Origin of the sequence: Glycomyces sp. NPDC049804 (assembly GCF_040674615.1) — a bacterium.
GTDB lineage: Bacteria > Actinomycetota > Actinomycetes > Mycobacteriales > Micromonosporaceae > Glycomyces > Glycomyces niveus.
On record NZ_JBFAMQ010000004.1, the window covers coordinates 1 to 55,348 of the forward strand.

Here is a 55,348-nt window from a genome sequence, read left to right on the forward strand (position 1 = left end):
CCTGGGCCTCATCGGCGAGCTGCACGAGGTGCGCGTCTTCGGCTTCCTCGAGCACGTCGGCCTCATCAGCGGGCACGATCGCGGCGATGCGCCCGGCCGATCGGTGGGCGGTCGGCGTCTCCCACTATGTTGTCCGGGTGATCGCCTTCGAAGGACCCGTGCTCGTCACCGGCACCGACACCGGGGTCGGCAAGACCGTCGCCACTGCCGCGCTGGCGGCGTTCCTCATGCGGCAGGGCCGCAGTGTCGAGGTCGTCAAGATCGCGCAGACCGGCGACGATGACGACGCCGCCGAGGTCACCCGGCTTTCGGGGGCTCCGGCCCGGGCGCTCGCTTCCTACCCGGATCCGTTGGCGCCCTTCGCTGCAGCGCGCCGCAGCGGCCTCCCGCTGCTCGAACTGCACGACGTCGCCGAGACGGTCCTCGAAGCGAAGTCCGAGGTCGTCCTCCTCGAAGGCGCCGGCGGCCTGCTCGTGCAGCTCGGCGCCGGCGGCTGGACCGCCCGTGACCTGGCCGTCGAGCTCGGCTGCCCGGCAGTCGTCGTCGCGCGCGCCGGCCTCGGCACGCTCAACCACACCGCCCTCACCCTCGAGGCGCTGGCGCGGCGGGGCATCGACGCGTCCGTCCTCATCGGATCATGGCCGCTCGAGCCCGGCCTCGCCGAGTACGAGAACCTGAAGGACCTCCCCGGTCGCCGACTCGGCTGGATACCCGCCGGCGCCGCCGGGCTCGACCCCGAGGTCTTCCGCCTCAGCGCCTCCGAATGGTTCGACCTCGAAGGCGACCTCCGCCGCTTCGGCACCGACGCCTGACGCAACCCTCCCGCCCGCGCGGCATCCCGCCCGCGGCGCGGCTCCTCCTGTCCGCGTGTCGGACCGGTCCGTCACAGCCATGGAGCTCGCTCCCACCTGCCTTGACATCGCCCAGTACGTTGGTATCGAACCGGCCCAATAGGTGCTGAATCAGTGCGATGCGGGCGCCTCTACCCCCGGCGCCCGCATCGCATCAAAGCCGCCGGCACAGCCCGGCGGCTCACGCTACGCGGGCACGCCGAGTCCGGCCCCGCGCCGCGCCTCGAACCGCGGAATGGCGAGGCCCAGCAGCAAGTCCAGCCCCCAGTCGATGCCCGACGCCTCGACCGGCCGGAACTCGCACCGCATCCGGATCCCGTCGTCCTCGTCGCCCGTCTCGACCACCGTGTGGTCCCATGCGTCCCGCGGGTCCTCGGTGACCATCCACGAGTACGTGGTCACCTGGTAGTCGTGGTCGCGCCAGTCCGGCACCGCCATCAGTCTGCTGCCCAGCACCTCCCCGAACACCAGGCCGCGCACGCCGGTCTCCTCGACCGCCTCGCGCATCGCCGTCTCGCCCGGCGTCTCTCCGGGCCGCGCCCCGCCTCCGGGGACTTGGACCCCGGCCTCGGGCCGGTCCCGGTGCAGCATCACGAGCACCTCGAGGCCGGGCCGTTCGGGCGAATCGCGGAGGACGTAAGCGGTCCCGCGTTGGCGGAAATCCAGGAATTCAGGCATCCCGACAGCTTGGCAAGCGTATGCGCCGCACCGCAAGGCGTTAAACGGCCAGCCGCACCACGAGCGGGCTCGGCATCCGGAACGACAGGTTCGGGTCGCTCACCGGCGCCGCCACCACCCGGCAGCGGGGGAGCAGCGGCACGAGCTCCGCGACCACCACCTCCGCCTCCATCCGCGACAGCTGGCTCCCCAGGCACCGGTGCGCGCCCGCCCCGAACGCCAAGTGCCGCCGCGAACCCCGCTGCCCCGGAACCATCCTCATCGGACACTCCGCGACGCCCTCGTCCATGCCCGCCGCCCCCAGCCACACCAGGACCGACTCGCCCGCCCGCACCGCGAAACCGCCGATGTCCGTGTCCCGCTTCACCACCCGCCGCCACGACGTGATCGGCGGCAGCAGCCGCAGCCCCTCCTCGACGATCAGCCCCGGTGCAGACGCCAGCAGCGCCGGCTCCTCGATCAGGCGGTGCAGCAGCAGCGTCAGGAACTGCGACGTCGTCTCCTGGCCCGCCACCAGCAGAAAGAACAGCGCCGCGGTCGCCGCGTCCTCCCCGTACTCCTCCAGCAGCTCCCTCGTCGCCCCGGTGGACCCGGCCGTCCAGCCCCGCAGCAGCGCATGGAACGGCCCGACCACCCCGGCCAGCTCGCGCTGGCGCTCCGGCGAAGGATCGCCCCAGAACAGCTCCAGCGCGGCCCGGCTGAACCGCTTGACCTCCAAGGCCGCCTCGACCTCCAGGCCGAGCAGCCGCGCCAGTGCCGCGAGCGGGATCTCCGACGAGACCGCCGCGTCCACGTCCACCGCCTCGCCCGCCCGCAGCCGCCACGCGACCCCGGCCGCGGTCCGCCGCGCCAGGCCTGTCAGCCACGGCCGCAACGCCTCCACGTTCGCGGGGGCGAACACCTCGCCGAACGCCGCGCGGATCCGCTCGTGCGAGTCGCCGTCGTTGTTCGCCAGCGTCGCGGGCAGCCGGAACCGGTGCCGCGTCAGCTCCCGCAGCGCGTCCGTGGGGATCGGGGTGATCGCGTCGAGCGCGTTCGCCGCCGAGAACCGCTCCCGATCGGCCAGCACCTGCTTGGCGAGACGGTGCGAAGACACCACGACCTGCCCGTCGCGCCGCATGACGGGGGCGTCGGGTCGGGGATGTTTCCACAGCTCGAAGAGCACGCGCGCAGCCTACCTCCCCCGAAAGTACGAGTCCCGTTCACGGTAATCTGCTCTCAGTCTTTCGGCGCCCCGCACCGCGACCCGCCCCCGGCGGCCGCCCGCGCGCGGACCGCCGTCCGGCACCTGACTGCATGCCCACCGTAAGGAGCCTTTCCCTTGCAGGAGTACTCCTCCCAGGCCGCCTACGACCGCGGCGAGGCCGTCTGCGTCATCGGCGCCGGAGCGTCCGGCCTCATCGCGGTCAAGAACCTCCGCGAGAACGGCTTCGAAGTCGACTGCTACGAGCGGGACACCGTCCTCGGCGGCCTGTGGAACCCGCAGAACCAGCACAGCCCGCTCTACCCCAACACCCACCTCGTCACCTCCCGGTCCCAGACCGAGATCCCCGACTTCCCGATGCCCGACGACTGGCCCGACTACCCGTCGGCGGCCCAGATGCTCGAGTACCTGACCGCGTACGCCAAGCACTTCGGGCTCTCCGAGCACATCTGGTACGGCTCCGAGATCTCCCACCTCGAACCGGTCGAGGGCTCCCGCTTCGAGGTCGTCGTCAAGCCCGCGGCCGGCGCCGCCGCGCGGCGTCTGCGCTACGGCGCGGTCATCATCGCCACCGGCCACCACTGGTCCCCGAACCTGCCCTCCTACCCGGGCCTGGACGACTTCCGCGGGACCGTGCTGCACTCCTCGCAGCTCAAGGACCCGTCCCGCCTGCGCGGCAAGCACGTCCTGGTCATCGGCGGCGGCAACTCCGGCGTCGACATCGCCTGCGAGGCCGCCGTCAACGCCGCCAGCTGCGTCCACTCCGTGCGCCGCGGCTCCTGGCACCTGCCCAAGTACCTGGGCGGCGAGCCCGCCGACTACGCGCTCGCCCGCCTCGCGTCCCGCCCCAAGTACCTGCGCCGTTTCCTCACCGACCGGACCCTCAAGGGCCCCAAGCGACTCGCGGAGCGCATGGGCATCGAGGCCCCCGGCCCGGGCCCGGCCGGGGAAGAGCCCGTGCGCAACGGCCGCTACCTCGAGCACGTCGGCGACGGCTCCATCAAGCGCCGCGGCGAGGTCGCCCGCTTCGACGGCTACGACGTCGCGTTCGCGGACGGCACCGAGATCCGCCCCGACCTCGTCGTCCTCGCCACCGGCTACCAGCCCAAGATCGCCTGCGTCGCACCGGAACTGCTCGGCGGTACCCGCGACGAACCCGCGCCGCGGCTGTTCGCGCGCATGTTCTCCCCGAAGGCCCAGACCCTCGCCGTGGCCGGACTCGTCGAACCCGGCGTGGGCGTCCTCCCCATCGTCCACTGGCAGACCCACGCGATCTCCCGCTGGCTCCAGGTCCGCAAGAGCGACCCCGAACGCGCCGAGAGCTTCAAACTGCAGGTCAACGCCGAATCGCACCACGACGCGGTGGAGCACGTCGACCCGCGCCGCCGTCTCGTGGTCGACGCCGAGGAGTACCTGGCCAGCCTGGGCCGCATCATCGACACCCTCGAACAGGAGCCCGCCAAATGAGCCTCACCGCCTGGAGCCGGCGAGCCCGCACCCCCGAGCCGGTCCCGGTCCGGCGCGAGATCGCGGTCTTCGAGCCCGCCGACCTCTTCGACATCGAGATCAAGGACAACCCCGAGACGAACCCGGTGCTGTGCTGCACCGGCGACCCGGCCGGCGCGGCCGCCTTCAACGCCTCGTGGCTCAAGCGGATCGCCACCTCGGGGCGGTACGCGGCTGCCGTGAGCGTGCGCGGCCAGGGCGGCACGCCCGCCGCCGCGGGCGGGCCGGAGGCCCGCGCGCACGACGTGGTGCAGGCCGCGGTCACCGTGCCCCGCCAGACGGTCCTCATCGGACACCGCGAGGGCGCGGCCTGGGCCGCACTGGCGGCCGGGCGCTACCCGGCGGCGGGCCTGGTGCTCGTGTCCCCGCTGCGGGTCCCGAAGCAGCTGCCGAAGCCGGTGGGCGAGCCGCCGGTGCTGCTGGTGGTGAGCGAGTCCGAGACGCAGTCGAAGGAGGTGCAGGCGGTATCCGACGAGTACGGCATCACCCCGCTCACCTTCGCGGGCGCCCCCGACGACGTCTTCAAAGGCGCCACCGCCGAAGGCCTCCTCGACACGATCCTCTCCTGGCTCGACGCCCAGAAGCGGTGACAGCGCGGCATTGACACCGCAGCGGTGACGAAGCGGCGGCACTGACCCGGCAGCGGCGTTCTGGGCGCACGCCGAAAGCCTGAACGCGGGCTGGGTTCGGTTCCCCGGTTTTCCACGCTAGCGAGGCGAACCTGAAGCCGAGCTGAAGGCCGAGCCGGGCTGCGCCCGGGCTCGGCCGAAGTTCACCTGTACGGGTGAGTCAGACGACCGCTCCGTCGTCGGTGTCGTCCGGTTCCTTGTCCGGGCGGAGGCGGCTGATGAGCAGCCACACGCCGATGAGGAACCCCACGAACCCGACCAGCCGGCCCGGGTTCGTCCCCAGCGGCGCGATGCCCGGATTCACCAGCAGCGCGAGGCCGCCGATGATGAGCAGCACCCCGCCGATCGCCGGCAGGCTCGGCCACGGCACCGGAGGCGGCTCCGGCGGGTCGTAGTCGTCCTCCTCGTCGTCCGGCAGCTCCGCGTCCCACAGGTCCAGGAGCGTCGGCTCGTCGTCCCGGTTCGACACGACCGGCGGCGTCATCGGCACGACCTCGGTCGGATGCTCCTGCGCGTCGAGCCCCTTCACGAGCCCGGTGTCCGTGTCGCCCAAGCCCTTGATCAGCTCGTTGAACCGGCGGTCGACGTCCTCCGGGCGCAGCTCCTCCGGGCCGCCCTCGCCGTCCTGCTCGCCGCTCTCGGGCTCCCCGTTGCCCTCCTGCTCGCTGCGGTCAGTCATGGACACCCCGAGCCTTGACCAGCTGCCGGTTCATGAACTCGACACTCCCGGAGAAGATCGTCTCAGCGTCGTAGTCGAGCGTCGCCACATGGTAGCTGCGCGGCAGCACCGTCGATTCGACGTCCTTGGAACGCACGCCCGCCCGGATCACCGCACTGTTGCGCGGACTCACCACATGGTCCTCCGCGCTCGTGAAGATCCGCAGCGGCACCGTCACCCGCGCCAGCTCCGGCCGCGTCACCTGCCACAGCCGACGCAGCGACGCGTACGCCGCCACCGGCGTCCGCGACGTCGTCTTCTCCCGCACATCCGGCTTGTTCAGGTCCGACCCGATCGACGCCACGCTCGGCATCACGTACTTCAGCACCGGCGCCAGGAACCCCTGCGGCTTGTCGTCGAAGATCGCCGGATTCACCAGCACCAGCCCCGACAGGTCGCCGCCGCGCTGCTCCGCCAGCCGCAGGCACAGCGAACCGCCCATCGACAGGCCTCCCGCGAACACCGGCCGGCCCAGCGCCAGCGCCTCGTCCACGGCCTCCTCGAGCCGCCGGTACCACTGCTGCCAGGTCGCCTTAGCCAGCACCTGCCATGTGTCCCCGTGGCCCGGCAGCAGCGGCGACACGACGTTGAAGCCCTCGCCGCGCAGGTGCTCGCCCCACGGGCGCATGCTCGCCGGATCGGAGGTGAAGCCGTGGCACAGCACCATCGTGGCCTTGGCGTCGGCACCGAGGTCGAACGTGAACTCCTCGGAATCGCTCGTCACGTCGCCTCCCGGGGTCGCTGAATGACGGGGCGCGGGATCGCGAGGACTCAAGCACGGCCCGCCGGTCGAACCGGCGGCCGGGCGGTCCCGTTTCGCGCCGCTTGCCCATTCTCGCACGCGCCCGCGGGCCGCCGCCACCGCGCGGGAGCGCCCCGCCGCCCCCGCGCGAGCCGCCGTCCGCGTTCGACGTCAGAAGGATTGACCGGTACCGATACGCTTGAGCGCGTGATCTACTGGGTGCTGAAGGCGACGCTGGGCTCGCTGCTGTGGGTCGTGTACCGGCCCCAGGTCGAAGGGCTCGAGCACGTGCCCGAGGACGGCCCGGCGATCCTGGCCTCCAACCACCTCGCCGTCACCGACTCCTTCTTCATGCCCCTGGTGGTCAAACGCCGGGTCACGTTCATCGCGAAAGAGGAGTACTTCACCGGCACCGGCTTCAAAGGCTGGTTCGTGCGCACCTTCATGAACGCCGTCGGCGCCATCCCCGTCGACCGCGCCGGCGGCGACGCCGCCAGCGCCTCCCTCGACACCGGCAAGCGCGTCCTCTCCGAAGGTCGCCTCTTCGGCATCTACCCCGAGGGCACCCGCTCGCCGGACGGCCGCCTCTACCGCGGCAAGACCGGCGTCGCCCGCCTCGCGCTCCAGACCGGCTCCCCGGTCGTCCCCGTCGCCATGCTCAACACGGGGGAGCTCCAGCCCATCGGCAGGCGCATCCCCAAGATCGGCCGCGTCAAGATCAAGTTCGGGCCCTCGCTGGACTTCAACCGCTACCGCGAGCTCGTGGGCGACCGCTTCATCGAGCGCGCCGTTACCGACGAGGTCATGGACGCCCTCAGGGCGCTCTCCGGCCAGGACTACGTCGACGAGTACGCCGCGAAGTTCAAGGACAAGGGCAAGCAGTAAGCGCGGCCCCGCACGGGACCGCACTCCTCTCCTCGACCGCTATTCGGCGCCTCCGAAGCCCGCCCGGCGCCGCAGCGCGGGCAGGTCCACCACGACGATCTTGCGGCCCTCTGTGCGCAGCCAGCCGCGGTTCGCGAAGATCCCGATGGCCTGGTTCACGCTCTGGCGCGAACCGCCGGCCATCTCCGCGAGCTGCGTCTGGTTCAGCTCGATCGTGGTCATCGGCGACGAGTGCTGCTCCGCGAGCCGCACCAGCGTCTTCGCCACCCGCCCCGGCAGGTCCAGGAACACGTGGTCGGAGGACTGCTCGGTCAACCGGCGCACGATCATGCCCATCGACCGCAGGACCGCGTCGAGCATCTTGGGGTTCCCGTGCACGAGCTCCAGGAACGACGAGCGCGCCAGCGCGAGCGCCGACGTGTCCTCGAGCGCCTCCGCGCTGGCCGATCGGGGCGAGCCGTCCAGGAGCGAGACCTCGCCGAGCACTTCGGGTGCGCGGGCGACGTGGAGCATCGCGCGCTCGCCGGTGGCAGCGGTGCGGAAGACGCTCACCGCCCCTGACCGGATCATGATGAGTGACTCGCCCGGCTCGCCTTCGAAGAACAGGAGGTGCCCACGCCGGTAGTGGCGCTGTACCGCCACCCCCGCGATCTGCCGCCGTGCCTGCGGGTCGAGGCCGGCGAACATGGCGACGCCTGCAAGCGGGTCTTCAGATGGGCTGACACCCATAGTTCTCCCCCTTCGGTGGGTCCCGGGTCCGCGGGTTCCCTCCGATGATCGCTGTCTTTTCCGTCGTTGTACAGAGCCCGGTGTCGGAAACTTCACGCTCCGTTGGGCCGTGTGTCCAGACGGCGCACTTGTCGCTCGACCGAGTGTACGATCAAGTCTACGTGCTTTAGCGTCGATTGTCCGGTATCGCGACGCCCGCGTGCGGGACGCGAGGTCAGATTCCGGCTGCCTGATCGTATGGCGTAGCGTCGACTCCAGTCCGGCGACATACGGGTGGGGCCCGAGAACGGCCGAAAAGACCGCTCGTGATCATACGAAAGGCCGATGCGTGGCGTACCGATACTTCTACGACTGCGAGTTCATCGAGGACGGTCGCACGATCGACCTGGTCTCGATCGCCGTCGTCGACGAGCAAGGGCGCGAGTACTACGCCGTTTCGACCGAGTTCGACCCTTCCCGCGCGATCGACTGGGTGCGCCGCAACGTCCTCGACAAGCTGCCGCCGCCGGCGAGTTCCTTGTGGAAGGACCGCGCCACCATCCGCGACGAGCTCTACGACTTCCTGGTGTCGCCCGTGCGCCGCAAGTCCGGCAGCCACCCGGGGGAGCGGGTCGAGCTGTGGGCCTGGATCGGCGCGTACGACCACGTCGTGTTCGCGCAGCTGTGGGGCACGATGCCGGAGCTGCCGCGAGCGCTGCCGCGCATGACCAAGGACCTGCGCCAGCGCTGGGAGGACCTGGGCCGCCCCGAACTGCCGACCACTCCTGACGCGGACATGCACGACGCCCTCACCGACGCGAAGCTCAACCTCGCCCGCTGGAAGGCGCTCGAGGCGCACCGCGCCGAGCGCGGCGCGTACGCACCGGTCGAATCCCACCCGTAGCGCCTCTCGGAACCCCAGGTCGCCGCCCCCTGACCCCGATATAAGGTGGGCAGTGTTTCGGCAATGGGGCCGCCCAGTTAACAGTCCTGACTCCAGGGAGTAAGAACATGCGCATTGGCGTGCTCACCGGCGGCGGTGACTGCCCCGGTCTCAACGCGGTCATCCGTGCCGCGGTCCGCAAGGGCAGCAAGGAATACGGCCACGAGTTCGTGGGCTTCCGCTACGGCTGGCGGGGTCCCATCGAGGGCATCACCCAGGAGCTGAACTGGGACACGGTCGAGAACATCCTCGACCAGGGCGGCACGATCCTCCACTCCTCGCGCACCAACCCCTACAAGATCGAGGGCGGCGTCGAGGCCATCAAGAAGAACATGGCCGACCTGGGCGTTGACGCGCTCATCGCGATCGGCGGCGAGGACACCCTGGGTGTCGCGACGAAGCTGACCGCGGACGGCGTCAACTGCGTCGGCGTGCCGAAGACGATCGACAACGACCTCTCGGGCACCGACTACACCTTCGGCTTCGACACCGCGGTGAACATCGCGACCGAGGCCATCGACCGCCTGTGGACGACCGCGGACTCGCACGACCGCTGCATCGTCGTCGAGATCATGGGCCGCCACGCGGGCTGGATGACGCTGCACGCGGGCATCGCCGGCGGCGCGAACGTCACCCTCATCCCCGAGGTCGCGTTCGACATCGAGAAGGTCGCGAACTTCGTCAAGGAGCGCAAGGAGGCCGGCAAGGCCACCATCGTCGCCGTCTCCGAGGGCGCGCACGCCGAGTCGGGCATGGTCCTCAAGGACGGCGAGGTCGACGCGTTCGGCCACGTCAAGCTCGGCGGCGTCGGCGACTGGGTCGCCAAGGAGATCAAGGAGCGCGCGGACATCGAGACCCGCGCGATCATCCTCGGCCACCTGCAGCGCGGCGGCACCCCGACCGCGTTCGACCGCGTGCTCGCCACCCGCCTCGGCCTCGAGGCCGCCTCGGCCGTGCACGAGGGCGACTTCGGCAAGATGATGGCGCTCCAGGGCACCAACGTCGTGCGCATCCCGATCAACGAAGGCACCGACGTGCTCAAGACCGTCCCGGTCGAGCGTTACGCGGACGCCGAGGTCTTCTTCGGCGTCTAGCCGGAGGGCACTCCAAGAGCGCTACGGTCGGTTGGGTAAGGATCCCCGGTTTTCCAAGCTACTAGGGGAAACCTGAAGGGGAGCTGAAGCCCGACCGGCCATAAAGCACTGTCAGCACGCAACCACGGGCACGCCCGGTCGTTAGACCAGGTGTGCCCGTGGCTTTTCGAGAGACTGATCCCTCTGTGACGCTCGGCGAGATCCCGCATCTCGCCGACTTCACGTTTCACAAGACCCTGCCGGACATCGACTTCGACTCGATCCCGGTGCCGGGCCTCGACGCCGACTTCTACCGGCGCCCCGTGGGCGACCGGATCCTCAGCGTCGGCGTGTACCGCTTCGCCGGGGCCGAGACGCACCGCGCCTGGGGCTGGGTCGGCGAGCCGCACTGCTCCTGGCACGCCTACCGGAACCCCGCCACCGGCGGGTTCGACGGTCCCTTCCAAGGCTGCCCGGTGTTCAGGCTGCTGCGCGAAGGCGGCCGGCTCACCGGGTTCGCGCTCGGCTCAGGCGGTCTCGCCCGACGCTTCCTCGTGGCGGAGCGCCCGCCGCTCCTGGCGGGTCACCCTGCGGGTGTAGACGATCGCGGCGGTCGTGATCGCGAGGCCGAGGAACAGCCCGCTCCCGGCGAACCACGCCGAGGCCTCGGGTGAGAAGCCCAGGACCGCGACGGGCAGCTGCACGAAGGCGATCAGCCCGGCCAGCAGCCACTTGCCGCCACCCTTGCCCCACAGCAGCGCCGTCCAGATCGGAGCCACCACGATGGCGAGGATCGCGATGTCGAGTGCCCAGTGCACCACCGGGTTCTGCACCCTGTCGTGCTGGAACGCCATCGCCGGACTCGAGACCGAGACGATCATGGCGGCAACGGTCGCAACGAATGCGAGACGACGTGTCATACGCAACCTCCTCTGCGTGGGAAGCCTTAACGCTACGTCCAGTAGTCGTGCATGTCTGTCGGGTATCCGCCACTTGGGGTTATTTTCCGAGGCCACGGCACCGGTTTCGGGCCGAGGTGCGGAGGGGGACCGGGAAGGCGCGAGAGCGCGCGCGAAACGGGGGAGGACGGCCTTGCCCCGCCGCCATACAGTGCTCGTGAATCGACAGTTGGAGGAACCTGTGGTGGGTCAGGTCGGCAGGGCGGAAGCCGTGCTCGAGAAGAGGAGCGGGCTCGATCCCGCGGCCGAACGCGAGGCGCGCGCCGCGCTCGCGGGCTGGCAGCAGTTCGCCCGCAAGTACCGGCTCGCGTTCCGCGCCGAACTCCAGCCCGAAGACCTGGGCGGCGAGACCGCCGAGGTCTTGGACTCATTGGGCCGCTTGGGATTCCCGGTCGCACGGGTGCGCGGGTGGACGCGCGGCGTCTGGGGCGGCAGGCCGAGCTTCGGGTTCAGCGCGCTCGACGCGACGGCCGCCGGCTCGATCTACCAGCTGCGCTGCCACGCTGTGCGGCTGCGCGGCACCGTCCCCGACGTGGTCCAGCACCGGCTGCTCGACGGCGACTCCTCGATGGCCGGGAACTGGCACCCGCACCGCGCGCGGTACACCGCCGTGGTGCTGCCCGACCCGCCGCGCCCGCCGACGCGCCAGCGCGGCCGCATCGGGCGGTTCACCGCCGACGCCCTCGACCGCTTCTTCCGGCCCGTGCCCCGGCAGCTCCACACCGACGACCCGGCCTTCGCGACGGCGCTCGCCGCGGCGGCCGAGGCCGAGGGCCTCGACCTGTTCCGATGGTCGTGGGCGGCGAAGGGCGGCTGGCTCGCGGCCTGGAAGAGCGACGGCACCGGCACGGACACGCACCAGCAGCGCGCCCGCTTCATGGACTTCCTCCCCGCGCTGGCCGACTGCGTCGACGCTTAGTCGTTCCGCGCCCAGAGGATCACGGTCAGCTCCGCTTCGGCCGCGCCCGCGACCCATTCGAGGCTGTCGACCGACACGCCCGCGAGCATGCCTTCGGTGGTGAACAGGCATCCGTGTGCGCTCGGCGGCGCGTCGGGGTCGAGGTCCAGCCCGAATCCGGTCTCGCCGCCGGTCGCGGCGTTGCAGTCCGCGGGGTCGAGGCCGGTACCGGCCGGGGTCAGTCCCGTCGTCTCGCCGGGGCTGTACAGGTAGGCGGTCTGCCAGCTGCCGCACGAGTACCAGATGAGGTCGGCCCATGCGGCGGGCTCGCTGTCGCCGTGGAGGTCTTCGCCGGCGCCGCCGTCGTCGAGGTCGACGTGTCGGTCCCAGCATTCGTCACCTTGGAAGGTGGCCGAGAGCCGGACGGTGAACGTGTCGGCCTCCTGCCAAGGGCCGCTTCCGGTCTCGGGCGATGCTTCGCTTTCACTCGAGGCGGCGGGCTGGGCGGGGTCGGGGTCGTTTTCGGCGTTGACGCCGTGCCGCCAGATCAGGACGGTGACGACGACACCTGCCGCAGTGGCCAGGGCGCTGAGGGCGGCCCAGAAGTTCTTGGAGGGGTATGCGCTCATGGCCGGAGCATAGCGATGACCGGGTGTTTTACCAGTTCACCAGCGGTTTCGCGAGTTCCGGCGTTTCCGGGCATTTCCCCGGTAACCGCGACCGTCCAACCGCGTGTTGTCGGGAAACCGACAGTTCACGGGAACGCGGGAGGCCGACCGCCCGCTGCGGGGCGATCGGCCTCGGTGTCGTCGGCGCGCTAGTGGCTCTTCGGCAGTTCCGCCGCGATCACGGTGTGGCGCAGCAGGAGTGCGGTGGTGACCGGTCCGACGCCGCGCGGGACCGGGGTGAGCCGGCCGGCGATCGGGGCGACCGAGGCGTAGTCGACGTCGCCGACCAGGCCGCCGTCGTCGGTCGGGTTGGTGCCCACGTCGATCACGGTCGCGCCGGGCTTCACGAAGTCCGCGGTGATCATGCCCGCGCGGCCCACCGCCGCGACCAGCACGTCCGCCTCGCGGCAGACCGCCGCGAGGTCCTTCGTGCGCGAGTGGCACACCGTCACGGTCGCGGACTCGTTGAGCAGCAGCAGCGCCGCGGGCTTGCCCACCACAGTGGACCGTCCCACGACGACCGCCTTGGCGCCCTCCAGGACCAGGTCCTCGCGCTTGAGCAGCTCCAGCACCGCCGCGGCCGTCGCGGGGGCGAACGTGCGCAGCCCGGCGGCCAAGCGGCCCAGGCTCTCCGAGTTCGCGCCGTCCACGTCCTTGAGCGGGCTGATGTACCCGCCGACCGACGAGAGCGTCACGCCCTCCGGCAGCGGCGTCTGGCAGATGATCCCGTGCACGGCCGGATCCGCCGAAAGCTCCTGCAGCTTCGCGACGATCTCGTCCTTGCCGGGGTCCTTGAGGTGCTCGACCCGGCAGTCGATGCCCTCCTTCTCCGCGGCCTTGCGGATCGAGCGCACGTACCAGGCCGTGCCCTCGTCGTCCGTCGGCACCACGACCGCCAGGGTCGGGACGATGCCCTCTTCGCGCAGCCGCGCCGCGTCCGCGGCGACCTCCGCGCGCAGCGCCGCCGCTACGGCGCGCCCGTCGATGTCACTCATGCCCGAATCCTCTTCGCCACGATCTGCATGATCGCCTCGGCCTGCACCTTCGCCTGCAGCGCTTCGTTGAGCGTGCTCGCCAGCCGCTCCCGCTCGGCGGCGTCCTTGATCGCGACCACGTTGATGTCGACGTTCAGCGCCGCCGACTCCAGCGCCGACTTCGCCGCCGACGCCGCCACGGCCACATCCGAGAGCACGTTCGGGTTCGACCCCTCCAGGATCCGGCCCGACAGCTTGATCACCTCGGCCGACACCCGCGCCACCGCGAGCGGCACCGCCGCGGCCTCGACCAGGCCCGCCTGGATCGCGGCGGTCCGCGCCGCCTTCTCCTCGTCAGAGGACTTCGGCAGCTTGTAGGCGGCCACGACGCCCGAGAACGCCTCCGCGTCGTCCTCCGCGAGCTGCAGTGCCTCCAGCCGCAGCCGCTCGGCCTCGGCCAGCGCCTCCCGCATCACCGCTTCATGCTCGTCGAACCTCGGTTTGCCGATGGTCAGGTTGCACACCATGGACACCAGGGCGGCGGCCATGGCCGCGCTCATCCCCGCCGCCGCGCCGCCGCCGGGCGCCGGGAGCTCAGAGGCGAGGTCGGTCAGCCAGTCTTCAATAGTCGTCTTGCGCACCCGGCCAGCCTAGACGCGTCCCCAAAGGTGGGATGTCTGCGCCGGTCCCGGTGTGTCGCGCCGCCCGTCCGCCTGTGAGGGTTCACCCATTGAGACACGCAAATCATCGTGGTGACCGCGCCCCGCCGCCACGTACCATTAGCGCGTGAACCGCCAATGGCATGACCTGCGAAACCCTGGCCTCGTCCCCGTCGTCGCCGACGCGGAGGAAGCCGAGCGCTATCAGCTCGACGCCTGGCGGAACCTGCCCCGCGAGCAGGTTCCCCCGTGGGAGGACTACGCCGAGGTCGAGGACGTCGCCGGGGTGCTCGCCGGCGTCCCGCCGATCGTCGCCCCCTACGAGGTCGAGCACCTGCGCGAACTCCTCGCCGAGGTGTGCGAGGGCCGCGCCTTCCTCATGCAGGGCGGCGACTGCGCCGAGACGTTCATCGACAACACCGAGCACCACGTGCTCGCGAACATGCGCACCCTCCTGCAGATGGCGGTCGTGCTCACCTACGGCGCCTCGCTCCCAGTCGTCAAGGTCGGCCGCGTCGCCGGCCAGTACTCCAAGCCGCGCTCGGCCGCGACCGACTCGCTCGGCCTGCCCGTCTACCGCGGCGACATGTTCAACTCGCTCGAAGCGACCGAAGAGGCCCGCGTCTGCGACCCGCAGCGCATGATCCGCGCCTACGCGAACTCCGCCGCCACCATGAACATGCTCCGCGCCTACCTGCGCGGCGGCCTCGCCGACCTCATGGCCGTGCACGACTGGAACAAGGACTTCGTCCGCACCTCCCCGGCCGGCGAGCGCTACGAGGCCATCGGCCGCGAGATCGACCGCGCCGTGCGCTTCATGGCCGCCTGCGGCGTCGAGGACGAGAACCTCCACACCGCCGAGGTCTTCGCCTCCCACGAGATGCTCGCCATCGAGTACGACCGGGCGCTCACCCGCATCTTCAACGGCAAGGCCTACGCCCTGTCCGGGCACATGCTGTGGAACGGCGAGCGCACCCGCCAGCTGAACGGCGCCCACATCGACTTCCTCTCCCGCGTCGCGAACCCGGTCGGCTGCAAGATCGGCCCGACCGCCACGCCCGAAGGCGTCGTCGAGATGTGCCAGAAGCTCAACCCGGAGAACGTCCCCGGCAAGCTCGTCATCATCACCCGCATGGGCCACAAGAACGTCCGCACCGTCCTGCCCCCGATCATCGAGAAGGTCCAGGCCGCCGGGTGCAAGGTCGTGTGGCAGTGCGACCCCATGCACGGCAACACCTACGAGGCCGCCTCGGGGTACAAGACCCGCGCGTTCGACCAGGTCGTCGACGAGGTCCTCGGCTTCTTCGAAGTGCACCGCCAGACCGGGACCCACCCGGGCGGCATCCACATCGAACTCACCGGCGAGGACGTCACCGAATGCGTCGGCGGCGCCCAGGAGATCCGCGACGACCAGCTCTCCGACCGCTACGAGACCGCCTGCGACCCGCGCCTGAACACGCAGCAGTCGCTCGAGCTCGCGTTCCTCGTCGCGGAGATGTTGCGTCATTAGGACAAAGCCATAGAGTGAGCGCATGAGCGCTCACGATCTCTTCCTCCTCGGCGGAGTGTTCCCCGGCATCGCGCCGGCGGCGGCACTCCGCCGAGTCGTCTCCTATGCGCGGCAAGCCGAAACGGCCGGCCTCGACGGCGTCTGGACCGCTGAGCACCACTTCATCGAATACGGCGCCAGCCCCTCCGCGACCCTCATGGCCGCCCACCTCCTCGCCGCCACCGAACGCCTCCAGATCGGCACCGCCGTCGCGGTCCTCTCCAACCGCCACCCCGTCGCCCTCGGCGAAGAGGCCGCCACCCTCGACGCCCTCGCCCCCGGCCGCTTCCGCCTCGGCGTCGGCCGCGGCGGCCCCTGGATCGACCTCGACGTCTTCGGCTCCGGCCTCGACCGCTACGAACGCGGCTTCGAAGAGGGCCTCGGCCTCCTGCGGCGCTGGCTCTCCGGCGACGCCGAGGTCACCCACACCGGCGAGTTCTTCGACGTCCTGCCCGTACGCGTCATGCCCCCCGGCACCGGCCGCCCCGTCTGGGTCGCCGCCACCGGCGAAGGCACCGCCCGCCTCGCCGGACGCCTCGGCCTGCCGCTCCTCCTCGGCATGCACGCGCCCGACGCAGACCACATCAAGCTCTTGACCGCCTGGCGGCGCGAAGCCGAAGCCGCCGACTTCGATCCCGATGCGGCCGAACACGTCTCGACCCACCTCGCGCAGATCGCCGACGACCGCGCGACGGTCGACCGGCTCCGGTCGTCCCTCACCGAGCTCCTCACCCGCGGCGTCGGCCAGTACGTGAGCCTCAAACCCGGCCGCAGCGCCCGCGACCACGCCGCCTACGTCGACTGGATGATCGAACGCCACGCCGTCGGCCCCGCTGGCCACGTCGCCGAACGCCTCGCCGCGTCCGCGGAGGCCACGGGCGTCCGCCGCCAGCTCCTCATGGTCGAGGGCATCGGCGACCCGGACGCGGTGGGCGACAACATCGCCGCCCTCGGCGCCGCCCTCAGTAGGGCCGGTACGGCACTCCCGGAGGGCTCTGCAGCGGCAGCCCCTTGAGCGGGTCGCGCCCCTTCTGGCGGAACCACTGGTTCGCCGAGCCGGTGAACAGGCAGAGCAGTGTCACGAGCGGCATGGCGAGGCTCAACAGGGTCCAGATCAACCGCGTCCCGTCGGCGGGTTCGCCCGCCTGACTGCTCGCCTCGAACCCGGTGTAGATCCCGATGAACCCGGACACGAACGCCAGCAGCATGACCACGATCGTCGCCACCTGCGCCCAACGCCGCCCCGCGCCGATCTTGACGGCCAGGATCCCGAACAGGATCACGAGCACGATCGTCGCAGCGATGACGATCGTCACGACCAGCGCCAGGTTCCCGAACCCTTGCGACAGGTCCTGCTCGAACTCGAGGTCGCTGAAGTTCAGCGCATCCGACCAGAACAGGGCGGTGAGCCCGCCGCCCGCCCCGCAGCAGATCAAGAAGGAGAACTGCAGCCAGAGCATCACCTGTGCGGTTGTGACCGTGCCCGGTTTGCGATGCAGCAGATCGGGCGGCAGGGGAGAAGCGGGCGGAGTGGCAGGCGGCGTGTACATGGCGGTCCTTCAACGGGCGGGTCCGCTAAGTCTAAGCAGACCCGTCCATCCGATCGGCCTCACTGCTTGCGAACCAGCGGCGGCCCTCATATCCGAAGACGCACTTCAGGGCGATCGCCTGAAGGATGAGTGGAGGCGCGGCTGCGAGGAGAATGGCCGCAGTGATGTCATCTCCGTTCCACTTCCATATCGCGATCGCTGCGGCGGTGAAGCTGACCAGGACCGCGGTTCCGATGATGATCGTGGTCCGAGCCCGGCGGTCCGCCCGAACCGTCCAGCGGTCGGTGAAGATGGCGTAGGCGACGATCGCGGCGAAGCCGACTGCCCAAGCCGAATAGATTCCGAACCCGAGGGGATCTGCGGCGAGGCCGAAGTGATTTGCAAGCCAGCCGAACCCGGCGACCAGTGTCCAGCCGAACGAGCAGTTTCCGCAGAGCATGACCAGCACGACCTGGAACCCGGTGAGGGCCCGCACGGTGGAGATGGCTTTCGGCACCCTTGGCTTGGGCACAGGCTGAACCAGGATCGGCATTTCTGGATAGGCCGTGCGCCTCTTCGGCCGGCGGCCGGGTGTCGTTGGATCTTGTGAAGGCATCGTCAGTCCTTGTCCTTTGGCCAGGCCACGACGAGAGGGCCGACATTTGGGGGGTTGGTGAACCAGGCTTTCGCCGAGGTCGTGCACAGGCATGCGGCGATTGCGCCTTCGAGGCAGATGAGAAGGGGCGAAGGCGTGAGGAAGATGAAGAGCCCGAGCGCTATCCAGACGCCGTTGAACACGAGAGTCGCGGTCCGAGCCCAACGGCGGCCGCGGCGCAGATTGACGGCGAGGATGCCGACGAAGGTCAGCACCACGGCCGAGATGAGCAGGGTGCCGAGGCTGAATCTCATCATGTCGGCGGCCTCGTCATCCGTGATCGGGCCACTTTCAACGTCGGACATGCGAAGGAGCACGACGACAGCGACCGAACCGAGGACACACGGCAAGGCGGCGAAGTGCAGCCACATGAGCACTTGTGCGGTGATGACGGAGCGCGGTGCGGACTGCATGGCGAGCGCGGAGATCGGGGTTGGGTCTGGGGTTATGGGCGTGGGGGCCATGGGGGTCCGTTCACGAGATTCAATTGAACGTGTTCAAGGTTGAACGTGTTCAATTTAGCTCGGCGCGATCCTCTGCGGGAAGAGCCCGGGGCTGTGAGCTGCGTCCACCTCCTTGGGGACGACGACCACGGCCCCGCGCAAGCGCAGGGCCGTTCGGGTGATGCGGGGGTCAGTTGTGGAGGGCGTACCTCAGAGCCTCGAAGACCGTCTCGTCCTGGTACTCGAAGTTGTTGGCCTGCAACGCTCCCGGCTTGATCTTCGCTCCGCGGAGCATTTCGATGGCGGCTTCGCCGGCGACGATCTTGACGGCCCAGCCGGGGATGATCCAGGGCGTCGGGCGGTGGACGACCGCTCCGAGGGCTTTGGTGAACTCGCGGTTGGTGGCCGGAGTCGGGCCGACCATGTTGACGGGGCCCCGGACCGAGTCGTCCTCGATGGCGGTGACGGCGGCGTTCACCCAGTCGCGCAAGGAGATCCAGGGGAGATACTGCCGTCCGCTGCCGAAGCGGCCGCCCAGGAAGCACTTCCACACTGGGACGAAGCGGTCCAGCAGGACGCTGTCGGGGCCGAGGACGTGGCCGGTGCGCAGCTTCACCACGCGCGCGCCCGCTTCTTCCGCGGGGGCCGTGGCCGATTCCCACCTCAGGCAGAGGCGGCCGAGGAAGTCGGCCGCGGCCGGGGTCGACTCGTCGACCTCCACGTCGGCGCGGTCGCCGTACCAGCCCGCGGCCGAGCCGTTGACCATGGCCGGGACCCCGGCCGCCGCCACGGCTTCGGCGAGGACCTTGGTGGGGATGACCCGGCTCGTCTCGATGCGCTTCTTGTACGCGTCGTTCCAGCGCTTGCCGCCGACGTTGACGCCGCAGAGGTTCACGACCGCGTCTACGCCGTCGAGGATCTGCGGGTCGAGGGGCCCTTGGTAGGGGTCCCAGAGGATCTCGTTCTCCTCGTCGGGGCGGTGGCGCACGAGCCGCACGATGTCGTGCCCCTCGCCCACGCTCTCGAGGGCCTGCATCAGGGGCTTGCCGAGATAGCCGCTCGACCCGGCGATGACGATCCGCATGCCGACAGCCTATGGCCTCGGCTCGGCGTACCAGTCCTGAACCTGGGTGCGGAGATTCGGGGCCTGGAGTTCGGCGTTCTGCTGGATCGCCGCGAGGGACTGCGCGGCGAGGGCGCGCCGCCATTCGAGTTCGGCGCCGCGCATGGCGGTGTCGATCGCGCACGGGGCGCGGAACGCCGAGGCGGGTTCGTCGCCCCAGACGCCGTTCTGGCGGATCTCGGCGCACTGGAACGCCTCCGCGGGCCCCTCGATCGCGGTGAGCACGTCCATGAGCGTGATGTCCTTGAGGCTCTTGGCGAGCCGGAAGCCGCCCTTCTTGCCCGCGGTCGAGGTGAGGATGCCCGCCTTGACGAGCGGCTGGAGCTGCTTGTTGAGGTAGGCGGGCGGCAGGCCGTACCCGGCGGCGAGCCGCGCGGTGGAGACGGGCTCGTCGACGCCCATCCAGTCCAGGAGCAGGCAGCAGTGCGCGGCCCATTCGACGCCTTCGCTGATCTTCATATCTCGAGCTTATCTGTCCGGGTAAGTAAAGCCTGCCGCAGCGCAGTACTCCTTCTGGACATCAGGTTTTGGTGCCGGGGACGGGTTGCGGATTTTTATCTGGACATGTAATGTCTAGATATAACGTCCGGCAGGAGCCGGTCCGCCTACCAGAGGAGCACCCGTGGACACCGTCCCCGCACCCGTCATCGCCCGCGCCGACACCGCCGAGAAGCTGGCCCACGCCCAGGACTCGGTGATGACCCTGCTCGCCGACTCCTCGCAGACCGGCGGCGCCCTCTCGGTCACCCGCTCGATCTTCCCCGCCGGCGGCGACGGCGCGCCCTCGCACTTCCACACCGGCACCAGCGAATCGCTGTTCGTCATCTCCGGCCGCCTGCAGGTCCTCACCGGTGACGAGGTCATCGTCCTGGAGGCCGGCGACTTCGTGAGCATCCCGCCGGGCCTGCCGCACGCGTTCGGCGCCGCCGCAGGGCACGACGCCGACGTCCTCGCCGTCTTCACCCCGGCCGCCGACCGGTTCGACTACTACCGGCTGCTCGAGCGCGTCAACGCGGGCGAGGCCGATCCGAAGGAGATCCCCGCCTCGGGGGAGCGGTACGACAACCACTACGTGGCGAGCGAGGCCTGGCAGTCGGCCCGCGCGGGGGAGTAGACGCCGAACGGCCGCAGCGCAGTGCTGCGGCCGTTGCGGTCCGGTCTAGAGGCCGAGCCTCGGGAGGTTGAGGCGGCCGAAGCGGTTGCGCCACGGCACGTCCGCTTTGATGCCCGCGAGGACCGAGCGCTGGAGCGTGTTGTCCTGCGGCAGTTCGTCGACGGGCGTGTCCTCGGGGCGACCGAAGACGAAGCGCCACAGGTCGGAGCGGTTGCCCGCCGGGTCGCCGGGGCCTTGGAGGTCGAAGAGCGCGCCGAAGCCGGGGATGTTCGACCGCTCGGGCAGCCAGTCGCTCAGCTGCGGGTCGAGCAGCCACGACTCGCACATGAAGACCATGTCCTCGGGGCCGTCGTACCGCTCGGGGAAGACCGCCGGGAAGTACTCGAGCGCCCATTCGACCGAGTCGCGCACCGCGTCGAGCGTGAGCGGCCCGCCCTCGCCGCGGATGTGCATGCCCACGAACGGCCGCGGGTCCGGGCCTTCGACGCAGAACTGGAGCCGCCCGAGCTGGTAGAGCGCCCCGCGCACATGCCCGGTGAACCAGTTCGCGACGTCCAGCCCGGCGCGGCCGTAGATGCGGCGGTTGAAGCGCAGCTTCTCGCCGATGTCGGAGAGGACCTTGCGCGACAGCTCTTCGTCGACGCCGCGCTCGCGGTGGAACGCGAGCATGTCCGGGACGGCCGCGAGCAGCGGGTACAGGCCCAGCAGCGGGTGCGCCTCGGGGGGCTTGGGCCAGCTCAGCCATTTGCGCCCGCCCATGTCGGCGGCGATGGACTGGTAGAGGCGGTCGGCGGTCTCGCGCGCGGCGGGGTCGAGCGCGCCGAGGGCCTTGGCGGCGTCGTCGGCGTCCTCGGTCTCGGCGCCGCACCAGTCGAGGAGGAGTTCGCGGACGTCGGCGGCGTCGGGTTCGGGGTACGCCTTCACGGCGCCGGGCAGCGGCAGGTCCTGAGTCACCGGCCTATGTCACCACGCGCGGCCCCCCGGCGGCAACATCGGGTCGGTCACCTTAGTCTGGCCTTGTGCGACGGTTGCTGACGGCTCCCTGGATCGTCCTCCACTGCTTCGCGGTGGTGTTGACGGTCGCCTTCGGCCTGCTCGGCTGGTGGCAGCTCTCCCGCGCGCAGGGCGGCAACGCCATCAGCTGGGGCTACGCGTTCGAGTGGCCGCTGTTCGCGGTCTTCACGCTCGTGCTGTGGATCCGCCAGATGCGCCTGGAACTGCGCAAGGACCGCCCCGCGGAGCCGGGGCGCGGGAAGCCCGAGCCGCCGCCCATGACCTCGCCTTACGAAGGCGACATCTTGAAGGCCCGCCGGAAAGAGCATGAGCCGAGCCTTCTCGCCCGCCCGACCGAAACCGAACCCGCACAGGGGAGCCACGCATGAACGCCGCTCTGAAACGCTTCCGGATCGTCGCCTGGATCGTCGGCACCTTCCTGATCCTGCTCATGCTCGTGGCCATGCCGCTCAAGTACTTCGGCGGGAACGACACGATGGTGTCGGTCATCAGCCCGATCCACGGCCTCTGCTACATGGTCTACCTGGTGCTCGCCTTCCACCTCGCGCAGCAGGCGGGCTGGCGGTTCTGGCCGCAGACGGTGGGGCTCATGCTCGGCGGCACCGTGCCGGTCGCCTCGTTCTTCGTGGAGCGCTGGGCGCACCGGAAGATCCTCGAGGAGCACCCGCAGGCCGCCGACCCGAAGGTCCGCACCGAAGAAGTCGTCTGAGACGGAACCGCGAAAAGCCCGGCGATGATTCGCCGGGCTTTTCGCGTCTGTCTAGGCCTGCAGGGCCGAGCCCGCCTTGAACGTCTCCCAGTCGAGGGTCCAGCCGGTGAAGCCGTCGCCTTGCGGGACTTCGATGCCGGTGTTCTTGACGATGACCGGGTCGCCCCAGCGCACGAAGTTGTAGATCCACTCGCCCATCTCGTCGGAGACGTTGAGGCAGCCGTGCGAGCCGTTCGCGCGGCCGAGCCGGTCGGCGGCCCAGGGCGCGCCGTGGATGAACTGGCCCGAGAAGGTCAGGCGCATCGCCCACTTGACGTCGGTCTCGTAGTCGTACAGGTCGGAGACGAAGGTCGACTCCTCCTCGCGGCTCATGATGGTCATGGTGCCGGAGAACGAGCGCGCGTCGTTGCCGTCGATGGGCGTGTCGGAGCCGAGCGAGATCGGGATGGTCTGCACGACGGAGCCGTCGCGGTAGGCCTTCATCTGCTTGGTGTTGTTGTCCGCCTCCAGGTACCGCGATTCGGCGTCGATGTTGAAGGCGGTCTCGACGTCGAACTCGCCGTAGCGGCCGTCGCCGATGTCGAGTCCGCCGAGGCCCAGCCGCACGGTGACGGCGGTGTTCGGCTGCCAGAACTCCTTGGGCCGGTATTCGAGCGCCCGGCCGGTGATCCAGTGCCAGGAGCCCTCTTGCGCCGGCTCGGAGGCGACGAAGAGGCGGCGTTCGACCGAGGCGCGCAGGTCCTCGGGGATCTCGTAGTCGGAGAAGCGGAACGCGAGGATCGCGCCCATGCCGACCGTGGAGTCCTCGCCCGGCAGGTAGTTCTCGATCGAGACGCGGTTGCCCGGGGAGGCGATGGTGGTGAACGTCGAGGTCGCGGTGGCGGTGAGGCCGTCGGCGTCGTCGGCGGTGACCGTGGCCGTGTAGGTGCCCTCCCACGCGAGCGGGCTGGCGGGGACCCAGGTGGTCCCGTCGGGGTGCATCGCGCCCTCGACTTCGGCGCCTTCGGCGTCGGTGAGCTTGAACTCCTTGAACTCGCCGGCTTCGACGGTCCAGGAGATCTCGGTGGCGGCGGTCGCGTCGGCGGCGCCGTCGGCGGGTGTGATCTGCACCTTCGCGGCGCTCTGCGGCGCTTCGGAGGTGGCGTCGCCCCCGTCCTGGCCGAGGGTGCCCGATTCCTTCGTGCAGGCCGCTGCGAGGCCCACCACGGCGAGGCCGCCGGCGGTCAGCGCGCCGCGGCGAGAGAGGGAGGACGGTCCGAAGCTCATGGGACCACGGTACACAGGGGCGGCGACACTGCGTCTACTTCGCACCTGTGACCTGTTCGGCCCCTGGTCGAAGCAACCGCCGCGAGCGTCAGGAGCGGATGCTCAGGTGCACGTGGTTCGTGTGGTCGGAGTTCGGGTCGCCGTGCGCGCCGCTGTAGGACTTCCAGCCGCTCGAAGGCAGCCAGATCTGGCGGTACCAGATGACGTACTGCACATCGAGCACATCGGCGTTCTCGACGAACCAGGCCGCGAGGTTCTGCCCGTACTCGTAGTCCTCGCCCTGGGCGTCCCCTCTGAACCCGTCCGGCTCGGAGGAGAAGTCGCAGGCGCGGCCCTTGCCGTGCTCGCCGAAGGACGACACGCGGTAGCACTTCACGTACCGGCGGAAGCCCACGACCTGGGATTGCTCCAGGGCGTGGAGCGTGCGCGGGCTGAGGCAGCCGTCCGTGGTCGGGTCCTCCTCGGTGCAGCCGTTGCTCTCGCCTTCGAAGGGCTCGGCCGGGGGAGCGTCGGAGGCGGAGGGGCCGACGGCGTCGTCGCCGCCGGAGGCCGCGAGCTCGCGGGCGGCCCGGTCGCGGGCCGCCTCCATCTCCTCGGTGGTGTTCTCCTGCTCCTCGATGTTGTCCGCGAGGGTCTCACGGGTCGCCTCGATCTCCTGGAGCCGGGCGATCAGCTCGTTGAGCCGGTCGGCGCGGGACTCGCCGAGGAACTGCAGCATCTCCATGGCCGCGATGGCGTTCTGCGGGTCGCCCGAGGCGAGCAGCGCGGCGGTGGACTGGAAGTCGGAGGTCGTGGACGCGATGGCCGCGTACTCCTCGAGCTCGACCTTGAGCGCGGCCGACTCGGCCTCGGAGTCCTGGAGCTCCTGCTCGAGGTCCTCCTGCTCCTGCTTGAGTGCCTCCAGCTCGTCCTGTGCGTCGAGATAGGCCGTGACGGCCTCGCTCAGCTCGTCCGAGATGTTGCCCTCCTCCTCCTGCGCTGAGGACTGGGAGGCGGGCGCGACCAGGAAGACCACGCCCGCGAGCGCCACGATCGGAAGCGAGAGGATGCGCTTGGCGCCGCTGAGAAGCGGTCTGGGGCCGCGGTCGCGCGCGGGGGAGGCAGTGCCGGCGTTCAAGGCGTGAGGTCCTTCGGTTGCTCGGAGCCGATGGGACGGGTGGTCGGCGTACAGCGTAGAACGGGAATATTCCTCGGTCGCATCGGGTCATTCCGCGTCACCGCAGGTAGCCGCCGGGCTACCGGTCCTGGTCACGGCTATGGCGTGGCTAACTCGAGACCCGTGCGGAAAGGTTCACCCTGATAGGATTGTTCGAATTCGAACCAGCCGCCCTGGCGGGTGCCGAAACCGAGGAAGGAGGGGCCGCCGATGAGCGCGGGAGACTTCGAGAGCCGCTGGCTCTCGCCCGACGTGAACTCCGTGTGGACCCGGTTCCTGCAGGTCACCCACCGTCTCGAGCACCACATCGACCGGCGGCTCCAGGAGCAGCACGGCATCACCCACACCCAGTACGAGATCCTGCTGCGCCTCGCCGACAGCGACGAGCGCGCGATGCGCATGAGCGAGCTCGCCGACAGCATCGTCACCGCCAAGAGCGCCGTCACCTACCAGATCAACAAGCTCTCCGAGATGGGCCTGGTCTCGCGCAAGAAGTGCGGCCGCGACAACCGCGGCATCTGGGTGCACCTCACCGAGGACGGCTCCGCGCGCCTGGAGCAGGCCGCGCCATGCATCCTCTCGCTGGTCCGCGAGCTCTTTCTCGACGCGATCAGCTGCGACCAGGCCGCCGAGCTCGACAAGCTCCTCGGCACCTGGTCGGACAACCTCGACGCGCACGACCGCAACCCCGTCGCCCACCCCGACCACACAGGCGCGGAGTCCGCGTAACCGCTTTCGGTGCGCCCCGCCGGTGTAAGGCTCGCAGACGGTGCGTACCGGTGTAGGGTCAGGCCGTGCCGAGCTTTCCGCGTCCTGAGACGACCGTCCCCTACTGCATCGACGGCCTCGCCGACCTCCTCCCCGAGGCGGCCGAACTGGCCCTCGACGTCACCGGGGTCTCGCTCGCCGCCGACGCCGTGGCACCCGGCGACCTCTTCGCCGCCCTGCCCGGCGCCAACCGCCACGGCGCCGAGTTCACCGCCCAGGCCGCCGCGCAAGGCGCGGTCGCCGTCCTCACCGACGCGCGCGGCGCCGCCCTCGCCGACGGCCGCCTTCCCGTCCTCGTCGCCGACGACCCCCGCGCCCTCACCGGCGAGATCGCCGCCCGCGTCTGGGGCCGCCCCTCCGAGCGCCTCAACCTCCTCGGCATCACCGGCACCAACGGCAAGACCTCCACCGCCTACCTCGTCGAAGCCGGGCTCGCCCACGCCGGACGCACCACCGGCATCATCGGCACCGTCGAGACCCGCATCGCCGGCGAGCGCATCGAATCCGCCCGCACCACCCCCGAAGCCCCCGAACTCCAGGCCCTCCTCGCCGTCGCCCTCGAAAAAGGCGTCACCGACGTGGTCATGGAGGTCTCCAGCCACGCCCTCGTGCTCGGCCGCGTCGCCGGCTGCCGCTTCCGCGCCGCCGGATTCACCATGTTCGGCACCGACCACCTCGACTTCCACAAGGACCTCGACGACTACTTCGAGGCCAAGGCCCGCCTCTTCGACGGCCGCGCCCAGACCGCGATCCTCAACGCCGACGACAAGCGCGTCGCCTCCCTCGCCGGCCCCGGCACCCTCGAGTTCTCCCTCACCGACTCCGGCGCCGACTACTACGCCTCCGACATCACGAGCGACGGCTTCACCCAGCGATTCCGCCTCAAGACCCCCGGCGGCGAAGGCGAAGGCCTGGTCAACATGCCCGGCCGCCACAACGTCGCCAACGCCGCCCTCGCCGTCGCCCTCCTCGAAGCCGCCGGCGTCGACACCGCCACCGCCCTCACCGGCGTCGCCTCCTGCACCGGCGTCCCCGGCCGCATGGAACTCGTCTCCGGCGACAACCCCGTGCGCGGCGTCGTCGACTACGCCCACAAGCCCGAGGCCATCACCGCCGTCCTCGAAGCCCTCCGCGACTCCACTCCCGGCAAGGTCATCGCCATCCTCGGCGCCGGCGGCGACCGCGACCGCTCCAAGCGCCCCCTCATGGGCGCCGCCGCCGCGCACGCCGCCGACCTGGTCATCGTCACCGACGACAACCCCCGCACCGAAGACCCCGCCCGCATCCGCGACGAGGTGGCCGCCGCCGTCGAAGGCGTGCCCTGCCGTAATATCCCCGGACGGGAAGCCGCCGTCGCAGCGGCCGCCGCGCTGGCCGCCCCCGGCGACACCATCGCCCTCCTCGGCAAGGGGCACGAGACCGCCACCGAGACCGCCGCCGGTCTCGTCGCCAGCGACGACCGGGAACTCCTCGCGCGTGCGCTACGAGACGCCGCCAGGGTGAAACCGGCGCACGACCTTGAAGCGTGATACTCCCGTACACCGCTCGCACTCACAACAGGAGGAGACCGCCGCGTGATCCCCATGAGCCTGGCCCAGGTCGCCGCCGTCATGGACGGCGAGCTCAGCGAGACGGCCGACCCTGAAGCGGTCGTCACCGGCGGCGTCGAGTACGACTCCCGCAAGGCCGGGTCCGGCGGACTGTTCCTGGCGATCCCCGGCGACAAGGTCGACGGCCACGACTTCGCCGCCAAGGCCGCCGCCCAAGGCGCGGTCGCCACCGTCGCCACCCGCCCGATCGACACTCCCGCGATCTACGTCGACGACGCCATCGCCGCGCTCACCCGCCTCGCCAAGCACGTCGCCGCCGCCTCCAAGGCCCGCATCATCGGCGTCACCGGCTCCAACGGCAAGACCTCCACCAAGGACGTCATCGGCCAGCTCTGCGCGCACCTCGGCAAGACCGTCGCCACCGAAGGCAACTTCAACAACGAGCTCGGCCACCCCTACACCGTGTGCCGCATCGAGCCCGACACCGAATACGTCGTCCTCGAACTCGCCGCCCGCGGCGTCGGCCACATCACGCAGCTGTGCGAGATCGCCCCGCCCGAGTTCGGCGTCGTCCTCAACGTCGGCATCTCCCACCTCGACGGCTTCGGCGACATCGAGACCACCGCCGTCGCCAAGAGCGAACTGCCGCGCTTCCTCGCCGAGGACGGCACCGCCGTCCTCAACGCCGACGACCCCCGGGTCGCCCGCATGGCCGCGGCCACGAAAGCCGCCATCCGCACCTACGGCATCGACAACGACGCCGACTTCAAGGCCGAGGACCTCGACCCCGCCGGAGGCCGCTACCAGTTCACCGTCCGCGCCCCCGACGGCCAGACCGCACGAGTCCGGTTGCGCCAGTTCGGACTCCACCAGGTCTACAACTCGCTGGCGGCCATCGCGGTCCTCTGGCAGCTCCACGCCCCGCTCGAGTCGGTCGCCGCGTGGGTCTCCGAGGCCGGGCGGCTCTCCGAGCGCCGCATGGACGTCTTCACACGCCCCGACGGCACCACCGTCATCGACGACTCGTACAACGCCAATCCCCAGTCCATGGGTGCGGCCGTCCGCACCCTCGGGCAGCTCCCCACCGAGGGCCGCCGCATCGCGGTCCTCGGGCTCATGGCCGACCTCGAAGAGCAGAGCGAGACCTGCCACCGCCGCCTCGGCGAGCAGGTCCGCGACGCCGGCCTCGACGAGGTCATCGCCGTGGGCGAAGGAACCGAACACATCGTCGAAGGCGCAGCCGGAGACGATCTTGAGCAGAGCGTGGACGGTGCCGACGGCGTCACCGCCACCCATGTACCCGATCAAGCCGCGGCCATCGCGCTGCTGCGGAACCGGCTGCGCCCCGGCGACGCCGTCCTGGTGAAGGGCTCCCGATACCGGACCTGGGACGTCGCCGACTACCTGCGCGCCAAGGAGGACAAAGACCAGTGAGAGCCGTAATCGTCGCCGCGTTCGTGGCGTTCGCGCTCACCATGGCGCTGACGCCCCTCGCGGCGAAGGCCTTCCGCCGTTTGAAGGCCGGGCAGCCCATCCGCACGGACGGCCCCCAGACCCACCTCGCCAAGGCCGGCACCCCCACCATGGGCGGCGTCGTCTTCATCTTCACCACCGTCCTCGCCTACGTGGCCGGCCACCTCGTCCTCATGGCCCTGCCCGGATCGGTGGACGGCGTCACCTTCAACCGCCCCACCGGTTTCACGGCCACCGGCATCGTCCTCATCGGACTCTTCGTCACCTGCGGCTTCGTCGGCTTCATCGACGACTGGCTCAAGATCCGCCGCAAGCACTCCGGCGGCATCTCCGGCAAGGCCAAGGTCCTCGGCCTCACCATCGCCGCCACCATCTTCGGCATCCTGGCCGTCTACTACACCGGCTCCATCACCTCCGACGAGATCTCCGAGACCGTCGCGACCCCGTACATCTCCTTCACCAGCGACATCGGCCCCAACATCACCGAGATCGGCATGATCGTGCTGATCATCCTCCTGGTCAACGCGACCGCGAACGGCGTCAACCTCACCGACGGCCTCGACGGCCTCGCCACCGGCGCGTCCATGATGGCGTTCCTGGCGTTCATGATCATCGGCTTCTGGGAGTACCGCCACTGGTGCGGCGGCGCCCAGCCCGCCGACAACCTCTGCTACGACGTCCGCGACCCCCTCGAGATCGCCCTCATCGCCGGCGCCGCCGCCGGGGCCATGTTCGGCTTCCTCTGGTGGAACACCTCGCCCGCCCAGATCTTCATGGGCGACTCCGGGTCCCTCAGCCTCGGCGCCCTCATCGCCGGACTCGCCTTCGCCTCCAAGACGATCCTGCTCCTGCCGATCCTCGGCGCCCTCTTCGTCATCACCACCGCCAGCGTCATGATCCAGGTGACCTCCTTCAAGCTCACCGGCCGAAGAGTGTTCCGCATGTCGCCGATCCAGCACCACTTCGAGCTCGCCGGCTGGTCGGAAGTGACCATCGTCGTCCGGTTCTGGATCATCGCCGGCATCGGCGTCGCCATCGCACTCGGCTTCTTCTTCGCCGACTTCCTGCGGATCGCGGGGTAACGGATGCGGATAGCCGACAACGTCCTCGTCGCGGGAGCCCGCGTCGCCGGGGCCGCATGCGCCGAGATCCTGCTCGACCGCGGCGCCGCCGTCACCGTCTACGACCGCAGCGACTCCGAACGCATGCAGGCCCTCGCCGCCCGCGGCGCGACCTGCGTCGTCGCCGACGAGTTCGATCCCGCACTGCTGGACGGCGTCCAGCAGGTCGTGCTCTCCCCGGGCTTCCCGCCGCACCACCCGATCGCGCAGGCCGCCGCCGCGGCCGGGATCGAGACCTTCTCCGAACCCGAACTCGCCTGGCGCCTGCGCGAACCCGGCGCCGCCCGCTGGCTCGCCGTCACCGGCACCAACGGCAAGACCACCACCACGACGATGCTCGCCGCGATGCTCGAGACCGCCGGACTGCGCACCGCCGCGCTCGGCAACATCGGCGTCCCGCTCGTCCACGCCGCCAACGGCCCCTTCGACGTCATCGCCGTCGAACTCTCCAGCTACCAGCTCCACTGGTCCAGCGAACTCGCGCCGACCGCCGGGGCAGTGCTCAACCTCGCCCCCGACCATCTCGACTGGCACGGCGGCTTCGACGCCTACGCCGAAGCCAAAGCCGCCGTCTGGCGCGGCGGCCAGGCGGTCGTCAACCTCGACGACCCGTCCGTCGTCGCCCTCGCCAAGCACACCGACGCCGACGTCACCGGGTTCACGCTCAACCACCCCGAACGCGGCCAATTCGGCGTCGCCCTCGGCTGGCTCGTCGACTACACCGGGCCCGAACCGGTGCAGATCTGCTCGGTCGACGACGTCCACCCCGCCGGATGGCACAACGTCGCCAACGCCCTCGCCGCCGCCGCACTCGCCCGCCAGGTCGGCGTCACCCACGCCGACATCGGCGACGCCCTGCGCAAATACGTCCCCGAACCGCACCGCAACGTCACCCTCGTCGAGCACGACGGCGTCACCTGGGTCGACGACTCCAAGGCCACCAACCCGCACGCCGCCGCCGCCGCGCTCGCGGCCTACGACTCCATCGTGTGGGTCGCGGGCGGCCAGCTCAAAGGCGTCGACGTCGACGGCCTCGTCGCCCAGTACGCCCCCAAGATGCGAGGCGCCGTCCTCATCGGGCAGGACCGGGCGCTCGTCGCCGACGCGCTGGCGCGACACGCCCCGGACCTCCCCGTCGTCGTCCTCGACGGCCGCGACGATGCGGTGATGACCGAAGTCGCCGCCCGCGCCGCCGCACTGGCCGAGCCGGGGGACACCGTGCTCCTCTCCCCGGCCGGGGCCTCCTACGACATGTTCACCTCCTACGCCCACCGCGGCGACGCGTTCGCCGCCGCGGCCCGAGCCCTGATCGAGGGTGAGGCCGAGTGAGGAGCGGGTTCACCGAGTTGCTGCGCGGCCTGCTCGACCGGCCGCTCGCCTCGTACTACCTGCTGCTCTCCTCCTCGGCGCTGCTCCTCACCATCGGCCTCGTGATGGTCTTCTCGGCCACCATGGTCGAGTCCTACGAGGCCACCGGCGACCCGTTCGCCGTCATCCTCCAGCAGGTCGTGTGGGCCGTCGTCGGCCTCGTCTGCTTCTGGGTCGCGCAGCGCCTGCCCTCGCGCACCTACCGCGCGGTCTCCCGGCCGCTCCTGGTCGTCGCGATCCTCCTCGGCCTCGTCCTGGTCGTCATGTCCATCCGCCAGAAGCAGGCGGAGGCCGCGGGCGGCGAGGGCTCCGGCGGCCTCGCCACCGACCAGCTGTGGATCGACCTGGGGCCCTTCCAGTTCCAGCCCGCCGAGATCGCCAAGTTCGCGCTGCTGCTGTGGGCCGCGGACGCGCTCGTGCGCCTCGGCCCGCGCATCGCCTCCTGGCGCGAGCTGGCCATCCCGATGTTCCCCATCGCCGGGCTGCTGATGATCATCATCGGCTACGCCGACCTCGGCACCATGCTCATCATCCTGGCGATGTTCCTCGGCCTCCTGTGGGCCTCGGGCGTGCCGCTGCGCATCCTCGGCGTCCTCGTCGCGATGGGCCTGCTCGGCTCGGCCGTCCTCATCGCGTTCGAGGGCTACCGGATGCAGCGCATCATCTCCTTCGCCCGCCCCGAGGACTTCGCCGACAGCTGGGGCTACCAGGCGATCCAGGGCTACTACGCGATCGCCGACGGCGGGTGGTTCGGCGTCGGCCTCGGCGAGAGCCGCCAGAAGTGGGACTGGCTCCCCAACGGCCACAACGACTTCATCTTCGCGCTCATCGCCGAGGAACTGGGCGTCGTCGGCTGCCTCGTCATCCTCGCGCTGTTCGCCGTGCTCGTCTACACCGGCTTCCGCATCGCCCGCCGCTCCGACGACCCGTTCCGGGCGCTCGTGGCCGCCGGCGTCACCATCTGGATCGCCGGCCAGGCCTTCATCAACATCGGCGGCGTGCTCGGCCTCATCCCCATGACCGGGGTGCCGCTGCCGTTCATCTCCGACGGCGGCACGGCGCTCGTCGTCATCCTCGCCGCCGTGGGCATGCTCGCCGGGTTCGCGCGTGCCGAACCCGACGCCGCCACGGCGCTGCGGGCCCGCAACCCCTCGCGTCTCGTACGCTTGCTGTGGGCCCCCCTGCCGCCCGCACCCCGCTCCGAGTCCGACCCGGAGCCCTCCACCAAGAAGAAAACTACGACCAGAAAGACATGACGTTGCCTCAGCTTCGATCGGTCGTCCTCGCCGGCGGCGGCACCGGCGGCCACATCTACCCGCTCCTGGCCTACGCCGACTGCCTCCGCCGGCACGACCCCCACGTCCGCGTCACCTGCCTCGGCACCGAGAAGGGCCTCGAGAACGACCTCATCCCCAAGGCCGGCTACGACCTGCGCAACGTCCCGGCGCACCAGCTGCCGCGCAAGATCAACCTCGACCTGCTGCTCACCGCGCCCCGCATGCTCAAGGCCATGAAGGCCACCCGCGACATCATGGACGAGGTCCAGGCCGACGTCGTGGTCGGCTTCGGCGGCTACGTCGCCGTCCCCGCCTACCTCGCCGCCTGGCGCCGCAAGACCCCCATGGTCATCTTCGAGTTCAACGACCCGCCCGGGGTCGCCAACAAGATGGCGCTCAAGTTCAGCGACAACCTCGCCCTCGGCTTCCCCCACCTCCCGCAGGCCTCCCCGATCCTCGCCGACGGCACCATCACCGGCGTGCCGCTCCGCCCTGAGATCGCCCACCTCGACCGCCAGGCCATGCGCGCCCAGGCCTGCCAGTACTTCGGCCTCGACCCCCGCCGCCCCGTCCTCTTCGTCTACGGCGGCTCCCAGGGCGCGGCCTCGATCAACAACGCCGTCTCCGGTGCGGCCGGGGCGCTCACGCACCGCGGCGTCCAGGTCCTCCACATCACCGGCGCGCGCCGCGAGGAGCCGATCCACATCCCCGAAGGCCTCCCCGTCCCGTACCGGACCCTGCCCTACCTCGACCGCATGGACCTCGGCTACGCCGCCGCCGACATGGTGCTCGCCCGCGGCGGCTCCATGACCGTCGCCGAAGTCTCCGCCCTCGGCGTCCCCACCGTCTTCGTCCCCATGCCCTGGGGCAACAAGGAGCAGTACCGCAACGCCGGGCCGGTCGTCGACGCCGGCGGCGCCATGTTCTGCGACGACGAGAACCTCAACCCCTCTTGGATCGAGGCGAACCTCATCCCGGTAATCACCGACCCGCACCGGGTCGCCGCGATGTCCCGGGCCTCGGCCGCGTTCGGCAGCCGCACCGGCGACGAGGCGCTGCGCAACTACACCTTGAAAGTGCTGGAACAGGCATGAGCGACGACCCGAACGACCTGACGAGCCCGATCGACGAGGGCATCACGGCGGAGGACCTGGGCCGCACGCTGTTCATCGGCGTCGGCGGCGTCGGGATGAACGGCCTCACCCGCCTCTACGCCACCCGGGGCCTGCCCGTTTCCGGCTCTGAGCTGAAGGACTGGCCGAGCCTGCCCGAGCTCGAGCGCCTCGGCGTCACGCTCCACCGCGAGCACGTGCCCTCGAACCTCGACGGCATCGACACCGTGGTCCGCTCGACCGCGCACAACGACGAGCACCTGGAGGTCGCCGAGGCCCGCAAGCGCGGCATCCGCGTCTACCACCGCTCCGAGGCCCTCGCGGCCGCGATGACCGGCCGCCGCTCGATCGTCGTCACCGGCACGCACGGCAAGACCACCACGACCGCGATCATCTCGCAGATGCTCGCGCACGCCGGCCTCGATCCGTCCTATGTGAACGGCGGCGAGAACATCGGCGCCCACACCGGGGCACACGGCACCGGCGAGTACTTCGTGGCCGAAGCGGACGAGTCGGACCGCTCGTTCCTGCGCTTCCGCCCCGAGATCGGCATCGTCACCAACATCGACGTCGACCACCTGAACACCTACGGCGACATGGCCTCCCTCACCGAGGCCTTCGAGCGCTTCTGCGGCAACACCGACAAGGACGGGCTGCTCGTCCTCTGCGCCGACAACCCCGGCACGGCCGCGCTCGCCAAGCGGTTCCGCGCCGAGGGCCGCACCGTCGCCACCTACGGCTTCTCGGACGGGGCCGACATCCAGCTCGGCGAGGTCGAGTCCACCAAGGACGGCGTCGACTACACGGTGCTGTACCAGAACCAGGTGCTCGGCCGCTTCCACCTGCCCATGCCCGGCAGACACATCGCGCTCAACTCCGCCGTCGCGATCGCCGTCGGCCTGTACGTCGGCCTCGAGCCCGACCAGATCCAGGCGGGCATCGCCGCGTTCGGCGGGGTCAAGCGCCGCTTCGAGAAGCGCGGCGAGATCGACGGGTACGCGGTCTTCGACGAGTACGCCTACCACCCGACCGCGATGACCGAGGCCATCAAGACCCTCAAAGAGGTGGCCGCGCCCGGCCGGCTCATCGTGGTCTTCATGCCCTACCGCGTCTACCGCACCGTCGAGATGCGCGCCGACATCGCCGAGGCGCTCTCCTCGGCGGACAAGGCGGTCGTCATGGAGATCTTCGGCCCCGGCGAGGAGATCCCCGCGGGCGAGGGCGGCCAGGCGCTCCTGGACGCCGTCGACCTCCCCGACGGCGACAAGGTCTTCGTCGCCGAGTGGGAGGACGTCCCCGCCGCAGTGAAGGCCCTCGCGGCCGAAGGCGACGTCGTCGTGACCATGGGCGCCCCGCCTGTCCAGCTCATGCCGGACGACCTGCTGCGGTAAATGCAAAACGCAAGGGCCGCACCCGAAAGGGTGCGGCCCCGCAATGCCGTGCCCTAGTCCCAGGCGGCGCCGTTGCGCCAGTAGCCCATGAACGCCCCGCACTCCTTCGGGAGGCCGAGCTCCTTGCGGACGGTGAACCGAAGCGCCTTGACGACGCCGGTCTCGGCGGCGATCCACACGTACGCGTCGCTCTGGGCGACCGCTTGCGGCGCCTCCCAGATCATCTCGTCGTCGTTCTCGTCGAACACTCCGGTCCTGGCGAAGTCCATGGCCCGCGCCGCCTCGGTGACCGCGGGGATGAGCTTGTCGCCCCAGACCGCGCCGTCGCGGGGGAGCCACACGACCTCGACGTCCGCCGGGGCGTCGAGCTCGAGCACGTCGGCCGCCTCGGGCAGTTCGATGAACGCCTTGCCGCGCGCGGTGATCGGCAGGTTCTCGAGGATCGCGGCGATCGCGGGGGCCGCCGTCTCGTCGCCCGCGATGAGCAGCTCGGCGCCCTCGGGGGCGTGGAAGTCGACGCCGCCGTGCGGGCCGTCCCAGCGCGCGTCGGGGCCGAGCAGCAGGATCTCGTCGCCCACGGCCGCGTCGCGCAGCCACCGCAGGGCCGGGCCGCACTCGTCGTCGGAGTGCGCCTCGTGCACCACCATGTCGACGTCGACCTCGCCGGCGGTGTGGCGGACCGCGCGCACCGTGTAGGTGCGGACGCCGCACTGCTCCTCTTCGGGGAGCGCGCGCAGTTCGGAATACCAGCGCTCGCTTGTGGGCATCTTGTCGAAGCCGCAGGCCTGAGCCGGGAAGATGAGTTTGAATCGCTGGTCGTAGCCGTTGTCGGCGAAGTGCGCGAGGGTCGGGCCCGCGAAGGTGACCCGTATGAAGGAGGGGCTCAACCGCCGCAGGGCCCGCACCGCCACGGGGAACAGCTCGAACGGCCGGACAGTGGACTCGGTCTGTTCCTCAGTCTGCGTCGCCACGCGGCACGCCTCCTTCTCTTGGCTAAGGTTTGCCTAACCTTAGCCGAAGGGCCGGGCGAGCCGCCACCGCCGAACGGCCGGGACGTGGAATCATCGACCCATGCGCGGCCCAGAGAACACGTCCGAAGCGGGGCCCTGGCGGCTCGTCCACGTGGTGCGCCGCCAGCTGCCCAACAGGCGACTGCGGTGGATCGCCGCCAGCGTCCTAGCGTTCCTCTTGCTGGCCTTCGTGATCGTGTGGACCACGCCCCTGTTCGAGGTGAAGCGGATCGAGGTCACCGGGACCTCGGTGCTCACCCCCGACGAGGTCGCCGCGCTCGGCGAGGACGCGGTGGGCCGCTCGGTGCTCGGCGCCGACCTCGACGCGATCGCCGCCGCGGTCGCGAAGCTCGCCCCCGTCGCCTCCGTCGAGGTCACCCGCGCGTGGCCGGACGCGGTGAGCGTCGCCGTCACGGAACGCGAGCCGTATATGGCCGTTCCGGCGGATGACGAGACTTTTCTCATGGTGGATTCCGAAGGTGTGGTATTCGACGAGACCGCCGCCCCGCCCGGATCAATTTGGAGGGTCGAACTCGCCGAGCCGGGACCGAACGACCTCGCGACGATCGAGACCCTCACAGTGCTGCAGTCGCTTCCGGCCGCCCTGGCCGACGAGGTCCAACACGTGGCAGCGCCGTCCCCGGCGGGGATCACCCTGTATCTCGAAGATGGACGGACGCTCCGGTGGGGCGACGGCTCCGAAAGCGAGCAGAAAGCCGAGGTCGCCGATCGATTGTTGGCCGGAGGGTACGAACATGTCGATGTCAGCGCACCAGATGCCCCCACTGTGAGTTAGCGTTAAGGGGGAGCGGGTGTGCGCGCACATCCGTTTGCCGTACCCAGGGCCGAAGGGGAAGGAAGGCAGCAGCGATGACACCACCGCACAACTACCTCGCCGTCATCAAAGTCGTTGGAGTCGGAGGCGGCGGCGTCAATGCTGTCAACCGGATGATCGAGGCGGGCCTCAAGGGCGTCGAGTTCATCGCCATCAACACCGATGCGCAGGCGCTCTTGATGAGTGACGCCGACGTCAAGCTCGACGTCGGCCGCGAACTGACCCGCGGTCTCGGCGCGGGCGCCAACCCCGAAGTTGGCGCCAAGGCCTGCGAGGACCACCGCGACGAGATCGAGGAAGTCCTCAAGGGAGCGGACATGGTGTTCGTGACCTGCGGCGAGGGTGGCGGCACCGGCACCGGCGGCGCGCCCGTCATCGCCAACATCGCCCGGAAGCTTGGCGCGCTCACGATCGGCGTGGTCACCCGGCCGTTCGCCTTCGAGGGCAAGCGCCGCCAGACCCAGGCCGTCTCGGGGATAGACGATCTGCGCAACGAGTGCGACACGCTCATCGTCATCCCGAACGACCGCCTGCTGCACCTCGGCGACCGCTCGATCTCCATGATGGACGCGTTCCGCCTCGCCGACCAGGTCCTGCTCTCCGGTGTCCAGGGCATCACCGACCTCATCACCACGCCCGGCCTCATCAACCTCGACTTCGCCGACGTCAAGAGCGTCATGAGCGGAGCCGGTTCGGCGCTCATGGGCATCGGCTCGGCCCGCGGCGAGAACCGCGCCGTCGAGGCGGCCCGCGCCGCGATCGAGTCGCCGCTGCTCGAGCAGAGCATGGAAGGCGCGCGCGGCGTGCTGCTCTCCATCGCCGGCGGTTCGGACCTCGGCCTGTTCGAGATCAACGACGCGGCCGAGCTCGTCTCGGACTGCGCCCACACGGACGCCAACATCATCTTCGGTGCGGTCATCGACGACGCCCTCGGCGAAGAGGCCCGTGTGACCGTCATCGCCGCCGGGTTCGACGTCGAGGACGAGGCCGAATTCGAACTGGCCCAGCCGACCCGGATCTCCGCACTGCCCGAGCAGAAGCCCGAGCCGGTGCGCGAGGCCAAGCCCGAGCCGGAGCGCGAGTCGAGCAACGGCAAGGTCCTGTTCGACGACGTCGACGTCCCGGCCTTTCTGAAAGACGGCTTCTAGCGGCGGCGACCGTCGAGACCGGCAACGTCTCGGCGGCCGCCGCCCGGGCCGACATGCATTCGCAGCGCCGCCCACCGTTCAGGCCGCAGCCCCTCCCGATTCGCTAGGACCTCAGCACTTGACCACCCGATCTCGCCGAGACCAGTTGCGGGACAACCTCAACCGGACACGCGAGGCCATCGCGGCCGCCTGCTCCGACGCGGGCCGCGAGCCGGACTCGGTCCGCCTCATCGTCGTCACGAAGACCTTTCCCTCCTCCGATGCGGCGACCCTCGTCGAACTCGGCCAGACCGACCTGGGGGAGAACCGCGACCAGGAGGCCGCCCCCAAGGCCGCGGCACTCGCCGCCGCCGGACTCGAACCGGTGTGGCACTTCGTAGGCCAGCTCCAGCGCAACAAGGCCAAGTCCGTCGCGGGGTACGCCGATTGGGTGCATTCGGTCGACCGCGCCCCGCTCGCCGCCGCGCTCGGCAACGCCGCGAACGCCCACGGCCGCAGCCTGAACGCGCTCATCCAGGTGAGCCTCGACGGCGACACCGCCCGCGGCGGCGTGCCCGTCGCGGACATAGAAGCGCTCGCCGAGGCCGTCGCCGCCGCGCCAGCGCTCGTCCTCAAAGGGGTCATGGCCGTGGCCCCCCTCGGCTGGGAACCGGCGAGAGCCTTTGCGCTGCTGAACGAATGCTCCGAGACGGTGCGCCGGACCGACCCGGGCGCGACCGAGGTCTCGGCGGGCATGAGCGGCGACTACCGGGAGGCCGTCCTCGCCGGGGCCACAATGGTCAGACTGGGCAGAAACGTGCTCGGCGAACGTGAACCGATGGCGTAAGGTGTGGGGCAGCAGTGGGGCAAATGGCCGTACTATGACGGTTGACTAGTCGGGCAAAAACACATCCGTGTAAGGAGTCGGCGCTAGGATGAGACCGCGTACCTGACTCAACAGGGGCGCGGCCCGAGGAGGGAGCACGATCGATGGGCGCGATGCGGAAGGCAGGCATCTGGCTCGGCCTCATCGAGGACGAGGACGATCGCGGCTACGGCAACGGCTACGAGGAGAACGACGAGTTCGCCGAGGAGCAGCAGGCGGCTCCCCAGCGGGCGCGGGGCGCGCAGCGCACGACCGGCCGGGTCGGCCGGACCCCTTCGGAGGACCGCCCCGTCCGCCAGCTCAACCGCGGCTCCGGTTCGGTCACGCCGCTCTCCCGCGAGACCGGTCCCCGCGAGACGTTGACGCGTGACAACCTCGCGCTGGCCGAGCCCGCCACCGTGCGGCCGGTCCCGGCCGAGGAGGAGCCCGCGAACTACCGGATCACGACGCTGCACCCGACCACGTACAACGAGGCGCGGACCATCGGCGAGCGCTACCGGGACGGCACCCCCGTGATCATGAACCTCTCGGAGATGGAGGAGGCCGACGCGAAGCGCCTGGTCGACTTCGCCGCCGGCCTCATCTTCGGGACCCGGGGCTCGTTCGAGCGGGTGACGAACCGCGTGTTCTTGCTCTCGCCGCCCCACGTCCAGGTGACCGCGGAGGACAAGGCCAAGATCGCCGAGGGCGGGTTCTTCAACCAGTCGTGATCCGAGGGATACACTGCGAACCGTGAACCTGGCACTGCAGCTGATCTATCTGGCGCTCTTCGCGTTCTACCTCTTCCTCCTGGCCCGACTGGTGTGCAGCGTCGTCGTGCAGTTCTCCCGCCGCTGGGAGCCCGGACCCAAGTCCGCGGCCCTGCTCGAGACGGTCTACAGCGTGACGGACCCTCCCCTGAAGGGGTTGAGGAAGGTGATTCCGCCTCTCAGGCTTGGTACTGTATCGATTGATCTGGCGTTCCTGGCGCTGCTCCTGATCACGTGGATCCTGATGGACCTGGTGGTCGGACGGAACATCTGAGCGGCGCCGGGCGGGGGTGCGAGACACGGTTATCGTGTTGAGTGGCTTTGCGCGCCAGGCGAACAGCTGAGAAGGAGTTTCGAATGCCGCTGACCCCAGCCGACGTTCACAACGTCACGTTCAAGAAACCCATGCTCGGGAAGCGCGGATACGACGAGGACGAGGTCGACGGTTTCCTCGATGAGGTCGAGCGGGAGCTCGCACGCCTCAGCGACGAGAACGGCGAACTTCGCGCACAGCTCGAGAGTCTCCGCGCCGGCGCTCCCCCCGGGGCAGCCGACCACGCCGAGATGGCCGCCGCACTCGACCGGGTGCAGCGGGAGAAGCACGCCATGGAGCAGCAGCTCCAGGAGCTCGACGCCGAGCTGCACGCGATGCACCAGGAGATGGTGGCCGCGCAGCAGCAGGCGCAGCAGCTCCAGCAGGAACTGGCCCAGCGCGGCCCGCAGCAGGACGCTTCGGCCCCTGCCGGCGGCGGCGAGCAGGAGGCCCTGCGCCTCCTCATGGTCGCCCAGCGCACCGCGGACGAGCACCTGGAGGACTCCCGCCGGGAGGCCGACACCGTGCTCGGCGAGGCGCAGCGCGAGGCCCAGTCCATGGTGTCCGAGGCCCAGCGCGAGGCGCAGACGATGGTCTCGCAGGCGCAGCGCGAGTCGAAGGCCATGATGGCCGAGGCCCAGCGCGAGTCGAAGGCCCTCCTGACCGACGCCCAGCGCGAGTCCGAGTCCCTGGTCACCGAGTCGCGCGCCGCGGCCGAGGACCTGGTGGGCCAGGCCCGCGACAAGGCCGAGCGCATGGAGATGGAAGCCGAGCAGGAGCGCCAGAAGGTCATCGGCCAGCTGGAGGACTCCCGTTCGTCGCTGCTGAAGAACATCGAGGAGCTGAAGACCTTCGAGCGCGAGTACCGCACGCGCCTGAAGCTCTACCTCGAGAGCCAGCTGCGCGACCTCAACGGCCAGCAGGGCCGGTCCGAGGACGAGGGCTTCGAGGAGGCCCCGCAGCAGACGCCCCCGAGCGAGCGCACCGGTGCCAGGTCCGCGTTCGTGATGCAGGGCGGGCGCGGGTAACCCCTCCCGCTCCTCCCCGGGACACCTCCTCCGGGTCGGCTCGGGCGCGCCGCAGATTGGCGGCGCCGGGCCATAACCTGAACGGGGATCGCCTCGTTAGTCATGGTTGAGCGGGTGAGGGCGCGGTGCGAACCGCCGCCCTCACCGCCGCACCATGCTTCAACGATGCCGCGGTCCCCGCAGGGGGCCGCGAAGGACCGCGCGAGGGCCCCGCTACCCGCGCGCAGGGGAGGAATCGACGTGATCGTCAGCAGCCTGCTGATCCTCGTCACCGCGGCGGTCTTGCTGGTCACTGGCATGATCACCGGGAACAACCAGTTGCTGGTCTCGTCCATCGCGGCGAGCCTCGCCGCCGGCGCGGCCCTGTACATCGGGATCCGCGGCCGGGGCGCCCAGCGCCCGCGCGTCACCCCGCGCCGTGGCGAGCACGCCCCGTCGGCGGCCCCGGGCCGCCAACGCGACCGGTGGCGCGACGCCGACGACACCCAGCAGTTCCGCCGGATCGGGGCGGACGACACCCCGACCACGGAGATGCCGCTGCTCGAGGGCAAGGTCTTCGAGCCCACGGACTACGCGGTGGACCGCGACCCGGAGCTGCGCTTCGAGGACGTGCCGCCGCGCCAGTCGCGCGGCGAGGGCAGCCGCCACCGCGCGCCCGAATCGATGGCCGACGAGCCGACCGAGCAGCGCATGTCGAGCGTCGAATCGGCGGCGCTCATGCGCCTGGACACCGAGGTCGCGGTCGTCGACGGCCGCCCCCGCTTCCACCACGCGCTGTGCGCGCACCTCACCGGCCGCGACCACGAGCCGCTGGCCGTCTCGGAGGCCCTGGAGCTGGGCTTCACCCCGTGCGGGATGTGCGAGCCGGTGTCGCGTCTGCTGCTGGTGCCGACCGCCGGGCGCTGAGCCGATCGGCAAAGGGTTGCTCTCCGCCCGCTCCTCTCCATTCGCATTCCCGGTAACGCGCAGTCCGGACACAAGTTCTCGAAGTAATTGACCTACTTGCAGGACTTGCGTATCCTGTGTGCTTAATTGCGCGGCAGGCCCCCGCCTCGGCGGGGCCTGACGCGCATTGTCCTCGTTTCGACGAGGCCGTCACGAGTACGCGATTTCGGGAGACGCCATGCCGAACACCCGATGCGGGCCGCAGCCGCGGCGCCGCGCTGCCGTGACGCCACCGGAACCCGAGCCGACATACCCCTCCAGAGGCGCGTCATGAGTCCAGCGAAGAAGACCCAGAAGCAGGCCGCCAAGAAGGCGGTCGCCCCGGCGAAGAAGGCGGCGGTGAAGAAGGCCGCGGCGAAGGCGCCCGCGGCGGCGGTGAAGCAGACCGCGAAGAAGACGACCGCCAAGAAGGCCGCGAAGCAGGCCCCGCCCGCGTCCCCCGCGGTGGAGGCAGAGGAGACGGCCGAGGAGGCCGAGGCGCAGCAGCTGCGCACCGAGAGCGAGCAGGCCGAACTGCGGGCCGCGCTGAAGGAGCGGCTGGACGAGCTCGTCGAGGAGCAGCAGCGCTACAGCGACTCGATCACTCTCGCCCAGCGCGAGCGGTTGAGCGACACGGCCGGTGACGACCAGGTCGACTCCGGTTCGAAGACCGTCGAGCACGAGCACGAGGTCGCGGTGGCCGATTCGCTCTCCGAGCGCATCCGGCAGGTCAGCCACGCGCTCGAACGCCTCGACGAGGGCACCTACGGCTTCTGTGAGAAGTGCGGTAAACCGATCCCGGCGGCGCGGTTGGCCGCGTTCCCGTCGGCTACCCTCGACGTCGGTTGCAAACAGCTGGAGGAGCGACGCTGAGCGAGGACACGCCGCCCGAGACCGCCAACGGTCCGGGTCCCGACGAGACCACCCCTGAAGACCCCCGACCCGCGCGACGGCCCGGGCTGATGATCGCTGCGCTGCTCATAGCGGCGTTCGCGATCGGTCTGGACCAGTGGACCAAGAACCTGGCCGAGGCGAACCTGGACCCGGCCGATCCGGTGCGGATCCTGGGCGGCCTCGTCTACCTGGACCTGACCTGGAACTCGGGGGCGGCGTTCAGCCTCGGCACCGACTACACGTGGATCTTCACGATCATCGCCTCGGCGGTGGTGGTGTTCCTGATCGGGCTGTCGACCCGGATCGTCTACCCGGTGTGGGCGGTCGCGATCGGCCTGGTGCTGGGCGGCGCGGCGGGCAACCTCGTGGACCGGTACTTCCGGGAGCCGGGGTTCGCGCACGGGCACGTCGTGGACTTCATCAGCGTGTTCAAGCCGGACGCGCAGGCGTTCCCGATCTTCAACATCGCCGACTCGGCGCTGTGCTGCGGCGTGGTGCTGATCGTGCTGCTCGAGCTGACCGGGCGCGGCTTCTCGCCGGCGTCCCGGAAGGCGGAGCCGCGCGAGGACGGCCGGAAGAAGGAGGCCGCGGCATGAGCGACCTCGCCGCGCGCCAGACCCGGGCGCTGCCGGTCCCCGAGGGCTTCGAGGGCCAGCGGGTCGACCAGGTCGTCTCGCGTCTGCTGGGGCTGTCCCGGACCGTGGCCGCCGAGCTGGTCGCGGCCGGGGACGTGACGGTCGACGGGGCGCCGTGCCAGACCAAGTCCGAGCGGGTGAGCGCGGGGGCGTGGCTGGAAGTGGTGCTGCCGCCGCCGCCGGAGGACCTGCTCGTGCGCCCGGCCGAACCGGTCGAGGGCATGGACATCGTCTACGACGACGACGACATCGTGGTGGTCATGAAGCCGGTCGGGGTCGCGGCGCATCCGAGCCCGGGCTGGACCGGTCCCACCGTGACCGGCGGTCTCGCCGCCGCGGGCTACCGGATCTCGAGCCACGGTCCCGACGAGCGGCAGGGGATCGTGCACCGGCTCGACGTGGGCACCTCGGGCCTGATGGTGGTCGCGAAGAGCGAGGCCGCGTACTCGGAGCTCAAGCGCGCCTTCAAGGAGCGCCGGGTCTCGAAGCGCTACCGCGCTGTCGCGCAAGGGCATCCGGACCCGCTGTCGGGGACGGTGGACGCGCCGATCGGGCGGCACCCGCGCCACGACTACAAGTGGGCGGTCGTCGCCGACGGCAAGCCGAGCGTGACGCATTACGACACGATCGAGGTCTTCCCCGGCGCGTCCCTCATGGACATCGGGCTGGAGACGGGCCGGACCCACCAGATCCGGGTGCACTTCTCGGCGCTGGGGCATCCGCTCGTGGGCGACGCGACGTACGGCGCGGACCCGAAGATGGCCGAGCGCCTGGGCCTCACTCGCCAATGGCTGCATGCGTACCGGCTGGAGTTCGCGCATCCGGTGACGGGCCGGACGGTCACCTTCACGAGTGAATACCCGGCCGACCTCGAATTGGCACTGGCGCGGTTGCGAGACGACTCCTAGGGAGCCATTAGACTGGGTCCTGAGAAGCAAGGCCCTCAGCAGACTCGGCATCGGCGCCTGCGGCACCGCCGCCGCGGGCGTAACGCACGCCTCACCCCGGGGTCTCCGGGCCCGCGATTCGCAGCGGGCCTTGAGGGATCGTCGTGATCTAATAGTCGCGGGTGGTAATGGATTCCGGTCGGTGCGGCGTTGCCCGAGTCGGCTTGAGAGCAGCTGCGAGCCGCAGCTCGGTCCGCCCGAGAGGAGGTTGTGGGTGAACACGCCCGAAGCTTGGAGCAACGACCGGTCAGACGGTTCCCGTTGGCAGAAGCTCCTGGGGCGCGGTCGCGGCCGCGCCGGAGGCGCGCAGCAGACCCCGACGCCGCCGCCGCGCGAGACCTATCCGTCGCCGCCGGTCGGCCCGCCGCCGGGCCAGCCGCACTACTCGGTGCCCACCGCGGGCCGCCGTCCTCCCGTGGCGACGCAGACGCCGCCGAGCGCTTCGCAGCTCTCGGGACAGGTGCGCCCGCCGCAGCAGGGGCTGCCGCCGCAGCCGCGCCGCCAGCAGGCGGTCGAGCCGAGCCCGGTGGCGCTGCAGCGCCTGCGCCGGGACCTGGGCCGCAGCCGGGTCATCGCCTTCATCAACCCCAAGGGCGGCGTGCACAAGACGACGGCCACGGTGCTGTCGGCGGCCGCGATGGGCACGGCCCGCAACGGCGGCGTGATCGCTTGGGACGACAACGAACTGCGCGGCACCCTGGGCCTGCGGGCCGGGTCGGCGCGGCACGGGCGGACGATCCGCCACCTCGTGGAGCACCTGGACCAGGTCGAGGCCGCCGGCGTGCACCTGCCGGAGCACCTGGACGAGTTCCTGCGCCACTCCTCGGACGGTTCGTTCGACGTGCTCGCGGGCGACGAGGACCCGAAACTGCAGCGCCGCCTGGACCCGACGACGGTCCTGCGGGTGCTCGACATCCTGACCCGCACGCACGGGATCGTCTGCATCGACACGGGCAACAACGTGGAGTCGCCCAACTGGCGCACCGTGGTCTCCTCGGTGGACCGGCTCGTGGTCACGACGGTGCCGCGCGAGGACGCGGCGTTCTCGGCGGACTGGATGCTCGACCACCTCGAGGAGGGCGGCTACGGGAACCTCGTGAAGAACGCGGTGACCCTGCTGTCGATGCCGACCCCGAACCCGGGGCCGCTCCTGAACGACCTGCAGCGGCACTTCGCGCAGCGCACGCGCGCGTGCGCGGTCGTGCCGTACGACCCGTCGCTGGAGCCGGGCGCGAAGATCGAGTTCTCGGCGCTGCGCCCGGAGACCCGCGCCGCCTGGTTCGAGGCCGCCGCGACCATTGTCGACGGTCTGTAACGACCGCTTTCCGCACCGTCCGCTCCCGCACATCCCTGCCGGGCGCGGGCGGCGCTGTGGCAGGATTCCAGGCGTGAATGACGACGCCGAGCGCACCGTGAACCTCCGTCCGGACGACGGTGCGGGCAGGGAGGGCGCGGCCGTCGCCCCCGCGGGCGGAGCCCGCTCCGGCAACACGACGACGTACGGCGGGCGCGAGCGCTCGGAGCGGACCATCGGCCGCGACCTGGCCGCCGCCGGGTTCCTCGCCGTGGTCCTGACCGCGCTCGGATTCCCGGCCGCGATGCTGTGGCAGATCGTCACCCCGCGCGTGGAGTTCGTGGTGCTCGAGGGCGCCTGGGCCTCGATCGAGACGTACCCGAGCGCCTATGTCGAAGGCGACCTCGTGTTCGCCGGGATCGGTCTGGTCCTCGGCGTCCTCGCGGCGATCTTCTCGTGGACGTCGATGCGGGACCGGCGCGGCCCGCTCATGCTCCTGGGCCTGGTCATCGGCTCGATCGGCTGCCAGGTCGTGGCGTGGAAGATCGGCGCGAACGAGTGGCAGCGGTTCTGGGACTCGGTCGAGCGCGCGCCCGTGGGCGCGCACATGTGGCGGCCGCCGTCGGTGCTGTTCACCGGGCTCGACCCCGCCGCGGCGTGGGCGGCGCTGAAGGTCGGCAACTTCACATCGGCGCTCGACGCGCTCCAGCTCGGTGCCCTGGCGGTCATGGCCCTCGCCGCGACCTTCACTTACACCGTCATCGCAGGCTGGTCACGTCGGCCCAGCCTTCGAACGGACGCTCCCGAATAGCGGTATGCCTTTTGACCTGGAAAGCCGGGCAACTACGCTTGGACCGTGCTCAGACGCATCGACCTTTCAGGAGAAGTACCCGGTTACTCGGCCCGCGCCCTGCGCGAGCTGATGCCGCGCGCCGCCTTCGACGTCAACGAAGCCCTGCGCTCGGTCCAGCCGCTGATCGACGACATCGCCCATCGCGGGACCGCCGCGGTCGTGGACATCGTCGAGCGCTTCGACCATGTGCGTCTGGAGCACCTGCGCGTCCCCGACGCCGCGATCAAGACCGCCGTCGAGGAGCTCGACCCCGAGCTGCGCCGCGCCTACCAGACCTCGATCGACCGGGTGCGCGCCGCGCACGAGGCCCAGCGCCTCCCCGAGGTCGTCACCGAGGTCGCGCCGGGCGGCACCGTCACCGAGCGGTACCTGCCGGTGGGCCGCGTGGGCCTGTACGCGCCCGGGGGCCTGGCCGTGCTCGCCTCCTCGGTGATCATGAACGCCGTCCCGGCCCAGATCGCCGGGGTGGGCTCGATCGCGCTCGCGTCCCCCGCCCAGAAGCACAACGGCGGCCTGCCCGACCAGGGCATCCTCGCCGTCGCCGGCATGCTCGGCATCGACGAGGTGTACGCGGTCGGCGGACCGGCCGCGATCGCCATGTTCGCCTACGGCACGGACGAGTGCGCGCCGGTCGACATGGTCACCGGGCCCGGGAACATCTACGTGACCGCCGCGAAGCGGGCCGTGCGCGGCCTCGTCGGCATCGACGCCGAGGCCGGGACCACCGAGATCGCGGTGATCGCGGACGCGACCGCCGACCCGGGGCACGTCGCCGCGGACCTCATCAGCCAGGCCGAGCACGACCCGGCCGCCGCGTCGGTCCTCATCACCGACTCGGCCGACCTCGCGGACGCCGTGGACGACGAGCTGGCGCGCCGCGTGCCGGACACGCGCCACTCGGGCCGCATCCAGACCGCGCTCGCGGGGGAGCAGTCGGGGACGATCCTCGTCGCAGACATCGACGAGGCCGTCGCCGTCGCCGACGCGTACGCCGCCGAGCACCTGGAGATCCAGACCGCCGACGCCCGCGAGGTGGCGCTGCGCATCCGCAACGCCGGGGCGATCTTCGTCGGCGCGTACTCGCCGGTGTCCCTCGGCGACTACTGCGCCGGATCGAACCACGTGCTGCCCACCGGCGGGTGCGCCCGCCACTCGGCCGGCCTCAGCGTGCACACGTTCCTGCGCGGCGTGCACATCATCGACTACACCCGCGAAGCGCTCGCCGCCGTCGCCGACGACGTGGTCGCCTTCGCGAACTCCGAGGACCTGCCCTCGCACGGCGAGGCCGTGACGGCGAGATTCGAGTCGAAATGAGCGAGATCGAGAACCTGCTGCGCGAGGACCTCCGCGGGCAGTCGCCCTACGGCGCCCCGCAGCTCGACGTGCCGGTCCAGTTGAACACCAACGAGAACGCGTTCGCGATCCCCGAGGACGTGGCGGCCGTCGTCGCCGAGTTCATCGGGCGGGAGCTGCGCGGCCTCAACCGCTACCCCGACCGCGACGCGATCGCCCTCCGCACCGACCTCGCGGCCTATCTGGGCCACGGGCTCACCGCGGACCACGTGTGGGCCGCCAACGGCTCCAACGAGATCCTGCAGCAGCTGCTGCAGGCCTTCGGCGGGCCCGGCCGCACCGTCCTCGGCTTCATGCCCTCCTACTCGATGCACCCGCTGCTCGCCCGCGGCACCGGCACGGCCTTCGTCGACGCCGGACGCGAGGACGACTACACGCTCAGCCCCGCGTTCGTCGCCGACGCGATCCGGCTGCACGACCCGGACCTGGTCTTCCTCGTATCGCCGAACAACCCGACCGGGACCGCGCTCGAGGCCGAGGTCATCGAGGCCGCGTACGAGGCCGCCCGCGGCATCGTCGTCATCGACGAGGCCTACGCCGAGTTCGCCCGCGACCCGCACGCGACCGCGCTCGGCCGCCTCGAGGGCCGCAAGCGACTCGTCGTCACCCGCACGCTCTCGAAGGCCTTCGCGTTCGCGGGAGCCCGCGTCGGCTACCTCGCCGCCGACCCCGAACTCGTCGAGAAGCTCCTGCTGGTGCGCCTGCCGTACCACCTCTCGAGCATCACCCAGGCCGCCGCGCGCGGCGCGCTCGCGTGCGCCGCCCAGCTCCAGGCCGAAGTGGACGAGCTCAAGCACCAGCGCGACCGCATCGTGAAGAACCTGCGCGCCAAGGGACTCCCCGTCGCCGACTCCGACGCGAACTTCGTGCTCGTCGGCGGACTGCGCGACGCCGCGGCCGTCTGGCGCGCCATCCTCGACCAGGGCGTGCTCATCCGCGACGTCGGCCTCCCCGGCCGCCTCCGGATCACCGCCGGCACTGAGGACGAGACCACCGCGCTGCTCGACGCCTTCGACCAGGCGATCGAGCAGCGACCCGACATGTTCGACCTGCAGGAGCAACAACCGTGAGCCGCACCGCGCACATCGTCCGCACCACCGGCGAGACCAGCGTCGACGTCTACGTCGACCTCGACGGCACCGAGAAGACCGTCGACGTCTCGACCGGCGTCGGCTTCTACGACCACATGCTCCACCAGCTCGGCAAGCACGGCGGCTTCGACCTCAAGATCGCCGTCAAGGGCGACCTCCACATCGACTCGCACCACACGATGGAGGACACCGCGATCGCGCTCGGCCAGGCCTTCGCCGAGGCCCTGGGCGACAAGGCCGGCGTCGTGCGCTTCGCCGACGCCTCCGTCCCGCTCGACGAGGTGCTCGCCCGCGCCGTCGTCGACCTCTCGGGCCGTCCCTACATGGTCCACGAGGAGCCCGTCGACATCGCGCCGATGATCAGCACGGACTACCCGACCTCGATGACCCGCCACATCCTCGAGTCCTTCGCGTACCACGCCCGGATCTGCCTGCACGTCACCGTGCTGCGCGCCTCCAACCCCGGCCAGAAGCCCGACGCGCACCACGTCATCGAAGCCCAGTTCAAGGCCCTCGCCCGGGCCCTGAAGTACGCCACCCGCATCGACGGCACCGACATCCCCTCCACCAAGGGCGTGCTGTGAGCTACGCGGGCCCGATCCTGCTCATGGCGCTCGCCGGCATCCTCGTCGGCGGCTCGGTGAGCCTGCGCAGGAGCGAGAAGCGCGCCGCCGCGATCGTCGTCGCGGTGCTCGCCGCGGCCGCGTTCCTCGGCGGCCTCTACCTCATCTACGGCTAGGGGACAGCGATGACCAAACCCACGGTGGCCTTGTTCGACTACGGGTCGGGGAACCTCCGGTCCGCGTTCCGCGCGCTCGAACGCGCCGGCGGCGACGTGACCCTCACGAGCGACCTCGACGCGGCCCGCCGCGCCGACGGCCTCTTCGTGCCCGGTGTCGGCGCCTACGCCGCTTGCATGGAAGGCATCCTCAAGCACGGCGTCGACGCGGTCATCCGCGAACGCGCCGCCGCCGGAGCCCCCGTCCTCGGCGTCTGCGTCGGCGAGCAGGTCCTGTTCGAAGAGGGCGTCGAGCACGGCGTCCGCACCCGCGGCGTCGGCGTCTTCGAAGGCGTCGTGGAACAGCTCGCCGCGCAACGCATCCCGCACATGGGCTGGAACACCGTCGAAGCGGACGCGGGGATGCGCCTGTTCGCGGGGATCGACCCCGCCGAGCGGTTCTACTTCGTTCACTCCTACGCCGCCAAGACCGTGCCCCCCGGCGCGCTGGCCGCGATCTGCACCCACGACGAGCCGTTCGTCGCCGCCGTGGAACGCGGCTCCGTGGCCGCCACCCAGTTCCACCCCGAGAAGTCCGGCGACGCCGGGTACGCGCTGCTGTCCAACTGGATCAAGGATCTCTGACATGACCGAACTCCAACTGCTCCCCGCCGTCGACGTCACCGGCGGCAAGGCCGTCCAGCTCGTCCAGGGCGTCGCCGGTTCCGGCAAGGCGTACGGCGACCCGATCGAGGCCGCCCTCGAATGGCAGCGCCAGGGCGCCGAGTGGCTGCACCTCGTGGACCTCGACGCGGCCTTCGGGCGCGGCACCAACCACGAGCTGCTCGCCGAGGTCGTCGGCAAGGTCGGCATGCAGGTCGAGATCTCCGGCGGCATCCGCGACGACGAGACGCTCAAGCGCGCCTTGGACTCCGGGGCCCGCCGCGTCAACATCGGCACCGCCGCGCTCGAGAACCCCGAATGGTGCGACCGCATCTGCGGCGAGTACGGCGACCGCGTCGCGATCGGCCTCGACGTGAAGGGCGGCCGCCTCGCCGCCCGCGGCTGGACCCGCGAGGGCGGCGAACTGTTCGAGACCCTGGAGCGGCTCGAGCGCGCCGGTTGCGAGCGGTACGTCGTCACCGACGTGAACAGCGACGGCATGCTCTCGGGCCCGAACCTGGACCTGCTGCGCTCGGTCTGCGAGGCCACGGACAAGCCCGTGATCGCCTCCGGCGGCGTCTCCTCCCTCGACGACCTGCGCGCTTTGGCGGGCCTGACCGGGATCGGCGTCGAGGGCGCCATCGTGGGAACGGCGCTGTACGAGCGTAACTTCACGGTCGCTGAGGCGTTGAACCTGTTGAAGGGACTCTAACCACCGGGGAGGCGCGCATGGCATTGGTCGAACGGGTACCGGAGACCGGGCCGTGGGCGCAGCTCTACGGGTACTCGCGGGCGGTCGCGGTGGGGCCGCTGGTGGTCACCAGCGCCTGCACCGCCGACGTGGAGGCCCGGCCGCACCTCAAGGGCGACGCCGCCGGGCAGGCCCGCGAGGCCTTCCGGACCGCGCTGGACGCCATGGTCCACGCCGGGGCCGGCGTCTCCGACGTCGTGCGCTCCCGCCTGTACGTGACCGACCCGGCCCACGCCGACCCGGTGGGCCGGGTCCACGGCGAGTTCTTCGGCGTCGTCAAGCCGACCGCCACCGTCGTGATCGTGAACGGACTCTTCCACCCCGGCCAGCTCGTGGCCGTCGAACTCGAGGCGTTCCGCGCCTGGCGCGACATCGACTGACGCGAGCGCGCCTCGCTTCAACCGCGATGTCGGACCTTTCCGGGAAACTGGAAACCAGGGGACCACCAGGCGCCCGATTCGCGCAGACGCCCCCGATCCGCATGCGATGATCCGAGGGTGGGCGATCCTATGCTCCTGAACGATCGTTCAGTAGTATTGGCCGTGAGCCTGACCGGGGCTCGCCGAAGCGGCCGCATCGGAGTCCGCGGGCCACGAGCCCGCGCCAACGGCGGCCCCGCACGGCACGAACGACCGAAAATGGGGTGTCACCGTGGACGCTGAGTCGATCGCCGAAGGCCGCGAGCGCTGGGCCAAGCGCTACGCGACGGCCGCCAAGCGCGAGGCCGACTTCACCACCCTCTCCGGGCTCGAGACCGAACCGGTCTACGGCCCGCCCGAAGGCGTCGCCGACCCCCGCATGGACCGCATCGGCTGGCCCGGCGAGTTCCCCTTCACCCGCGGCCTCTACCCCACCGGCTACCGCGGCCGCCCCTGGACCATCCGCCAGTTCGCGGGCTTCGGCAACGCCGAGCAGACCAACGCCCGCTACAAGATGCTCCTCAAGGCGGGCGGCGGCGGCCTCTCCGTCGCGTTCGACATGCCCACCCTCATGGGCCGCGACTCCGACGAGCCCGCCTCCCTCGGCGAGGTCGGCCACTGCGGCGTCGCCATCGACTCCACCGCCGACATGGACCGCCTCTTCGCCGGCATCGACCTCGGCGGCGTCACCACCTCCATGACCATCTCCGGCCCCGCGGTCCCCATCTTCTGCATGTACCTCGCCGCGGCCGAACGCCAAGGCGTCGACATCGGCACCCTCGACGGCACCCTCCAGACCGACATCCACAAGGAGTACATCGCCCAGAAGGAGTGGCTGTTCCCGCCCGAGCCGCACCTGCGCCTCATCGGCGACCTCATGGAGTACTGCGCGGAGCGCATCCCGCGCTACAAGCCGCTCTCCGTCTCCGGCTACCACATCCGCGAAGCCGGATCGACTGCGGCGCAGGAACTCGCCTTCACCCTCGCCGACGGATTCTCCTATGTGGAACTGGGCCTCTCGCGCGGCCTCGACGTCGACCGCTTCGCCCCCGGCCTCTCGTTCTTCTTCGACGCCCACATCGACTTCTTCGAGGAGATCGCCAAATTCCGCGCCGCCCGCCGCATCTGGGCCCGCTGGCTCCGCGACGTCTACGGCGCCAAGACCGACCGCGCCCAATGGCTCCGCTTCCACACCCAGACCGCCGGCGTCTCCCTCACCGCCCAGCAGCCTTACAACAACGTCGTCCGCACCGCCGTCGAAGCCCTCGCCGCCATCATGGGCGGCACGAACTCACTGCACACCAACGCCCTCGACGAGACGCTCGCGCTCCCCACCGACCAGTCCGCCGAGATCGCCCTCCGCACCCAGTCCGTCCTGCGCGACGAGACCGGCGTCCTCAACGTCGCCGACCCCCTCGGCGGCTCCTGGTACGTCGAGGCCCTCACCGACAAGATCGAAGCCGAAGCCGAGAAGATCTTCCTCCAGATCCTCGCCCTCGGCGGCGAGGCCGGCAGCGACCCCGCATCGGTGGCCATGGCCGCCATGGGAACCGGCAGCCGCCACGACATCGGCCCGGTCACCTCCGGCATCCTCCAAGGGATCGAGGACGGCTGGTTCAACGCCGAGATCGCCGAGGCCGCCTTCACCTACCAGCAGCAGCTCGAAGACGGCACCAAGCACATCGTCGGCGTCACCGAACTCCACGACACCGTCACCCCCGATCTGGAGATCCTGCGCATCTCCGGCGACGTCGAACGCGAGCAGAACGCCGTGCTCGGACGCCGCCGCGCCGACCGCGACAATGCCGCCGTCGCGCGAGCGCTGGCCGACATCGTCACGGCCGCAAAGGGAACGGCGAACCTCATCGAGCCGATCCTGGCGGCGGCGCGCGCCGAGGCGACCCTGGGGGAGATCTGCGGGGTGCTGCGCGAGGAGTGGGGTGAGTACCGCGAGACCACTGGACTCTGACCGTTCCCATTGCAGCCCAATGAATTTCAAGGACGAGTGATTGCAGACACAGGCACATGTTTCAATGCGAAGCGTTCGGGTACTCCGGTCGGCAAGATTCGCGGTATCTGGGGTTAATATCCTCTAGAATCCGGTATCCAGTAACTGATCCGTAATTCACCTTCAATCATTGCCTCTGGCCCGCAATCAGTCTTACAATGAGAAGCGTCAGGGCCCCGAGCGGGCGAACATGCTTCCAACCGATGTCCATCTGGACAGGAGGGCGATCGCATGGCAGACAATCGATCGAAGAGCAAGCGCAAGGGATCGGACGAGTACGGCCACCTGGCGCCGCTGTTCAAGGAGCTGGCCTCCCTCGACGACGACGACCCGCGGCGGGCAGAGGTCCGCGACCGACTCGTCACCGGACATCTTCCCCTTGCCGAGCACATAGCGCAGCGGTTCGCCGGGAAGGGCATCGCGAAGGACGACCTCGTTCAGGTCGCCTCCGTGGGCCTCATCCACGCGGTGGACCGCTTCGACCCCGAGCAGGGGGCGGACTTCCTCTCCTACGCCGTGCCCACCGTGATGGGCGAGGTTCGGCGGCACTTCCGCGACACGAGCTGGCCGATGCGCGTGCCGCGCCGGCTGCAGGAGCTGCGGATCGCCCTGAACCAGGCGGGCGGCGAGTTGTCGCAGCGCCTGGGGCGGCCGCCGACGGACGAGGAGATGGCCGAGCATCTGGACATCACGGTCGCCGAGGTCCAGGAAGGGTACGAGGCGAGGCAGGCCTACCGGGCGGTCTCGCTCGACGAGCCGCCGTTCGCCGACGGAGAGCGCACGACGCTCGCCGAATCGGTGGGCGAGGAGGACGTCGCCCTCGAACTCGTCGAGAACCACGAATCACTGGTGCCGCTCATCCAGGAGCTCCCGCAGCGGGAGCGCAAGATCCTGGCGCTGCGGTACTACGGCGACATGACGCAGACGCAGATCGCACAGGAGGTGGGCATCTCGCAGATGCACGTCTCCCGCCTCCTGCACCGGACGCTGGAGGATCTGCGGGAGGGCCTCGACACGGCCGCCGACCCGCACCACACCGCGTTCTGACCGCGCATCTCGGCCCGGCCCGCGAGGGCCGGGCCGAGGCATGCTCACGGCCTGATCGAATCGCGGATGCGGTTGATGAAGCCCGCACCGGGCTCCAATACCCGAGACGCGGGGAGCGTCTGCGAGGCGAGCGGATGCGGTCGGGTCGCGGCCGTCTCCTTGGTCCGCAGGAGCTTGTCGCCGAGCTCGTCCAGCGTGGCCTCACTGCATGACTCCTGGAGCCTCGGCACGAGCTCGAGCCGCTCGTCCTGCGCGTGGTGGCGGTAGTCGTCGATGAACTGGTGCAGCTTCTGCTCGAAATGCGGATGCTCGGGCCCGAACACCTCCAGGTCCTTCAGCAGCCCGTCGATCCGGTGGTGCTCGTCGATCTCGTGCCGCACCAGTCTCCGGCCGTCCGGGACCCGTTTGCGGACCTCGGGGAAGACGTACCGCTCCTCGGCGGTCCATTGGCGGACCGCCTCCGACAGGGCGTGGTCGGCCAGGTCCTTCCGCTGCTCGGGCGGGCCCTGGTGCGATTCGAGCTCCTCGAACACCGACTCCATCGCCTGGTAGTCGTCCGCGAGAACCCGGATCACGTTGTGGTGGTCGTTGTGCGTCATGGCCGCCTCCTCACCTCAGGCCTCCGGCGTACCCGGAGTCGGTCCGGCGAAACCAGGCGGAGCGCTGCCCGCACGGCGTGAAGGTCGAGGCGGCGCGGCGCGGCGCGGTATCCGGGCCGCGCGGCGCAGGCGGCCTCGCGAACGCTAGACGTCGCGGTGACGCAGGGTGTCCCGGATCTTGTCGATGAAGCCGATCCCGGGACCCAGGATGAGGTTCGCCGGCGGCTTGTCGGGCGCGTGCGGGTGCGGCCGGGTGGGCGCGAACTCCTTGGCGGCCAGCACCTTGTGGCCGAGGTCCTGCAGCTCCTCCTCGTCGCAGACTTCGCGCAGGCGGGGCAGGAGGTCGCGCTCCTCCTCGTCCATGTGGTGCCGCACGTCGTCGATCATCTTCTTGACGAGCGACTCGAACCGCGGGTGGTCCGGCTCGAGCCCCTCGAGCTGCTTGAGCACTTCCTCGGCCGCGGCGTGCTCCTCGATCTCGTGGTCGGCGA

61 protein-coding genes (1 of these 61 cut by a window edge) are annotated in these 55,348 nt (G+C 70.5%); 41 read left to right on the forward strand and 20 right to left on the reverse strand.

Translation table 11 applies throughout. The features are described from left to right. Positions 1 to 158 precede the first annotated feature (158 nt). Positions 159 to 812, forward strand: a complete 654-nt coding sequence (gene bioD, locus AB0K52_RS06860) for a dethiobiotin synthase (protein WP_363528352.1) — start codon at positions 159 to 161, stop codon at positions 810 to 812. 225 nt (positions 813 to 1,037) lie between these two features. Here bioD and AB0K52_RS06865 read toward each other — a convergent pair whose 3' ends face one another. Together AB0K52_RS06865 and AB0K52_RS06870 are read right to left on the reverse strand one after the other, a co-directional pair. Further along, a complete protein-coding gene (locus tag AB0K52_RS06865; protein ID WP_363527255.1) occupies positions 1,038 to 1,529 on the reverse strand; it encodes an NUDIX domain-containing protein in 492 nt (163 codons plus the stop codon). Positions 1,530 to 1,569: 40 nt separating this feature from the next. Then, entirely contained in the window at positions 1,570 to 2,694 is a 1,125-nt protein-coding gene (locus tag AB0K52_RS06870) for a cytochrome P450 (RefSeq protein WP_363527258.1), read from the reverse strand. A gap of 156 nt (positions 2,695 to 2,850) precedes the next feature. On the opposite strand from AB0K52_RS06870, the gene AB0K52_RS06875 reads away from it, so the two are divergent. Then, complete coding sequence (locus AB0K52_RS06875; protein ID WP_363527261.1) at positions 2,851 to 4,200, forward strand: NAD(P)-binding domain-containing protein; 1,350 nt, start codon at positions 2,851 to 2,853, stop codon at positions 4,198 to 4,200. Then, positions 4,197 to 4,829 carry a hypothetical protein gene (locus AB0K52_RS06880; protein WP_363527264.1) on the forward strand — a complete coding sequence of 211 codons (633 nt, stop codon included), beginning with the start codon at positions 4,197 to 4,199 and terminating at the stop codon, positions 4,827 to 4,829. Before AB0K52_RS06875 ends, AB0K52_RS06880 begins: the two co-directional genes overlap by 4 nt. Positions 4,830 to 5,028: 199 nt before the next feature. Here the strand turns inward: AB0K52_RS06880 and AB0K52_RS06885 are convergent, their stop codons facing one another. Both AB0K52_RS06885 and AB0K52_RS06890 read right to left on the reverse strand, forming a co-directional pair. After that, complete coding sequence (locus AB0K52_RS06885) at positions 5,029 to 5,547, reverse strand: hypothetical protein (protein WP_363527267.1); 519 nt, start codon at positions 5,545 to 5,547, stop codon at positions 5,029 to 5,031. Then, on the reverse strand, positions 5,540 to 6,310 hold the full coding sequence (locus tag AB0K52_RS06890; protein ID WP_363527270.1) for an alpha/beta fold hydrolase: 771 nt from the start codon (positions 6,308 to 6,310) through the stop codon (positions 5,540 to 5,542). Before AB0K52_RS06890 ends, AB0K52_RS06885 begins: the two co-directional genes overlap by 8 nt. A 225-nt stretch (positions 6,311 to 6,535) precedes the next feature. Between AB0K52_RS06890 and AB0K52_RS06895 the strand changes: the two genes are divergently transcribed. Continuing rightward, positions 6,536 to 7,213, forward strand: coding sequence for a lysophospholipid acyltransferase family protein (locus tag AB0K52_RS06895; RefSeq protein ID WP_363527273.1), 678 nt, complete (start codon positions 6,536 to 6,538; stop codon positions 7,211 to 7,213). Between the two features lie 39 nt (positions 7,214 to 7,252). On the opposite strand, the gene AB0K52_RS06900 is transcribed toward AB0K52_RS06895, so the two are convergent. Further along, positions 7,253 to 7,942 (reverse strand): Crp/Fnr family transcriptional regulator, encoded by a 690-nt coding sequence (locus AB0K52_RS06900; RefSeq protein WP_030158415.1) that lies wholly within the window; start codon positions 7,940 to 7,942, stop codon positions 7,253 to 7,255. Between the two features lie 328 nt (positions 7,943 to 8,270). Here AB0K52_RS06900 and AB0K52_RS06905 point away from each other — a divergent pair, with 328 nt between their 5' ends. Further along, positions 8,271 to 8,825: a polyadenylate-specific 3'-exoribonuclease AS gene (locus AB0K52_RS06905; protein WP_363527276.1), complete on the forward strand. Its 555-nt coding sequence runs from the start codon at positions 8,271 to 8,273 to the stop codon at positions 8,823 to 8,825. Between the two features lie 107 nt (positions 8,826 to 8,932). Continuing rightward, positions 8,933 to 9,958 carry a 6-phosphofructokinase gene (locus AB0K52_RS06910; protein ID WP_363527279.1) on the forward strand — a complete coding sequence of 342 codons (1,026 nt, stop codon included), beginning with the start codon at positions 8,933 to 8,935 and terminating at the stop codon, positions 9,956 to 9,958. A gap of 506 nt (positions 9,959 to 10,464) precedes the next feature. Here the strand turns inward: AB0K52_RS06910 and AB0K52_RS06915 are convergent. Beyond that, positions 10,465 to 10,857 carry a hypothetical protein gene (locus tag AB0K52_RS06915; protein ID WP_363527282.1) on the reverse strand — a complete coding sequence of 131 codons (393 nt, stop codon included), beginning with the start codon at positions 10,855 to 10,857 and terminating at the stop codon, positions 10,465 to 10,467. A 250-nt stretch (positions 10,858 to 11,107) separates the two neighbouring features. Between AB0K52_RS06915 and AB0K52_RS06920 the strand changes: the two genes are divergently transcribed. Continuing rightward, positions 11,108 to 11,815, forward strand: a complete 708-nt coding sequence (locus AB0K52_RS06920) for a hypothetical protein (RefSeq protein WP_363527285.1) — start codon at positions 11,108 to 11,110, stop codon at positions 11,813 to 11,815. Here AB0K52_RS06920 and AB0K52_RS06925 read toward each other — a convergent pair. From AB0K52_RS06925 to AB0K52_RS06935, 3 genes are all read right to left on the reverse strand, one after another. Next, on the reverse strand, positions 11,812 to 12,423 hold the full coding sequence (locus AB0K52_RS06925) for a hypothetical protein (protein WP_363527288.1): 612 nt from the start codon (positions 12,421 to 12,423) through the stop codon (positions 11,812 to 11,814). The two genes, AB0K52_RS06920 and AB0K52_RS06925, sit on opposite strands and share 4 nt — an antisense overlap. A 188-nt stretch (positions 12,424 to 12,611) precedes the next feature. Beyond that, positions 12,612 to 13,457, reverse strand: a complete 846-nt coding sequence (locus AB0K52_RS06930) for a bifunctional 5,10-methylenetetrahydrofolate dehydrogenase/5,10-methenyltetrahydrofolate cyclohydrolase (RefSeq protein ID WP_363527290.1) — start codon at positions 13,455 to 13,457, stop codon at positions 12,612 to 12,614. Beyond that, entirely contained in the window at positions 13,454 to 14,077 is a 624-nt protein-coding gene (locus AB0K52_RS06935) for a cyclodeaminase/cyclohydrolase family protein (RefSeq protein ID WP_363527293.1), read from the reverse strand. The genes AB0K52_RS06930 and AB0K52_RS06935 overlap by 4 nt, the downstream gene beginning before the upstream one ends. Before the next feature lie 166 nt (positions 14,078 to 14,243). Between AB0K52_RS06935 and AB0K52_RS06940 the strand changes: the two genes are divergently transcribed. Continuing rightward, the gene (locus AB0K52_RS06940; protein WP_363528355.1) at positions 14,244 to 15,605 is read left to right on the forward strand and encodes a class II 3-deoxy-7-phosphoheptulonate synthase; all 1,362 of its coding nucleotides are present in this window, start codon (positions 14,244 to 14,246) and stop codon (positions 15,603 to 15,605) included. A 22-nt stretch (positions 15,606 to 15,627) separates the two neighbouring features. Next, on the forward strand, positions 15,628 to 16,659 hold the full coding sequence (locus AB0K52_RS06945) for an LLM class flavin-dependent oxidoreductase (RefSeq protein ID WP_363527295.1): 1,032 nt from the start codon (positions 15,628 to 15,630) through the stop codon (positions 16,657 to 16,659). Here the strand turns inward: AB0K52_RS06945 and AB0K52_RS06950 are convergent. The 5 genes from AB0K52_RS06950 to AB0K52_RS06970 form a co-directional block, all read right to left on the reverse strand. Continuing rightward, positions 16,607 to 17,107, reverse strand: coding sequence for a hypothetical protein (locus AB0K52_RS06950; RefSeq protein ID WP_363527298.1), 501 nt, complete (start codon positions 17,105 to 17,107; stop codon positions 16,607 to 16,609). The two genes, AB0K52_RS06945 and AB0K52_RS06950, sit on opposite strands and share 53 nt — an antisense overlap. A 118-nt stretch (positions 17,108 to 17,225) precedes the next feature. Continuing rightward, on the reverse strand, positions 17,226 to 17,726 hold the full coding sequence (locus tag AB0K52_RS06955; protein WP_363527301.1) for a hypothetical protein: 501 nt from the start codon (positions 17,724 to 17,726) through the stop codon (positions 17,226 to 17,228). A 65-nt stretch (positions 17,727 to 17,791) separates the two neighbouring features. Further along, positions 17,792 to 18,241 carry a hypothetical protein gene (locus AB0K52_RS06960; RefSeq protein WP_363527304.1) on the reverse strand — a complete coding sequence of 150 codons (450 nt, stop codon included), beginning with the start codon at positions 18,239 to 18,241 and terminating at the stop codon, positions 17,792 to 17,794. Between the two features lie 220 nt (positions 18,242 to 18,461). Then, entirely contained in the window at positions 18,462 to 19,355 is an 894-nt protein-coding gene (locus AB0K52_RS06965; RefSeq protein WP_363527307.1) for a TIGR01777 family oxidoreductase, read from the reverse strand. 9 nt (positions 19,356 to 19,364) lie between these two features. Next, on the reverse strand, positions 19,365 to 19,853 hold the full coding sequence (locus AB0K52_RS06970; protein ID WP_363527310.1) for an Rrf2 family transcriptional regulator: 489 nt from the start codon (positions 19,851 to 19,853) through the stop codon (positions 19,365 to 19,367). Positions 19,854 to 20,016: 163 nt separating this feature from the next. Between AB0K52_RS06970 and AB0K52_RS06975 the strand changes: the two genes are divergently transcribed. Further along, positions 20,017 to 20,508, forward strand: coding sequence for a cupin domain-containing protein (locus AB0K52_RS06975; RefSeq protein ID WP_363527313.1), 492 nt, complete (start codon positions 20,017 to 20,019; stop codon positions 20,506 to 20,508). 45 nt (positions 20,509 to 20,553) lie between these two features. Here the strand turns inward: AB0K52_RS06975 and AB0K52_RS06980 are convergent, their stop codons facing one another. Then, positions 20,554 to 21,462, reverse strand: coding sequence for an acyltransferase domain-containing protein (locus AB0K52_RS06980; protein WP_363527316.1), 909 nt, complete (start codon positions 21,460 to 21,462; stop codon positions 20,554 to 20,556). 65 nt (positions 21,463 to 21,527) lie between these two features. On the opposite strand from AB0K52_RS06980, the gene AB0K52_RS06985 reads away from it, so the two are divergent. After that, entirely contained in the window at positions 21,528 to 21,890 is a 363-nt protein-coding gene (locus AB0K52_RS06985) for a hypothetical protein (RefSeq protein ID WP_363527319.1), read from the forward strand. Continuing rightward, complete coding sequence (locus AB0K52_RS06990; protein ID WP_363527322.1) at positions 21,887 to 22,231, forward strand: DUF3817 domain-containing protein; 345 nt, start codon at positions 21,887 to 21,889, stop codon at positions 22,229 to 22,231. The genes AB0K52_RS06985 and AB0K52_RS06990 overlap by 4 nt, the downstream gene beginning before the upstream one ends. 51 nt (positions 22,232 to 22,282) lie before the next feature. On the opposite strand, the gene AB0K52_RS06995 is transcribed toward AB0K52_RS06990, so the two are convergent. Further along, complete coding sequence (locus AB0K52_RS06995) at positions 22,283 to 23,497, reverse strand: Ig-like domain-containing protein (RefSeq protein ID WP_363527324.1); 1,215 nt, start codon at positions 23,495 to 23,497, stop codon at positions 22,283 to 22,285. A gap of 88 nt (positions 23,498 to 23,585) precedes the next feature. Continuing rightward, a complete protein-coding gene (locus AB0K52_RS07000; RefSeq protein ID WP_363527327.1) occupies positions 23,586 to 24,614 on the reverse strand; it encodes a hypothetical protein in 1,029 nt (342 codons plus the stop codon). 249 nt (positions 24,615 to 24,863) lie between these two features. On the opposite strand from AB0K52_RS07000, the gene AB0K52_RS07005 reads away from it, so the two are divergent. From AB0K52_RS07005 to murC, 8 genes are all read left to right on the forward strand, one after another. Beyond that, positions 24,864 to 25,382, forward strand: a complete 519-nt coding sequence (locus tag AB0K52_RS07005; protein ID WP_363527330.1) for a MarR family winged helix-turn-helix transcriptional regulator — start codon at positions 24,864 to 24,866, stop codon at positions 25,380 to 25,382. Between the two features lie 107 nt (positions 25,383 to 25,489). After that, positions 25,490 to 26,950: a UDP-N-acetylmuramoyl-L-alanyl-D-glutamate--2,6-diaminopimelate ligase gene (locus AB0K52_RS07010; RefSeq protein ID WP_363528358.1), complete on the forward strand. Its 1,461-nt coding sequence runs from the start codon at positions 25,490 to 25,492 to the stop codon at positions 26,948 to 26,950. 45 nt (positions 26,951 to 26,995) lie between these two features. Next, positions 26,996 to 28,405, forward strand: a complete 1,410-nt coding sequence (gene murF / locus AB0K52_RS07015) for a UDP-N-acetylmuramoyl-tripeptide--D-alanyl-D-alanine ligase (protein WP_363527333.1) — start codon at positions 26,996 to 26,998, stop codon at positions 28,403 to 28,405. Next, a complete protein-coding gene (mraY, locus tag AB0K52_RS07020; RefSeq protein ID WP_363527336.1) occupies positions 28,402 to 29,526 on the forward strand; it encodes a phospho-N-acetylmuramoyl-pentapeptide-transferase in 1,125 nt (374 codons plus the stop codon). The genes murF and mraY overlap by 4 nt, the downstream gene beginning before the upstream one ends. A 3-nt stretch (positions 29,527 to 29,529) precedes the next feature. Continuing rightward, a complete protein-coding gene (murD, locus tag AB0K52_RS07025; protein ID WP_363527339.1) occupies positions 29,530 to 30,894 on the forward strand; it encodes a UDP-N-acetylmuramoyl-L-alanine--D-glutamate ligase in 1,365 nt (454 codons plus the stop codon). After that, the gene (gene ftsW / locus AB0K52_RS07030) at positions 30,891 to 32,189 is read left to right on the forward strand and encodes a putative lipid II flippase FtsW (RefSeq protein ID WP_363527342.1); all 1,299 of its coding nucleotides are present in this window, start codon (positions 30,891 to 30,893) and stop codon (positions 32,187 to 32,189) included. The genes murD and ftsW overlap by 4 nt, the downstream gene beginning before the upstream one ends. A gap of 2 nt (positions 32,190 to 32,191) precedes the next feature. Then, complete coding sequence (locus AB0K52_RS07035) at positions 32,192 to 33,304, forward strand: UDP-N-acetylglucosamine--N-acetylmuramyl-(pentapeptide) pyrophosphoryl-undecaprenol N-acetylglucosamine transferase (protein WP_363527345.1); 1,113 nt, start codon at positions 32,192 to 32,194, stop codon at positions 33,302 to 33,304. Further along, positions 33,301 to 34,713, forward strand: a complete 1,413-nt coding sequence (gene murC, locus AB0K52_RS07040) for a UDP-N-acetylmuramate--L-alanine ligase (protein WP_363527348.1) — start codon at positions 33,301 to 33,303, stop codon at positions 34,711 to 34,713. The genes AB0K52_RS07035 and murC overlap by 4 nt, the downstream gene beginning before the upstream one ends. Before the next feature lie 53 nt (positions 34,714 to 34,766). Here the strand turns inward: murC and AB0K52_RS07045 are convergent, their stop codons facing one another. After that, the gene (locus AB0K52_RS07045) at positions 34,767 to 35,684 is read right to left on the reverse strand and encodes a siderophore-interacting protein (protein ID WP_363527351.1); all 918 of its coding nucleotides are present in this window, start codon (positions 35,682 to 35,684) and stop codon (positions 34,767 to 34,769) included. 100 nt (positions 35,685 to 35,784) lie between these two features. Between AB0K52_RS07045 and AB0K52_RS07050 the strand changes: the two genes are divergently transcribed. The 21 genes from AB0K52_RS07050 to AB0K52_RS07150 all read left to right on the forward strand — a co-directional run bounded on the left by AB0K52_RS07050 (position 35,785) and on the right by AB0K52_RS07150 (position 54,258). Further along, positions 35,785 to 36,519 carry an FtsQ-type POTRA domain-containing protein gene (locus tag AB0K52_RS07050; protein ID WP_363527354.1) on the forward strand — a complete coding sequence of 245 codons (735 nt, stop codon included), beginning with the start codon at positions 35,785 to 35,787 and terminating at the stop codon, positions 36,517 to 36,519. 74 nt (positions 36,520 to 36,593) lie between these two features. Then, a complete protein-coding gene (gene ftsZ, locus AB0K52_RS07055) occupies positions 36,594 to 37,706 on the forward strand; it encodes a cell division protein FtsZ (protein WP_208494000.1) in 1,113 nt (370 codons plus the stop codon). A 118-nt stretch (positions 37,707 to 37,824) separates the two neighbouring features. Then, positions 37,825 to 38,532, forward strand: coding sequence for a YggS family pyridoxal phosphate-dependent enzyme (locus AB0K52_RS07060; protein WP_363527358.1), 708 nt, complete (start codon positions 37,825 to 37,827; stop codon positions 38,530 to 38,532). Positions 38,533 to 38,675: 143 nt separating this feature from the next. Then, positions 38,676 to 39,281: a cell division protein SepF gene (gene sepF, locus AB0K52_RS07065; protein WP_363527361.1), complete on the forward strand. Its 606-nt coding sequence runs from the start codon at positions 38,676 to 38,678 to the stop codon at positions 39,279 to 39,281. A gap of 22 nt (positions 39,282 to 39,303) precedes the next feature. Continuing rightward, positions 39,304 to 39,594, forward strand: coding sequence for a YggT family protein (locus tag AB0K52_RS07070; RefSeq protein WP_208494006.1), 291 nt, complete (start codon positions 39,304 to 39,306; stop codon positions 39,592 to 39,594). Positions 39,595 to 39,677: 83 nt separating this feature from the next. After that, positions 39,678 to 40,661 (forward strand): DivIVA domain-containing protein, encoded by a 984-nt coding sequence (locus tag AB0K52_RS07075; protein WP_363527364.1) that lies wholly within the window; start codon positions 39,678 to 39,680, stop codon positions 40,659 to 40,661. Between the two features lie 240 nt (positions 40,662 to 40,901). Further along, positions 40,902 to 41,567: a hypothetical protein gene (locus AB0K52_RS07080; protein ID WP_363527367.1), complete on the forward strand. Its 666-nt coding sequence runs from the start codon at positions 40,902 to 40,904 to the stop codon at positions 41,565 to 41,567. A gap of 483 nt (positions 41,568 to 42,050) precedes the next feature. Further along, positions 42,051 to 42,458, forward strand: a complete 408-nt coding sequence (locus AB0K52_RS07085) for a TraR/DksA C4-type zinc finger protein (protein ID WP_363528361.1) — start codon at positions 42,051 to 42,053, stop codon at positions 42,456 to 42,458. Beyond that, positions 42,431 to 43,075, forward strand: coding sequence for a signal peptidase II (gene lspA / locus AB0K52_RS07090; protein ID WP_363527370.1), 645 nt, complete (start codon positions 42,431 to 42,433; stop codon positions 43,073 to 43,075). The genes AB0K52_RS07085 and lspA overlap by 28 nt, the downstream gene beginning before the upstream one ends. Then, entirely contained in the window at positions 43,072 to 44,022 is a 951-nt protein-coding gene (locus tag AB0K52_RS07095; protein WP_363527373.1) for an RluA family pseudouridine synthase, read from the forward strand. The genes lspA and AB0K52_RS07095 overlap by 4 nt, the downstream gene beginning before the upstream one ends. 253 nt (positions 44,023 to 44,275) lie before the next feature. Beyond that, positions 44,276 to 45,376, forward strand: a complete 1,101-nt coding sequence (locus tag AB0K52_RS07100) for a chromosome partitioning ATPase (protein WP_208494016.1) — start codon at positions 44,276 to 44,278, stop codon at positions 45,374 to 45,376. 73 nt (positions 45,377 to 45,449) lie between these two features. Beyond that, positions 45,450 to 46,166, forward strand: a complete 717-nt coding sequence (locus AB0K52_RS07105; RefSeq protein ID WP_363527376.1) for a hypothetical protein — start codon at positions 45,450 to 45,452, stop codon at positions 46,164 to 46,166. A gap of 45 nt (positions 46,167 to 46,211) precedes the next feature. Further along, positions 46,212 to 47,522 (forward strand): histidinol dehydrogenase, encoded by a 1,311-nt coding sequence (hisD, locus tag AB0K52_RS07110; RefSeq protein WP_363527379.1) that lies wholly within the window; start codon positions 46,212 to 46,214, stop codon positions 47,520 to 47,522. After that, positions 47,519 to 48,631: a histidinol-phosphate transaminase gene (locus AB0K52_RS07115; protein ID WP_363527382.1), complete on the forward strand. Its 1,113-nt coding sequence runs from the start codon at positions 47,519 to 47,521 to the stop codon at positions 48,629 to 48,631. The genes hisD and AB0K52_RS07115 overlap by 4 nt, the downstream gene beginning before the upstream one ends. Beyond that, a complete protein-coding gene (gene hisB, locus AB0K52_RS07120; protein ID WP_363527385.1) occupies positions 48,628 to 49,236 on the forward strand; it encodes an imidazoleglycerol-phosphate dehydratase HisB in 609 nt (202 codons plus the stop codon). Before AB0K52_RS07115 ends, hisB begins: the two co-directional genes overlap by 4 nt. Beyond that, on the forward strand, positions 49,233 to 49,391 hold the full coding sequence (locus tag AB0K52_RS07125) for a hypothetical protein (RefSeq protein WP_363527388.1): 159 nt from the start codon (positions 49,233 to 49,235) through the stop codon (positions 49,389 to 49,391). The genes hisB and AB0K52_RS07125 overlap by 4 nt, the downstream gene beginning before the upstream one ends. Before the next feature lie 9 nt (positions 49,392 to 49,400). Further along, positions 49,401 to 50,015, forward strand: a complete 615-nt coding sequence (gene hisH, locus AB0K52_RS07130) for an imidazole glycerol phosphate synthase subunit HisH (protein ID WP_363527391.1) — start codon at positions 49,401 to 49,403, stop codon at positions 50,013 to 50,015. 1 nt (position 50,016) lies between these two features. Continuing rightward, complete coding sequence (gene priA / locus AB0K52_RS07135; protein WP_208494027.1) at positions 50,017 to 50,745, forward strand: bifunctional 1-(5-phosphoribosyl)-5-((5-phosphoribosylamino)methylideneamino)imidazole-4-carboxamide isomerase/phosphoribosylanthranilate isomerase PriA; 729 nt, start codon at positions 50,017 to 50,019, stop codon at positions 50,743 to 50,745. A gap of 17 nt (positions 50,746 to 50,762) precedes the next feature. Then, positions 50,763 to 51,164 (forward strand): Rid family hydrolase, encoded by a 402-nt coding sequence (locus tag AB0K52_RS07140; RefSeq protein ID WP_363527394.1) that lies wholly within the window; start codon positions 50,763 to 50,765, stop codon positions 51,162 to 51,164. 271 nt (positions 51,165 to 51,435) lie between these two features. Continuing rightward, a complete protein-coding gene (locus tag AB0K52_RS07145; protein ID WP_363527397.1) occupies positions 51,436 to 53,172 on the forward strand; it encodes a methylmalonyl-CoA mutase family protein in 1,737 nt (578 codons plus the stop codon). 270 nt (positions 53,173 to 53,442) lie between these two features. Further along, complete coding sequence (locus AB0K52_RS07150; RefSeq protein ID WP_363527400.1) at positions 53,443 to 54,258, forward strand: SigB/SigF/SigG family RNA polymerase sigma factor; 816 nt, start codon at positions 53,443 to 53,445, stop codon at positions 54,256 to 54,258. Between the two features lie 44 nt (positions 54,259 to 54,302). On the opposite strand, the gene AB0K52_RS07155 is transcribed toward AB0K52_RS07150, so the two are convergent. Further along, complete coding sequence (locus AB0K52_RS07155; RefSeq protein ID WP_363527403.1) at positions 54,303 to 54,857, reverse strand: hemerythrin domain-containing protein; 555 nt, start codon at positions 54,855 to 54,857, stop codon at positions 54,303 to 54,305. 144 nt (positions 54,858 to 55,001) lie between these two features. Further along, positions 55,002 to 55,348, reverse strand: partial view of a hemerythrin domain-containing protein gene (locus tag AB0K52_RS07160; RefSeq protein ID WP_363527406.1) — the 3' portion only. Its footprint extends 220 nt past the window's final position; 347 of the gene's 567 nt are visible here — the last part of the coding sequence; its start codon lies off the right edge, out of view; the stop codon is at positions 55,002 to 55,004.

What these genes read in the sequence shown, in the direction of transcription:
- AB0K52_RS06865 (WP_363527255.1), bottom strand. Translation starts at nt 1,529, where the DNA reads ATGCCTGAATTCCTGGATTTCCGCCAACGCGGGACCGCTTACGTCCTC.
- AB0K52_RS06880 (WP_363527264.1), top strand. Translation starts at nt 4,197, where the DNA reads ATGAGCCTCACCGCCTGGAGCCGGCGAGCCCGCACCCCCGAGCCGGTC.
- AB0K52_RS06885 (WP_363527267.1), bottom strand. Translation starts at nt 5,547, where the DNA reads ATGACTGACCGCAGCGAGCAGGAGGGCAACGGGGAGCCCGAGAGCGGC.
- AB0K52_RS06900 (WP_030158415.1), bottom strand. Translation starts at nt 7,942, where the DNA reads ATGGGTGTCAGCCCATCTGAAGACCCGCTTGCAGGCGTCGCCATGTTC.
- AB0K52_RS06910 (WP_363527279.1), top strand. Translation starts at nt 8,933, where the DNA reads ATGCGCATTGGCGTGCTCACCGGCGGCGGTGACTGCCCCGGTCTCAAC.
- AB0K52_RS06915 (WP_363527282.1), bottom strand. Translation starts at nt 10,857, where the DNA reads ATGACACGTCGTCTCGCATTCGTTGCGACCGTTGCCGCCATGATCGTC.
- AB0K52_RS06925 (WP_363527288.1), bottom strand. Translation starts at nt 12,423, where the DNA reads ATGAGCGCATACCCCTCCAAGAACTTCTGGGCCGCCCTCAGCGCCCTG.
- AB0K52_RS06930 (WP_363527290.1), bottom strand. Translation starts at nt 13,457, where the DNA reads ATGAGTGACATCGACGGGCGCGCCGTAGCGGCGGCGCTGCGCGCGGAG.
- AB0K52_RS06945 (WP_363527295.1), top strand. Translation starts at nt 15,628, where the DNA reads ATGAGCGCTCACGATCTCTTCCTCCTCGGCGGAGTGTTCCCCGGCATC.
- AB0K52_RS06955 (WP_363527301.1), bottom strand. Translation starts at nt 17,726, where the DNA reads ATGCCGATCCTGGTTCAGCCTGTGCCCAAGCCAAGGGTGCCGAAAGCC.
- AB0K52_RS06960 (WP_363527304.1), bottom strand. Translation starts at nt 18,241, where the DNA reads ATGCAGTCCGCACCGCGCTCCGTCATCACCGCACAAGTGCTCATGTGG.
- AB0K52_RS06965 (WP_363527307.1), bottom strand. Translation starts at nt 19,355, where the DNA reads ATGCGGATCGTCATCGCCGGGTCGAGCGGCTATCTCGGCAAGCCCCTG.
- AB0K52_RS06970 (WP_363527310.1), bottom strand. Translation starts at nt 19,853, where the DNA reads ATGAAGATCAGCGAAGGCGTCGAATGGGCCGCGCACTGCTGCCTGCTC.
- AB0K52_RS06990 (WP_363527322.1), top strand. Translation starts at nt 21,887, where the DNA reads ATGAACGCCGCTCTGAAACGCTTCCGGATCGTCGCCTGGATCGTCGGC.
- AB0K52_RS06995 (WP_363527324.1), bottom strand. Translation starts at nt 23,497, where the DNA reads ATGAGCTTCGGACCGTCCTCCCTCTCTCGCCGCGGCGCGCTGACCGCC.
- AB0K52_RS07005 (WP_363527330.1), top strand. Translation starts at nt 24,864, where the DNA reads ATGAGCGCGGGAGACTTCGAGAGCCGCTGGCTCTCGCCCGACGTGAAC.
- murD (WP_363527339.1), top strand. Translation starts at nt 29,530, where the DNA reads ATGCGGATAGCCGACAACGTCCTCGTCGCGGGAGCCCGCGTCGCCGGG.
- murC (WP_363527348.1), top strand. Translation starts at nt 33,301, where the DNA reads ATGAGCGACGACCCGAACGACCTGACGAGCCCGATCGACGAGGGCATC.
- AB0K52_RS07050 (WP_363527354.1), top strand. Translation starts at nt 35,785, where the DNA reads ATGCGCGGCCCAGAGAACACGTCCGAAGCGGGGCCCTGGCGGCTCGTC.
- ftsZ (WP_208494000.1), top strand. Translation starts at nt 36,594, where the DNA reads ATGACACCACCGCACAACTACCTCGCCGTCATCAAAGTCGTTGGAGTC.
- sepF (WP_363527361.1), top strand. Translation starts at nt 38,676, where the DNA reads ATGGGCGCGATGCGGAAGGCAGGCATCTGGCTCGGCCTCATCGAGGAC.
- AB0K52_RS07075 (WP_363527364.1), top strand. Translation starts at nt 39,678, where the DNA reads ATGCCGCTGACCCCAGCCGACGTTCACAACGTCACGTTCAAGAAACCC.
- AB0K52_RS07095 (WP_363527373.1), top strand. Translation starts at nt 43,072, where the DNA reads ATGAGCGACCTCGCCGCGCGCCAGACCCGGGCGCTGCCGGTCCCCGAG.
- AB0K52_RS07115 (WP_363527382.1), top strand. Translation starts at nt 47,519, where the DNA reads ATGAGCGAGATCGAGAACCTGCTGCGCGAGGACCTCCGCGGGCAGTCG.
- hisH (WP_363527391.1), top strand. Translation starts at nt 49,401, where the DNA reads ATGACCAAACCCACGGTGGCCTTGTTCGACTACGGGTCGGGGAACCTC.
- priA (WP_208494027.1), top strand. Translation starts at nt 50,017, where the DNA reads ATGACCGAACTCCAACTGCTCCCCGCCGTCGACGTCACCGGCGGCAAG.
- AB0K52_RS07140 (WP_363527394.1), top strand. Translation starts at nt 50,763, where the DNA reads ATGGCATTGGTCGAACGGGTACCGGAGACCGGGCCGTGGGCGCAGCTC.
- AB0K52_RS07150 (WP_363527400.1), top strand. Translation starts at nt 53,443, where the DNA reads ATGGCAGACAATCGATCGAAGAGCAAGCGCAAGGGATCGGACGAGTAC.
- AB0K52_RS07155 (WP_363527403.1), bottom strand. Translation starts at nt 54,857, where the DNA reads ATGACGCACAACGACCACCACAACGTGATCCGGGTTCTCGCGGACGAC.